Genomic DNA, 57,671 nt, shown 5'->3' with positions numbered 1-57,671 from the left:
TTCCACAAACAATTTTGTAACGTGTAGGCGAACAGTTCATCGAACTGTCCGCCGTACAGTGTAGAAATTGTTTCGTGCGAAACTGTGCACAGAGCTCACAGTACTTTCGCAATTACCTATTTATTTATCTGAGCTTTTAATTATCTGATGCACTTAAATACAAATGAGCGTATAAACCACCCAGCTTCATCAACTCGGCATGGCTGCCGACCTCCTTAATATCGCCTTCTTTCATAAAAATAATCTTATCGGCATTTTTAATGGTAAAGAGTCGGTGGGCAATAATAAAGGTGGTTCGTCCCTTCATCATCGCTTCCATGGCCTGGGTGATCAGGATTTCGGTTCGGGTATCCACCGACGAGGTCGCCTCATCCAGTATCAGCACCTTGGGATCGGCAATAATTGTCCGGGCAATGGCTAGAAGCTGGCATTCCCCTTCAGACAAGGTGGTAAAATCGCCACCGATCCGGGTCTCATAGCCCAGCGGCAATTTTCTGATAAATTCATCACACTGCGCTTTTTTTGCTGCCGCGATCACATCGTCCCGGGTTGCCCCGCTTTTTCCATAAGCAATGTTTTCTTCGATTGTTCCATCGAACAGCCAGGTATCCTGGAGCACCATCCCAAAAGCAGATCTTAAATTAGGTCGGGTCAGATTTTTAACGTTTTTTCCTTCCAGTAAGATGCTGCCCTGATTAATTTCATAAAAACGCATCAACAGATTGACCAGGGTCGTCTTTCCGGCCCCGCTGGGACCGACCACCGCCAGAATTTCGCCCGGCTCGGCGGTCAACGACACATCATGAAACAGGGTTCGTTCAGGAATATAGCCAAACTCGACATGGTTAAACTCAATCCGGCCGGATGCCGTGGTCACATCCAGTACCTCTGTGCCCAGATCTGGCTGTTCTTCTTCCTGATCAAGAAACTCAAAAATTCGTTCAGCCGCTGCCGCCCCGGCCTGAATAAAGTTCAGGTTATTGGAAATCAGGGCCGTGGGGCTGGCAATATTATTGGCATAGATCAGGAAGGCCTGAATCGTCCCAATGGTCATGGTACCAGTAATAACAAAAATTCCCCCGACCACACAGATACCGATATAGGCTAGGTTATTAATCAGCTTCATCAGCGGTGAGCTAAGGCCCGAGTAAAACCGGGAACTCAGATAGGATTTAAAGAAGCGCTGATTGATCGCATCAAATTTTTCTGACGATTTTGCCTCGTGGTTAAACGATTTGACAATTAAATGACCATCATAGACCTCTTCAATCAGTCCGTTTAAGGCCCCCAGTTCTTTTTGCTGCCGCCGAAACAGCACCTGAGTTTTTTTAGTGATCAATTTCATCACAAAATAAGAAAGCGGAATCGCCACAAAAAAGATCAGACTCAGCTGCACATTGAGTATCAGCATCATCACAATTATCCCGATGATGCTGGTCGCCTGAACCAGAATCTGGGTCAGATTGCTCTCCAGTGCCCCCGAAAGGGTGGTGGCATCATTGGTGACTCGAGAAAGCAGATCCCCCCGTTCGCTCTGATCCAATACATTCAGGGTCAGTTTATTGAGTTTTTCCTGAATATCTGATCGCAGACGTTTAATCGCCAGTTGCGACAGATAGGTGGTACGCATGGTGGCATAATAGGCAAACCCGGCACTTAGGATATAAAGCGCTGCCAGGATCAGCAATTGTTGACCAATATAGGAAAAATCAATATCGGCATTCTTAGTAATGCTGTCGGCAATACTATCGGTCACATCTTTGGTCACCACCGGAGCAAAAATGGCAAAAATGGTGCTGGCAATCAATGCCAATGCCACAAAAAAGATAACATGTTTTTTATCTTTTAAATAATGACTCAGTCGCTTACCAAGGGAGCCAAAGCTGTATTTTCTTTTTTTTGCTTTCACAGTGATTCCTCCTTCCCATCGCTATAGGATTGGGATTTCAGAATTTCCTGATAAACCCGGCAGTCACGGAGTAGTTCCTCATGTTTACCCTGACCAACAATGGCACCATTGTCGAGCACCAGAATGCGATCGGCATGTTTAATGGTACTAATCCGCTGAGCGACGATTAGCACCGTTTTATCCCCAAATTTCTCACCAATGGCTTTGCGCACCAGCGAATCTGTTTTAAAATCCAGGGCCGAAAAACAGTCGTCAAAAACCGTAATTGGAGCTTTTTTAACCGCCGCCCGGGCAATCGAAAGCCGCTGCCGCTGGCCGCCGGAAAGATCTTTGCCCCCCTGGGAAATCGTACTGTTTAGGCCGCCTTCCCGTTCATTGACAAAGTCGAGGGCCTGGGCAATCGATAAGGCTTCAGTGACCTCCGCCTCACTGGCGTCAGCCTTGCCAACCCGGATGTTTTCGTGCACCGTGCCACTAAATAACACTGATTCCTGTGGGGCATAGGCAATGATACTTCTTAAATCATGCTGACTGCAATCCCGAATATCAACGCCATCAATCACAATCGACCCGGTGCTAACCTCATAAAGTCGCATAATCAGATTGACCAGGGTGGTTTTTCCGGAACCGGTGGCCCCGACAATCGCAGTTATTTTTCCCGGCTCGGCGATAAAATTCAAGCGTTCCAAGACATTGATCTCGGCACCGCTATATCCAAAGCTGACATCTTTAAATTCGATCCGTCCGGTAACGTTTTTTAATGCAACTGGTTCTTCCCGGTCCTGAATTGAGAAGTCAAAGTCCAGCACCTCTTTAACCCGGGTGGCTGAAACAGCGGCCTGAGGATAGGCCATCAGTAATGCCGACACCAGACCCAGGGCTGACATAAACATTAAGACATATTGAATAAAAACCATCAATCCGCCGAGACTGACAATTTGCTGCTGTACTTCCTGAGCCCCCAGCCACAAAATAATCACCATCGTCAGGTTCATCATCAGCTGCATCAGCGGCGCAAAGAAAGCCACTGCATAGTTGGCTTTTACGGCAGCAGTCATCCCCTCCTGATTAGCCTGGCCAAATTTCTCTGTTTCATAATCCTGGCGGTTAAAGGCCCGGATCGCCCGAACCCCGGTCAGTTTTTCTTTCATCAGCAGGTTCAGCCGATCGACTTTTTGCTGCATCAGCTTAAATAAGGGCATGCTGCGGGCAGTGGTCAAGCCGATGATGATCGTCGTAATCAGAAACGATCCCAGAAGCAGTAGGGTCAGGGTGACATTCTCCCGAAAAGCCATCACCAGAGCGCCAACCCCGGTGATCGGAACCAGCAGTAATGATCGTAAACCGTTGATGACCACAATCTGCATCTGGGTGGCATCAGTGGTCGAACGGGTTAGTAGGGTGGCAGCCCCAAAGCGATTAAAATCCGTCTGAGAAAAACTCTTGACCTTGTCAAAAACATCGGCTCGGATCCGACTGGTAAAGGAAGCGGTGACATAGGCCGAGTAGTAGCTGGATGCCACCATACAAACCGCCGCTACCAGCGAAACCGCCAGCATCATCGCGCCGCTTTTTAAAATATAGGCAACATCCCCCTGGGCCACACCATTTTCGATAATATCCCCCATCATCGTGGGTAAATACAATTGGGCCGCCGCCTGGCTGAGGACAAATACAAAAACCAGAATCATCTGGAGCCGGTAATCTTTTAAATACCGAATCAATAAACTGACCATCGGCTACTCCTTATCCACTAAGGCAAAGAAGAAGTTCTCTTTGACCAGGGTATCAATCACCCGAACCGGTTTTAACTGATTCCCGGAGATCCCCCGCATGATCATCAGATCACGATAGAGGGCATAGGTTTCTTCCTGAACAAAGGAAATCTCTGAAGGACTTAAGACCCCACTTTTTACCTTGGAACCAATCGACGGGTTGGCCGTCCCCAGCTTCTCTTCCATAATTTGTCGATATTCCTGATATTTTTCTCTGGCTAAGCGCTTTTCTGCTTCAATAAAGATCACATAGCGACCCGGTGATACCGCCACATCGGCATATACCGAATAATCCACCAGTTCACAGTCGGTGGCTTTGGCAAATTCTTTAACCGCCCAGGAAATGCATTCTTCTGTCGTTTTTTCCCCAGCAATGCTGACCATCTGGTTAAGACGGTAGACAAATTGGATCTTGGGACATTTTTTATACCAGCCGACCACCCGAACCACGTCTTTGATCCGATAGCGATAAAAGCCCGAGGTATTCGTCAGAACAATTTCATAATCCTTACCGGTTTCCAGTTGCTCCATGGTCAGGGTTTCTTCACCTTCCTGATCGACGGGAATAAACTCATAGAAGGCCGAGTCCGGAATCAGAACAAATTCCTGGGATTCCATTTCGTTGCAGATCGCCATGATCGATTCCGAGGCCGCATAGACGCTAAAATAAATGGGAATAGCTCCCAGATAATGACGCATTTTATCGGTATAGACTGAAAATCCACCGCTGCCGATGGCGTGCACAAAGGCCAGCTCGGGCCAGATTCTCGGGACAATCGGAGTCTCAAAGCCTTTTTCAAATTCACTTCGCAGTTCAGCCGCCCGTTTGGGGTTGGGCTTAATCTGCTTTTGCAGTTCAGCTTTAATATCATCCGGAATCTTTATATCGGGATGAATCGTGCCTTTTTCAATATCATCAACAAGTAGTTCCCAGTTTATTTCCAGATATTTCATTAAATCCGATACCGCTGTCATAAAAGCTGAAGCAATATAAGATAACGACCGTTCTTCCAGGGCAAAGCGGAGATGGGCATATTTGGTATCCATAATTTCCCGGGGAAAGACAATTTCTTTGGGCGAGGTAAACATCAGAAACAGCAGATCTTTTATGCTGTAAACCCCCCGGCCCGAAATGGATCCGGCAAATAAACCATTGGGCAGGGTTTCAAATTTGACTTCCATTAAATTCAGCCCCCGTCCCCGTTGCCACTTTTTCCCCAAGGCCCGGGCAATGATGGCAAAACTGAACTGGGTGGCATATTCCCGGTAGAGATCAACGGTTTGCTCCGAAACCGGGATCTTTTTGGGATTATCCACACTGCCCGAGGTCAGGGCATAATGAACGATCTTATCGGTGGTCAGCAAATCCGTTTCACCTGCGATCATTCGCTCGATATAGGGAGCATAATCATCGTAAATGGAAAATGGCACCATTTCTTTATAATCTTCAATGGTTTTTATCTGATCAAAATGGTAGCGCTTTCCATACTCAGTATCGGCATTTTTTTTGAGCATATCAAGCATCAGCTGTTTATTGATTTCTGGGGCATTTTCGGTTAAATGATCAAAATTCTCGATTTTTTTATAGCCCTTTTTGATATTAAGAGAATAGACCATTTTAGGAATTAACTTTATCATTTTTCGCCTTCCTTTGCCCAGCAAATGATCCAGTCACTTTCCGGGTATTTTTTCACAAAAGTCGGAAGCTTGGTCTGATTGACGTTCTTACCCGGCATAATCGATCGGGTGAACAGTGAGTCACGATATCCGTCTTTAACAATGATAACCTCCGCTGCCAACAGTTGGTACGCTTCTCTTAACTGTTTATAAATTAAATTTATCTCAAACAAATGGTTTTCCAACACCTGTTTGAATAATTCACTATTAAGTGTTTGAGAATAAGGTTCCAGAATAAAGACCAGTTTTTTATTGTCCTGATCCCAGAAAATCTGATAAAAACGAATTTCTTCACTTTGCTTCGCAGCGGCCGCCTGGAGCGCTCTTTCGATTTCATAGATCCTCATTTTTTGATTTTCAATAGCCAGATATTCGGATTCCTTGCAGACAAAAACAATCCTTGGGGTCTGGTCCTTGATCTCCGTGACGCAGACAATGTCCTTCATATTGTAACGATACAGCCCGGAATAAGAGGTGATAATCAACTCGTAATAATCACCTTCTATCAATTCATGGGCCAGTAGTGTTTTCCCATCTGTTGACCCCACTGGCAAGAATTCAAAAAAATAACCAAAAAGCGCCAGTAATCCAGCCGCATCCTGGGGCCGGTCTGGGATGTTAAACTTACCTTCACTGGCACCATAACCCCATTCTAAAAACTTGACGGTTGAGGGTAGTACCTTTTTTACATCGGCAACAATTTTTGCCGCACTGGATGACATCCAGCAGGATACCACTGAAAACTCCGGCCAGATTTCCGCCACATCGAGAATCTTTTTTTGCTCAAGAATCGTTCTTAACTCCTCCGCCCGCTCCGGGTTTGGCTGTAATTTTGAAACCAATTTTTCCCGCAGTGCCTGGTCAATGCTGATTTTTTCAGATATTTGACCCGTGCTGATATCTTCCAATAAATCAGCGGCAGTGGCATTCATTTTCTTAAGTAAAATATTAAAGTGAGCAATATTACTGCAGACTACTCCAACCAGATGCTTTTCTGCTAAAGCATAGAGGATCGTTAAATAATCGGTAGCCTCGTTGCTCAGTTCTTTAGCCAGCATCATTTCTGGCGGTAACACCATTTTTTTGAGCATCTCAACTGGCATATCCTTAGCCGCCTGACCGGAAGCCGAGCCAATCGGAATACCACCTTCAGTTTTTCCATATTCTGAAGGGTTGGCAATAGCCAGCACCTTTTTTCCCGGAGCCATCACTTCTGGAGCCAGCATTAACAGTAAGATGGCCCGAATCTGTGAGACCAGGCTCTTAACCAGTTCGCCGTTTTTACTTTCTGGTAGCAGCTTGGGAATACCGGTGGAACCACTGGTAGCAATAAAGCTGGCAGCTGCTCCGTCAAAAAAAACATCTTTGGCTCCGGCTTTGAGTCGTTCGATTTCTACTTCGATCTGAGCATAGTCCGAAAATGGTACCCTGTTTCTAAAATCATCAATTGTTTTAATCTCTGAAAAACCCATTTTTTTGCCAAACTCAGTATTTTCAGCGGATTTTAAAATATCCTGAAGCACACACAGTTGTGTGACCTCAGGAGTTTTTTCCATCATATAAAAACTTTTGATTAAGTGTTCATTGGACATTCCTTTTAAATGCTCAGGAATACGCTCATCCTGACTAACATTAAAGATCTCATTCGGAATTACTTCCGAAATTATATCTGCTGTCATTTTTTCACCCTTATTCGATGGTTAAAATATCTGAAAAGCCGGTCATATCAAATACTTCCTGAATTTCCGGTTTAACATTTTTAATCACCAAACTACCATTAAGAGCCTTGGATTTTTTTTGAATCAACAGCAATACTCTTAATCCGGCACTACTGACAAAGTCCAGCTGATCAAAATCCAGAATCATCTGAAATCCTTCTTTGCTGTAATATGTCTCCATTTCTTTTTGAAACTCTGGAGAGGTATTGGTATCCATCCGACCTTCTAACTCAACCACAAATATTTCGCCTTCTTGTTTTACTTCAATTTTCATTTTTGTACCCTTTCTTTCTGAATGAATAATATAATTGTTCATTTTTAAATGGAATAAAGATTTCTTGTTTTGAATTTTAATTGATCATACCACAATAATTTGCAGTGTGCAATTGCAAAAGCATACAAAATGTAATCTTGTATCACTATTCACAGCTACTGGATCGTCAAAAGTATCCTTGATAAAAAGTTAATCAATATGACGATTGGTTATATTACCCACATTTTATAATGACGTCATCATTTTCGCCGAGGGATTTTTATTTTTGTTTACATATTGATTTTTATTTTACATCTTCGTTACAATCTATTTACAATAATAATATTTTGTGCTAAAATCATTACACTTAGAACAAATCTGAGAACCTGTGATTTCAATTTAAATATAAAATAAACAAAGGGAAGGAATGTCATGAAAAAGAACTCTATTATCTCTATTATTATTATCCTACTTATCCTCCTGACCGCCATTTTGTTTGTTCGCGGCTGTAGCCAAGAAGGAAGCGAAATGAAAAGTTATACCGTGGCGGGCACCTACACCGAAACAACAACCTATCAGAATGGGGAGATCAAGGTTTCTGGTGTCAACATTGAAAATGCCACCTTTACCGGTAATCTGACCGTTGTTGACTCGGTCGTCGATGGCGATATCCGATTAACCAACTCCGCCGTCCAGGGGGAACTGCTGATCAAAGGCGGTGGCACCGTTTATCTGGATGGTGGTTCCTATCAGAATATCATCCTCGAAAAACCTGGTGTTAAAATTGTCCTCCTGGGTCAAGCAACGGTAGAAAATCTCACCGCCAGAGCTGCCGCCAATATCGTCGTTGACAACCAGAGCAAGGTAAAAACGTTGAATGTCGATAAAGCCGCCAGTCGAACGTCGATTACCACCCAGGAAAATGGTACCATTGAAAACATCCAATCCCGAGGCATCAGCGATATCGTTCTGAATACCCCGGCCAAATTGATTGGTTTTGGCACCAATGCCAGCGGTTCTACCTTGGTAAGCAATGCCGTTATTGAAAAAATTGTCGCCGAATCAAAGGTGTCTCTGACCCTTAACGCCAATGTGGGAACTGTCTTGTTAACAGCAACCGGTGAAGGAACCAACATCATCCTTGGTAACAATGCCGTAATCACATCCCTGGCCACCGAGACCCGGGTGGAAATTACCGGCGAAGGCAGTATCACCAGTGCCACCACCAATGATATCCTTAATATCACCGGTACCATCACCCCGGATGTGGTTTATATTACCACCAAACCGGTAGTTACCGATGCCAATGGCGGACTGACGGTATCAACCAATACTAACCGTACCGCCGATACTAATTCAGGTAGCGGTAGTAGCAGCACCTGGTATTCCGATTCCAGTAATTCGGGAACGATCATCAACTCCAAATATGATGCGCCACCCCTGAACCCTGTTGATCCTGTCGAACCACCATCACCACCGACTCCCCCCAGCCCGCCTATTAATATACCTGTGGAAGCAATTCAGGTTACTCCGGTGGAAGCTGATGTGATTATGGGCAATACCTTAAAACTAAATACCGTTATCTTCCCGGCCAATGCAACGAATCAAACGATTATCTGGGAATCCTCCAATAATAATGTTGCTACAGTCACCAATGGGGTGGTTACACCTGTAGCCAATGGCGAAGCCACGATTACTGCCCGAACTCAGGACGGCAATAAAACCGATACCTGTAAAATTACCGTTAAAACAAATATCGCCGCAGTAACCATGATCAATACCATCAATGCTAACAACAACGGTATTGCTGAGACCATTGCTTATGACAGCAGTTATAACTTGCCGGTGGTGGTCATTGTTCAGGGCTACGGCAGTGAAGTATTCCCCTGTTCTGTAACCTGGACGCCAAACACCGTTGATAATAAAAAGGTTGGCGAAACCCTCTATACGGGAACGTTGGTAATGCCGGCTGGTTATGTCAACCTGAATAATGTCCAGGCCACCATAGCCCTCACCGTTCAGGCTCAACCTCTGATTACTGCCAGTTCTGAGCTATCGTCCCAGCGTGTTTACTTAAACGAAGATCCTGCGCCAATCTTTGTCGAGGCCAGTGTTACTGAAGCAAAGACCTTAACTTATCAATGGTCTTACCGCTCCGGCGATTCAGAAATTCCGATGCCAGAAATCACTGGTCCAATTTATGACCCACCGGTGTCTACCACCCCAGGTACGGTCTATTATACCTGTGTCATCTCCTCAGAAAATGCTGAACCGGTAACGGTCTTGGCCGGTATTGTGGTTACCAGCGCTGAGCCGGCGGTTTTGCCGGACACAACTGCTCCAGTAGCAGTTGACGAAAACAGTCCCATCACGCCGATTACTGAAACAGGTTTATCAGAAATGCCTGCCATCACTGAACAACCAACCAGCATTTCACAGCTCAGCGGTGTCGCTTTAGCCACCAGTTTAGCCCAGGCAACTCGGACAGCCCAAGCTGCCCTTGGCACTCCCAAGGCTGATGTTACCACTGCTTCTTTCACAGTGGATGCCCAGATCACTGACGGCGGCGAACTCAGCTACCAGTGGTTTGAAAGCACCGATGCTGTCAATGCTGATGGCAAGCCGATTGACGGCGCCACCGATAAAACCTTAGCTGTCGATACTTCCGGACCAGCTGGTACCACCTACTACTATGTCGAAATTACCAATACAAAAGCTGGCTGCCTGCCAGTGACTGCCGTCAGTCTCCCGGTTTCCCTCACCGTCGTATAACAAATTGAAAAATAAAAAGAAGTGATCATCTTTATTTGGATGATCACTTCTTTTTTAGCTATAACGCCTGCGACTATACTTATTCCATTTCTACAATCAATTCGCCGGATTGGACACTTTGCCCTTCTGAAACGTAAATTCGCTTGACTTTGCCGTCTTCGCTGGCGACCATTTCGGTTTCCATTTTCATCGCTTCAACAACAACCAGAGCCTGGTTTTGTTTAACCGCTTCACCTTCGTTGACCAGCACTTTTAATACCGTTCCGGGAATCCCTGAGCCAATCTGTTTAGAATTTTTAGGATCAGCCTTGAGCATCGTAACCTTCTGTTTAGCTGAAAGACTGCGTTTATCTTCAATGTAGATTTCCCGACGGAAACCATCCACTTCAAACATCACCGGACACATCCCCTCATCATTGGGCACACCAATACTGACCAGCTTAATGATAAAGCGTTTGCCCTTAGACACTTCAACGTCGATAACCTCGCCCACTTTTAGGCCATAGAAGAAGGCATGACTTTCCATTCGCATAAAGTCGCCGTATTCCTGAATAAATTCGAAGTATTCTTTCATAACCTTGGGATACAGAGCGACGCTCAATACTTCACGATCATCCAGTTCAACGCCAAATTCTTCCTGGAAATCTTTTTTGATTTTATCAAAATCTTCGTCCGGTAATAGGATTCCCGGTCGCACAGTGATCGGTTCGATTCCCTTTAAGACAATCTTTTGCAGCTCCGGATCAAAGCCACCCTCCGGCTGACCAATCATGCCCTTATAAAAATCCACCACCGAATCCGGGTAAGCTAATTCTTTACCCTTGGTTTTAATATTGTCGACAGTCAGATCATTCTGAACCATAAAGATAGCCAAATCTCCAACCGTTTTTGACGAAGGGGTTACCTTGACGATATCTCCCAGCATCAGGTTGGCTTCCAGATATTTTTCCTTGACTTCTCTAAACTTATGGCCCAAACCAAAGCTTTCCACCTGGGCCCGAAGGTTGGAATACTGGCCTCCCGGAATTTCCAGCTTATAGATTTCCGTCGATCCGGATTTCATTTCCGATTCAAACTTGCTGTAGACCTGACGGGTGGTACCCCAGTAATCTGATAAAATCTGGAGCTCATCCTCATTTAACCCGGTGTCCCGGGGGGTGTTTTTGAGTGCAGCCACAATCGAGTTAAGCGCCGGCTGCGAAGTTAAACCACTGACCCCATTCAAAGCCGCATCGGCAATATCAGCACCAGCCATTTGACCAAAGAGCACCGTGGCTACCCCGTTACCGGTGGTATCGTGGGTATGCAGATGAATTGGCATACTGACTTCCTGTTTTAACGCTTCAATCAGTTTATAGGCGGCACCTGGCTTTAATAAACCCGACATATCCTTGATCGCCAGAATATGAGCCCCGGTTTTTTCAATTTCCCGGGCCATTCTCAGATAGTAGTCCAGATTATATTTGGTTCGGGAGGTATCGAGAATATCGCCGGTATAACAGATACTGACCTCAGCAATCTTATCGGTTTTTAAAACCTCATCAATGGAAATCTTCATTCCGTCCATCCAGTTGAGGGAGTCGAATATCCGGAAAATATCAATACCGCTCTTGGCCGCTTCCTGAACAAAGGCCCGGATGACGTTGTCCGGATAGTTTTTATAACCCACAGCATTGGCGCCACGAAGAAGCATCTGGAACAAAATATTGGGTACCCGCTTGCGCAGTTCATCCAACCGTCGCCAGGGTGATTCTTTTAAGAAGCGATAAGCCACATCAAAGGTAGCGCCGCCCCACATTTCCAGGGCAAAGAGATCCGGTACAAGGGCAGCAGTTTCCCGGGCAATCTTGATCATATCCCGGCTACGCACTCGGGTCGCCGCAATGGATTGATGGGCATCTCTAAAGGTAGTATCAACCAGTAACAGTTTTTCCTGATCCTTGATCCATTGCACCAGGCCCGTGGGGCCCTGTTCATCGAGTATTTGTTTACTGCCCCGGAATTCGGTATCCACAGGAATTGTCGGGATATACGGTTCATCATAATCCGGCTTATTGCCGAAGGTTTCATTGACGATGATATTTCCGAAATATTTGAGAACGTTGGAAGCTTCACTCTTCTGATCTTCAATTTCAAACAATTCAGGATGATCATCAATAAACTTGGTATCGCATTTTCCATCGATAAAGGTGGGATGCTGAAGTACATTGATCAGAAAATCCTTATTGGTCTGAACCCCTTCAATTTTCATCTCTTTGAGACCCCGTACCGCTTTACGCCGGGCATCTTCAAAGTTTCTGGAGAAAGCGGTGCTTTTGACCAGCAGACTGTCATAATAGGGGGTGATTTCAGCGCCGGTAAAACCATTGCCGCCATCAAGACGAATCCCAAAGCCACTGCCAGTACGGTACACATCCAAACGTCCGGTATCTGGCATAAAGTGATTTTTCGGATCTTCAGTGGTAATTCGACATTGGATTGCCGCCCCCCGGGTTTCAATGGACTCCTGACTTGGTATGCCAATTTCGTCCGAGTCAAGTGGTAAACCTTGAGCAATTAAAATCTGCGACTGAACCAGATCGATGCCGGTAACCAGTTCGGTGACGGTGTGTTCGACCTGAATTCGGGGGTTCATTTCAATGAAATAATGATCGCCCTTCTTATCAACCAAAAACTCAATCGTTCCGGCATTACGATAATTGACTTCTTTGGCCAGTTTGAGGGCATCCTTACAAATGGCTTGGCGTTGTTCCTCATTAATACTTAATGAGGGGGTAAATTCGACGATCTTCTGGTGGCGACGCTGAATTGAACAATCCCGCTCAAAAAGATGAACCACATTGCCATGGTGATCTCCGAGGATCTGTACTTCAATATGTTTGGGTTCTTCCAGATATTTTTCCACAAAAATGGTCCCATCTCCAAAAGCCTTGGTTGCTTCACTGGTGGCAGAATGGAACTCTTTTAAAAGGTCTTTTTCTTCCCGGACAATTCGCATCCCCCGGCCACCACCACCAGCAGCAGCTTTTAAAATAATCGGATAGCCGGCTTTCTTTGCAAACTCCAGAGCTTCAGAATCCGAGGTGATTGGTTTTTCAACTCCGGGAATGGTGGGCACTTTGACACTTTTGGCAACAATCTTCGATTGAATCTTATCGCCCATTTTCTCCATCATTTCGTGGGTTGGTCCGATAAAGACAATTCCTTCTTCTTCACAGCGTTTTGCAAAAAGGGGATTCTCTGAAAGAAAACCATAACCAGGATGAATGGCATCAACTTCTTTTTTCTTGGCCAGGGTAATGATCTTATCCATATCCAGATAGGCTTCCACCGGACCACTGGTTCCAGTGATCAGGTAGGACTCGTCAGCCTTAGTTCTAAAAAGAGACAGCTTATCTTCCTGGGCATAAATGGCTACGGTATGAATACCCAGTTCCTGACAGGCCCGGATAATCCGGATGGCAATTTCTCCGCGATTTGCGATTAGTACTTTATTAAACTTCTTCATCTTTCCTTCTACTTTCCTGCATGCATTTTTATGCATCCTAATTCTCATTTGCAAAAAATTAATTGTAGCTATTATATAAAATTGTACAGAAATATTAAAGCTATTTTTTCAGGAATATCAAATTATTTTTTTCAGCTGCTTTTTCGTCTGCAGTTCTACCTGATTTCGCCTTAAAACGGATTTCTCGTCACTTCTGCTTAATGTTTACTTTATTTAACTTTTCGTCTGTAACCCGGCGGCGATATTCTTTTACCACCGTCATGTCTGTTTTTTGGGGAGCCCAGACAATTCTTCTGGGGATTCGTTGATACGGTTTCGAATTGCTTCGAACTTCATTAATTTTCGTTAATTTAGCTTTTTCGATCCGTTCATTTTCCAGACGTTGAAAACCATAGCGTCTTTCTGTCTCCGCTTCCATTTTCTGGTTATCCGAATAAAGCGTCGTAGAGAGCCGTCTGACCAGAAAATAGCCAGGAATCACAATAACCAGCACAATCATCAGCATTCCGATATCCATTGCTATTTGCCTCGCTCCGCGATTTCTTTTTTTTGTATCCAGTCTTTCTGGTACGCCTTGCTGGAAACCAGAATTTCATTCAGAAAACGTTCATATTCTTTTCCGTAATTCTTGTTTTTCAGCTGGATCAGATTTTTTTCCAACATCTTTTCTTCCCGACTTTGGTCGAATATATTGCCGTTATTATTGTATTTATATTCAGCAACTGCCTGGATACAGTCCATCCGCTGCTCAAACAAAACCCGCATCTGAGCATCGATCGCATCGATTTTATTCCTGATTTCATCTAATGATTTCAATGGCAACCTCCTTATAGTAAAAAATCGGCCAGACAGATAGCAGTGGCGGCTTCCACCACCGGAAAAGCCCTGACAACAATACAGGGATCATGACGACCCTGTATTGTCAGAGCCGCTTCTTTTCTTTCCGCCAGATTAATGGTTTGCTGTTCTTTACCAATGGAAGGTGTCGGTTTAAAAGCCACCTGAAAAACAATTGGCATCCCGTTGGAAATTCCGCCATTGATGCCGCCGTTGTAATTGGTAACCGTCTCGATCTCTCCGTTATTGATCCGCAACGGATCATTGGTTTGGGAGCCCCGCAGGTTGACCACCTCAAAACCAGCCCCAAAGGTCACCCCTTTCACTGCCGGGATTGAAAACAGTAAGGCCGCTAAACGGCTTTCGATGGATTCGAAAAAGGGATTGCCAATTCCCGGTTCCAGACCGGTAATAAAGCCTTCCACCAAACCACCCACCGAGTCCTCATCGGCCATCGCCGCAATAATCTCCTGTTTCATGGCATCTTCCAGTTTGGCATGATAAAGCGGAAAAGCCGGGTTTACAAAACCCTTGCTCAGGGTTTTGTAAACCTTCCAGTCACAAACCTCAGTGTCCTTTACATTCCCGATCGAAACAATCCGACTGCCGATTCCCAGCTCTGGTCGGATCACTCGGATGATCTCTTTGGCAATCGCCCCGGCAAAAACCAGGGGCGCCGTCAAGCGACCGGAAAAATGGCCGCCACCGCGGTAATCCTGAAAGCCACCATAGCGCACACTGGCTGCATAATCAGCATGGCCTGGTCGCATCAGATCCTTGGTTTTGGCATAATCACCAGAACGGGTATTCTCATTGCGGATTAGCCCGGCCAGGGGCGCCCCGGTGGTTTTGCCATTGAAAATACCACTGAGGACTTCAATCTGATCGCCTTCCTTTCGAGGTGTGGCCAGGGGATTTCCCCGGGCCGCCCGACGATTCAGCTCATGCTGAACCCGTTCCAGATCGATGTCAATCCCAGCCGGAAGGCCATCAATGACGGCGCCAATCCCATTTCCATGGGATTCACCAAAAATTGAAACTTTAAATTTATTTCCCCAGGTCGAGCCCACGCCACTCACCTCCCATTGCTGTGAAGTCTTCCCAAAAATGGGGGTAGGATTTATTGACGGCTTCAGCGCCATCGAGCATAATCTTACCATCAGCGCAAACGGATGCAATCGCTACCGCCATGGCAATCCGGTGATCGTTATGACTCGTTACCTGACCACCGGTGAAACGATCAATCCCCTGAATCACCAGTCCATCGGCGGTTTCTTCCACCTTACCGCCCAGTTTGTTCAGCACATCAGCCGTAGCCATTAAGCGATCCGATTCTTTAAAACGTAGCCGCTCGCCATTGATAATCGTGGTGGTGCCCTTACTCAGACTACCCACGACCCCTAATATCGGAACCAGATCCGGGCACTGGGATACATCAATAATGGTTCCCCGGGTTTCGGCTTTTTTGACAATTAATTTATCAGCATCGATGCTGATATCGCCGCCCATTTCTTTCAAGATGTCGACAATCACTTTGTCTCCCTGTTGCGATGCAACATTCAAATCGTGACAATCCATCATTTTACCAATGGTACCCGCCACCAGCCAGAATGCCCCCTGGGAAAAATCACCTTCAACTCGATACTTACCAGGGGTATAGGCCTGATTTCCTTTGATCACGAAACGCTGATCGTTGTCGTTGATAATCACAATTCCAAAACTCTTTAAAACGTCCAGCGTAATATCAATGTAGGGTTTGGATTCCAGCGTTGAAGTCAGTTCGATCACCGAATCCCCATTGAGTAGCGGCAAAGCAAAAAGCAGCCCGGTGATAAACTGTGAACTGACCCCGCCATCAATCTGATAGCTGCCCGGCGTCAGCATTCCTTCCACCGCCAGGGGTAAATCCTGGTCTTTTTGTAAATGTTCATAGTGAATGCCTTTTTCAGCAAATATATCGTAAAAGGGCTTCATCGGCCGGGTAACCAGCCGTCCTTTGCCGGTAATGATCGCCCGTTTCGGCTGCATCAACACAATCGGGATGATAAACCGCAGGGTTGACCCCGATTCGTTGCACTGGATCGTCTCCGACTTCAGCGCCAGCGGATCGCAGCCCTTAATGGTCAGGGTAAAACGGCCATTCTGCTCTTCCTGATAGCTTATCCCGGCTCCCAAAGCAACCATGGCATCACAGGTGGCAATCATATCCTCGGACATCAGCACATTTGAAATCACGCTTTCACCCTGAGCCAACCCCGCCGCAATAATCGCCCGGTGACTGACACTTTTTGACGGCGGTATTTCCAGACTGCCGCTCAATAACCTTGGTGTAATCTCTATCGTTCTCATTTTCTTCCTCTTAATTTTCTATTATCACTTTTTCAACTTCGCAAATGGAAAAAAGGCTAACCCAGTACCGAAAATTGTTAGATCATGTTGTACGCATCAAGGCGGACACGGCATAGCCTGTCCGAGCTTGTGGCGAACAACAGATTAACAATTGGTCGGTACGGTATTCTAAATCTCTGTTTTTGCAACCACTATCTAAACAGTTCGATGGCCTGGGGTTTCTGGATTTTAACAATCTGGGCCTTGCCGATTTTTTCCAGGGCACAGATATAAAGCGAGTCATTCTCGAATTTTTTGTCAGTGAACAGTATTTCCTGAACCTTGTCTAGCGGCATTTTAGGCAGTTCGGTTGGTAGCCCGTAATTCTCCAGTATTTCGATGATGTTGTCGTAGGTATCTTTCTGACTGATCCCTTCAGCAACAGTTTTCTTGGTGATCTGGGCCATGCCAATGGCCACCGCTTCGCCGTGAGAATATTTTTTAAATTTAAAATAGGTTTCTACCACATGACCGATGGTGTGCCCAAAATTCAAGATCCGGCGCAAGCCCTGTTCGTGCTCATCGGTTTGGACCACATCCCGTTTTATCTTACAGCATTTGGCAATGATCTCTTCCATATCTTCCACCAGATCCTCATAATAGGCATACCCCATCAATTTGACGAACAGCGGTGCACTGCTGATACAACCGTATTTGATCACCTCTGCCATCCCATCAATCATATAATGATCTTCCAGAGTTTCCAGAAATAAGGGATCGATGATCACAGCCCGGGGCTGATGAAAAGCCCCCACCAGGTTCTTGCCATAATCCAGATCAATCCCGACCTTACCGCCAACGCTGCTGTCTACCTGAGCCAGTAGTGAGGTCGGTACCTGGATCAGATCGATGCCGCGAAGATAGGTGGCTGCGCAAAATCCGCCCAAATCGCCAACCACGCCACCGCCCAGGGTCAGAATGGCATCACTGCGGGTAATATTGCACTTAATCAGTTCGTTGTAAATCTCAGCCGTTTGGGTCAGACACTTGCTGGCTTCCCCGGGCGGAATGACAATGCTGTAAACCTTGGGGCCAGCCTGACGGACCTGCCGTTCCACCTCACCTAAATATTCTTTGGCAACATTTTTATCGGTGATAATCACCACCTTATGATACTGGGAAAAGAGCGCTTTCATTTGGGACAACCGCCCTTTAATACCTTTTTCAATAATAATCGGGTACTGGTGTGTATTCTCTGTTTTGCAAATTAATTCCTTCATTATCTCGGCTCCTTTAAAATCTTAACCTTTATTATATCATAGTTTTTTCAATTTAAAACCATAAAGCACGTTGCCATCCTTAAAATAGTTCGAGTTTTGTTTACACCTGTCTTTCTAATGGAGACAGATTAATTTATAAAAGAACCGTCTTTTTAAAGACGGTTAATAAAACACTAAAGCAGTACCGACAATTATTAATCTGATTGTACGCATCGGGGCGGACATGGCAGAGCCTGTCCGATCCCGCGGCGAACAATAGATTAAAATTGGTCGGTACGGTAGCTTACGCGGCAAACCTAAATAAGACGGTCTTTTCTGCTTATCGGTCTTCCTTGAAATAGTTTTTACCGAGCCAGGCCGGTTCTTTTTTGTTGCTGCTCTTGCGCATCGATGTAAAGATCAGCACAAACACCGTTGCCAGGTAAGGTAAAGCGGTAAACAGGTAAATCGAAACTGGTAGGTTGTATTGCTGCAGCCAGAAGCTGGCGATATCCAGAGCCCCAAAAAAGTAGGCCCCCAGCATCGCCTTGCCGGGATTCCACATTGCAAAAATAACCAGTGCCACAGCAATCCAGCCCCGGCCACTGACCACATTAACCGGATAAATACTGATGTAAACCAACGATAAAAAGGCTCCCCCCAGCCCGCAGAGCGCACCGCAAAGGGCGATGTTAAAATATTTATACTTATCTACCGGAATACCGCTGGCATCGGCTGCTACCGGATTTTCCCCAACCATCCGGGTATTTAGTCCCCATTTGGTTTTATAGAGATAAATATAAATGGCAATTACCAAAAAATAGGAAAAATAGACATAGACACTCTGATTAAAAAATATCTGCCCAAGATAGGGGATATCTCCTAAAATCGGTAGCTTAACCGGAGCAAAAAAAGTGGTAATTGCTTCCGGTACTTTTTTCCCAACAAAGTTCTTACCAAAAAAAGCAGCGAAGCCCACCCCAAAAATACTGAGAGTAAGACCAGTAACCACCTGGTTAGCCTTCAAACTGATGGTCAGAAAACCATAAATCAGGGCTCCGGCGGCTCCGGCTAAGGCTGCACAAAGCACCGCAGTATAAGGATTCCCGAAAGTAAAACCGGCAATAAACCCAATCACGGCGCCCATCTGCATCATCCCTTCGACACCCAGATTAAGGTGACCGACTTTTTCGGAAATAATCTCTCCCAGAGTTGCATAGAGCAAGCAGGTTCCGGCTTTAACCGCCGCTGCCAAGAAAAAAACAAATTCCATTTATGCAACCTCACTTTTCGTTTTATCAGAAACTAATCGATACTGCAGGACAAACTCACTGCCCAGAATAAAGAATAGAATAATCGCCTGAATCATTTCAGCCACTGAACCGGGGATCTGGAAAGCCGTCTGAATATAAGAAGCTCCCTGGAGCAGAACTGCAAACGCAAAGGAATTGACTACCACAAAAGGAACCTTCAACCCCGACAACCATGCCACAATAATGGCGGTAAAACCTAATCCACCGGTAATTTCAGTTGACAGGGCTCCACTAACACCAGTGGTTTGCATCATCCCGACCATTCCGCATAAGCCGCCACTGACCAGAGCGGCAATGATAATGGTTCTGGTGACATTAATCCCAATGTAGCGGGCAGTATTTTCACTTTCACCCAATACGGCTATTTCAAAGCCAATTTTAGAGCGATTCATAAAATAGTACATTGTCAGCACAATGATCACCGCCATCAGAATACTTAAATTGAAGCCTCCAGCACTGGGAAGCAGGGCATTTTCCGGAAGATTGGCAATTTTCGGCATCCCGTTGGCCGCCGGATCTTTCCAGAAATCATATTGCAACGCAGTTACCAGAGTCAGCGCAATGTAGTTGAGCATTAACGTAAACAGGGTTTCATTGGTTCCAAAACGAGCCTTAAAGAAGGCCGGAATCATCAGCCAGATGGCCCCAAACAAAAATGAAACAATGATCATCAGCACAAGCATAAGTGGCAACGGTAAATCCGGCAGTAACCGGACCACCAGGGTGGTTCCCACCGCCCCCATCAGAAACTGTCCTTCCGCACCGATATTCCAGAAACGCATTTTAAAGGCCACCAGTACCCCTAAAGACAAGACCAGTAAGGGCACCATTTTTTCAATGGTAGCGGCAAAACGGTACAAAGAGCCAAAGCAACCCTGAATAATCCCAATATACAATTCAATCGGATTCGCCCCAGCCACCAGCACAATAATCGAAGCCACGGCCAAAGCTGCCAATACGGCTGAAAGCCTGACGATTATTTTTTCCCGCGTGTTGGGAACATCTTTTTTTACGATATGGAGCATTCTTCTTCTCCTTCACTTCTTACCCCGGACATCAATAATCCAATGGCTTCTTTAGTGGTTTTTCGGGGATCGACAATGCCGGTAACCCGACCTTCACATAAAACCATTATCCGGTCACAAAGACTCATCAGCACGTCCAGGTCTTCCCCAACATACATGATTGGTTTCATCTTTACTTTTTGTTCATTCAGCAAATCATAAATAATTTGGGACGATCCCACATCCAGACCCCTGGTGGCATAAGCTGTCACCAGCAGTTTCGGTTCTAATTCAATTTCCCGGCCCAGCAGAACCTTTTGAATATTTCCACCAGAAAGTAAACTGACGGCATGGTTTTCAATCGCTGGTGTCGAGACATTGAGCCGCTCAACCAGAGCCTCGGCCTTATCCCGGGAAACCTCCCGGGAAATACCCATCCCTTTTTTATTACGGTAGTCTTTCAATAATACATTGTCAATAATATCCATCGAAGAAACCAGTCCCATCCCCAGGCGATCCTCAGGCACAAAACTCAGACTAATCCCCATCTGACTGATCTTCTCCGGATTCTTGCCGACGATATTTTCACCTTCAAAAATAATCTCACCCGATTTGATATGGTAGAGTCCGGCGATCCCTTCGCATAATTCTTTCTGGCCACTACCGGCAATACCAGCTACCCCCAGAATTTCCCCGGCATAAAGATCAAAGCTGACATGATCCAGAATATGAACCTTGTTGCGATCAATGGCAGTAATATCTTTTACTTCCAGGCATTTCTGGCCCCGTTCCACCGGAACATACGGCACATTGAGTTCCATCACGTCGCCCACCATCATTCCCGCCAGTTCCTGGGGAGTGGTTTCTTCCTTATTCACCGTTTGAATGGTGGTACCCTTGCGCATAATGGTAATTCGGTCGCTGATTTCCATGACTTCTTCCAGTTTGTGGGTAATAATAATCACCGAACAACCCGTCGCCACCATTTTTTTGACGATCTCAAAGAGATTATTTATTTCCTGAGGAGTTAAAACCGCAGTCGGCTCATCGAGTATTAAAATATCGGCCCCCCGATACAAAACCTTAAAGATTTCCAGACTCTGCTTCTCGGCGACTGACATTTCATAAACCTTTTTATTGGGATTAATATCCATTCCCAATTGATCGATCAATTTCCCCATCTCATCTAAAATCTTTTTCTTGTTTAAAAAAGGGCTTGTTTTACGACTGCCGGCGGCCACGTTCTCCATGGCAGAAAAAACATCCACCAGTTTATAGTGCTGCGGTAACATCCCAATACCTAGATCCAACGCAATTTTAGGGGAACTGATATTAACAGGCTGCCCTTTCACTTCGATATGTCCTTCATCCGGCATATAAATACCGTTTAAAACATTCATCAGTGAACTTTTACCCGCTCCGTTTTCTCCCAAAATAGCATGTACTTCTCCCTTTTTTAATGAAAATTCCACATGATCCAGGGCTTTGACTTTACCAAAAACCTTTGTGATGTTTTCCATTTTAACGACATAATCATTGCTCATGCTTTCACCTTTACTAAAAATAGCGGACAGAGCCCAAAGGCTCTGTCCGTTAAACCGTTTTTACTATTTTAAACTGCCAACTACATTATCAACAAACCAATCCATGCTTAACTGCGCCTCATCTGTCATGGAAGTACCAGCTGGTACTTTTACTGCGCCCGTCTGATCTTTTAACTCGCCAGCAAAGATAACCAGCGAACCAGATTTAATCGCTGCTTCAGCAGTTTCAACCTGACCTTTTGCGGTTCCTGGTGCCAGTGCGGTCAGTTCGTCCAATAGGACAATTCCGTCATTCATACCACCCCAGTATTGCTGTGACTTCCAGGTGCCATCAATCACTGACTGAACCGAATCAGTATAGTGACCACTGAAATCCCAAAGTGGTGCCGTCATGTAGACTTCCGGCATGGTTGTCGCTGCACTTAAATCGTAACCAATCGATAATTTGCCAGCTTCTTTAGCTGCTTCCATGGTTGCTGTTGAATCCTGGTGCTGCGCAGTTACGTCGCAACCTTGTTGAATCAGCGCTTCAGCTGCAGCTTTTTCAACCGTTGGATCATACCAGGTGTTGGTCCAGGAAACATTAACGGTTGCCGCTGGATTAACCGATTTTACACCTAAAGCAAAGGCGTTGATACCACGAATAACTTCGGGAATCGGCATCGCCGCAACATAAGCAATTTTATTTGTTTTGGTTGTTAAACCGGCAACAATACCTGAAAGGTATCGGGGTTCTTCAATTTTTCCAAAGTAAGTTCCTAAATTGTCAGCTGTCATATAACCTGAACAATGCTCAAATTTAACATCCGGGAATTCTTTAGCAGCTTCAACCATTCCGTCCATGAATCCATAGCTGGTTCCAAAAATAATGGTACATCCCTGGTCAACCATATCTCTGATCGTCGAAACAACGGCACTTTTTTCTTCAGGTACATTTTCTTTAACGATGGTTTCAACCTTACCACCCATGTTTTCAACCATTTTTGCCCGGCCATTGTCATGCGCCTGTGACCAGCCGCCATCATCAGCCGGTCCGACATAAATAAAACCAACCTTGGTAACCTCATCTTTTTTGGATGTCGATCCCGAACTGCATCCAGCAACGCTTACAACCACTAAAACCAGTGCAAGCATCAATACTCCCAATCTTTTTTTCATTCTCTTCCTCCTATTTTCTAATCTGGTTTAGGTCTGTTAAGATAAACAGTCCTAGCCACGCTAATATTTTAACTAAAAAACACATAAAAAGCAATCTAAAAAAGTTGAATAAATCTACTGACCGAGCCATGTTTTTATTGCACTCAAGCTTTAAATTCGGTATTATTATACTGTAACCAGGGTGAACCAGATTCTTCACCCTGTTAATAAAGTCGTTTGCAGGTAATTGCGAAATCGCCATCAGCATTGTATCCAGTTTCGTAGAATACAATTTCCATACTGTACAGTAGACAATTTTATGATCTGTTCGCCTACACGTTACAAAAATATTAGATGAAACTGCATAAAAAGCAATTTTTGCTCGCTATTTTTAAGTTTGCATGTGCCTTGAAACCATTTTGTATTGAAAGGAGTGTCATTTTGAAAAAAGAGAAAAAAAGCAAGAAACCGGAAAGCAAAGAAGTAAAAGATTCGAAGAAAGAGTCCAAGAAGAAAAGTGTAGCTGAAGAAAAAAAAGCAGGTACCGTTCCCAAAAAAGAGAAACTCAACCTGTCAAATCCCGTTTCTCCGGATTCTATTGCTGATCTTGCCGCAGTCAAGCAACTGATGATCGATTCTGCGGTGCTTTACCAGAATATTCTTATTTTGCCCCAAACCTTTACAATCGATGAATCAACCTATTCTCTATATCCTTCCGAACTGAAAGCCCTGGATATGATTGGACAATTTTCTGGTATCAACCTGACCCAATTGGCAAATAAACTGGGGATTTCAAAAAGTGCCATTTCAAAGTGCACCTCCAAACTGCTTGAAAAAGAATTGATCGAAAAAGAAAAATCGCCGCTTAACGTTCGGGAGGTGGTCTTTACCCTGACCCCGAATGGTCAATTTATTTTTAGTCAACTCGAATCCACCAATGCCAAACTGTTCGAGCCCTTTAATCAGTCACTGGCTGAATTCTCAGCTGAGGAGATTAACAATCTTCATCGCCTGTTTGTAACCATCAAGTCCAGTCTGACTGAAGTTATCAATCGTCAGTAATACTACCAGCCACTTGTTTTAGCAAACAAGTGGCTGAATTTTTATAAAGTGATCCGCCTTATAATTCTTCCTGGCGGGCAATTTCTTCCGCATTGCCAAAGGTTTCCCGAGAATATATCTTTTTCTCATAAATTTTAGTCCCCGGTCGTTCCAGTGCCCCCATCAGAAATTGATAATAGGCTCCCGGCGTAACAATGTTACCGGTCGCCGGCTTTTCAAAACCGGTATTCTCAAACAGTGAATCCGCCACCTTGACGCAATTGGTATTCAGCGCGAAATAGGTCTTTAGCGGCCCCTTCTTAAATTTATAAAACCGCGCCCCGGTACCTTTGTAGATAACATCTTCCACACCCGTGTAATCCCCTGGTGCCAGCATTCCCTGCTCTGCCAATTGGGTGTCACAAAACCATTCAAACATATTTTCCTGAAAGCGGCGATAATTCTCCTTAATGATCGCCAGCTCATCATCATCAAAAGCAACTTTAAACGAGATCAGCACTTTCCCATCATGAATAACGGATTCTCGCAAATAGCGATCCTTATCACAGATAAAAAGCACCCCGTCACTCATGGCTCCGCCCAGACGGTAGGAGTGTCCGTCAAAATTCCCGTAAGACAGGGCTTCATTTCCAAAAATCAGATCAACATGCCCAAACGCTTCCATAAATTTTTTGGATAAGTGCACCAGAATTTCCACATTCATAGGATTAATTCCCGCTTTTTCCGGTACCAAAACTTCCTGGGATAATATATAAGCGTTGGCATCTTCAGAAGCGACCTTTGCATCATATTTTCTAATCAGCCCCATCGGTACAAATATTCCCAATAATGATGGCAGCGCAATCCGCATTTTTCGCTGCATCCGCTTTGCCGTCTTGCTCATCTGTTCCTGCGTCTCCCAATCATTAAAAGCATCGAACAGTAACGTCACCCCATACCAGACCAGATAGAGTCCCGATACAATGGCAAAGCTCGCTGTCTGAAAATAACTGTTGATAAGCAGAAAATATTACCCTTTACACCATGTGCACACGCTGTAAGCTGTCTGAAAATAACTGTTGATAAGCAGATAAATACCAAAAATAAAATTAAGCACCCCACTGATAAAGTAAAAGCCGAAATTAGGCACCCCATCCCGCCAATAGGTTACTGCGGAAATTAATTTGGCAATACTATTAATCACCACATAAATTGCGAATACATACGGAATCAGTTCAGCTACAGTCAGCCGGAAATAAAACAAGGCCACCGCAAAACCTAAATTGACCAATGCCCCGATTACAGTCATTCGTTTGCTGCCACCGTGGGATTTAAAAAAGACCGAGACAAGATTAATCAAAGCAAAAATCACCAACGCCGCCATCAACAATACAACCAGTTGTTCCACCGAGGTTCTTGGGTGACTGATCATATATATACCAATTGCCCCAATACCAATACCTGAAAGCGTTCCAATGATTCGCTTCGTTTTTATCTCGTTCATCTTACTACCCCTCTCATCGACTGTATCGTTTTTATTTTTTGCGATAAACAAAAATGCCTGCTGTTTTTTAGGCCTTACTTAATCGCTTCGTCCAATTGATCCCCCGTCACAGTCACTTGATTATCCCGGTTATCGGCCAGAATTCCGAAACTTTCCAGTCGCATTCGCAGCCGTTTTTCACCCATCGCTTCTGCTTCTATTTCATAACTAATAACCCGAATCACCGGTACACATCGATTCAGTTCATTGAGAAACTCAATAAAGGTATCATCATTTCCGGTACATACCACAACATATTCGCATCTCGTTAAAATCTTTCCATCAGGCCCGATAATCGTCTTTTCCTCACTGTTTTGAAAATTCTGGTTAATCTGCATCCCCAGACTTTCATCAATTTGGACATCCGCTGCTCCAAACTCCACAGATAGTACCCCCACCTTCGCCACTTCAGCCATCCTGCCAATGTTTTCATACAAACTGACCGTATCCAACCTTTCTGGCAAACTGTTCCGATTATCGTCCAATTGTTGACTGATCACTTCCAGCTCCTTTAAATACTGCTCTTCAGACATTTCGTCAGGCAGTTCCATATTATAACGTTCTTTTTCTGCTAAAATCAGCCTCTTTGCGCAATAACTTTCATATTTAGGGATCACCATTAAAGCCATCAGTATTATGATCACTGCTCCAGCAATTATGCCTTTTTGAATTTTTAGGTTTGTCTGGCGAGTTGTTCTCGTTCCTGAGTTGTTTTCACCGGATTTCCTTGCCTTTTTGCTTTTCACCGTTTATACCTCAGCTATTTGAATGTCGAGTGTAAATTCCCATGTTTCTTCCATCGTGATTTTATCAGTCGAAACATCATTTTTTCGAGTGGTACTTACCATATTAATCATTTCAAAAACCGCCAAATTCGCAAGTTTTTCTTTAAACTCAAAAATCTCCTCTTTCTTTTTGGTTTCTCCTGAAATAATCAACCGTCCCTCCTGATAGTCGTAATTCGACAAAAGCATCCCGGCGGGCAGCACTTTGTTAATTTCTAACATCGTTAGATGTGGCAACGCCTTTCCACTGCTGATCGTTTCTAAAAGCAATTGTCGATGTTCCAATATCGCTTTTTGCTGGTTAAGATTGGTATAAATAACCTGATACTCTGCTTTATTCTCAATTAACATTTCCAGTTGCCTGATCTCAGTCTGACAGGATTCCTCAAGAAACGTTAAAAACCCATAAATTATCAAAACACCCAACAGTGCTCCGCTAAAAAGCATTACACCTTTTGATATTGTTTTATCGGACCGCTTCTTTTTAACTGGATTCACTGGTAACAAATTCATTTCATGCTTCAAATCAATTTTTTCCTCCTCTGATCTGCGCATATTTCATCAAACCGCATACGCATGGTGTAATTAAACATAATTGCGCCCGGGAAATTTGTTTGGTAAAAAACAGGCTCTGGTTCGCCTCCAGCAGTTCATCGATCGACTGCACGTCCGTTCCCATTGATTTTGACAGGTATTCCCGAACCCCAGGATGCAGACTCTCGCCTCCCATCAAATAAATAGTTCCATCCCGACCGACTTTTTCGCAACCCAGCGGGGATATAAAGATCTGCTCGACCGCTTTTATTATTTGCTGCAAATAAACGACCCCATCCCAACCGCTTTCCAATTCGATCTGATTGTTCTCACTAAGGACGTTTCCTTTGTAATGGAAAAGCCGGGTGCTTCTGTTACCAATATCAATAATCAAAGTTGATTGATCGTCCTGTTCAATCAGCAGTGAATCAAATGTATAAAATTGCGGAACGATGGCATTTAAGCTCCGACCATTTTTTTTAAAAAACCGCGTATATCTGGTCAGTTGCGCTTTTTTTATCGCAACGCCCACTACATCTAATGTCTGTTCATCCATCCCCAGGCATTCAAACCATTGGTTCTGAACCCGAGCGACAAAATCAATCCGCCAATGATCCAGGTCTTCGGAAGTAAGCAATTGCATCTGCCAGTAAATTGCGTCTTCCAAATCTGCAAGTGACATCATTGGAAAGGTAAAAGTTGCTACCATCATCTCAGCTTGATTAATTAACAACATTACCTCATCCGTACGTTGATAGCCTTTAAATAATAACCGTAAAAGCTTACTGGTTGCCCGCTTCGTTTCAGGATTTGTTTCAGGCCAAATCTGTTTCGGATTTTTTTCAATGCGAAAATCGATAATTCGGACCGATCCCGAATCATTGACTTCACCTAAAACAATTTTAATCAACGCTTCTCCCCAATCAATGACCCAAAGTCGCTTGCTCTTTTTCAAAGGACTAAACACCCCCTAACATCTTCCAGTTAAACTTTATAATCTGACCTCCCGGTCTCGCCGTCAGATCGGGCTGCAATTCGATTGCACCACTAAAGCTTTTTTGATAATCACGATATTCACTTTTGACCTCCACATAGCGCAGATGATCTGCTGTTTTAAAAACACGAATTTCATAAAATCCGCCATTTTCATCGGTTTGCTTCCCGTTTGTTCCCGAATAATTGATATCTTTTTCCAATTCAGCCTGTAAAATCGCCAACGCATTTTTCCCGGTCAAAATCGACATTTGATAATCCTGATTATGGACATTTGCCTGAAGTTCGGCCATTCCCCGGGTTAATGCATAACCTGCGCCCGCTGCCATGAGAGCCACGACCACCAACACCAACGGCAAGACAAAACCATTCTTATTTGTTATGATCATACTAACTCCACCACTCTTCCATGGGAAATGACTGTTTCCCGATAATATACAGCACCCTCAATGGCCAGACTGTATCGGATAATAATTTCCTGATTGGACCCGAGTGACAGTGAAAATGACTGAATGTGATCCAAAAATTGACTATTACCGCCAGACCCGATTGGGGTTAAACCATTTTTGAAAACCTTATAGCGTCTTAAAAATCCGTTGCTGTAGAGATAATAATTGTAATAAAGATCCGGGCTTTCCAGATCCTGAAGATAGATCCGATTGTTTTTAACATAGATTTTTTCTGATTTCAGCACCTGTTTTTGAAAATACAGGGCAATGTAGCGTTCATTATAATACAATTCCTGATTGATTTTTGCCTGATTACTGATTGTATTGATGTAGATCAATCCGGATAACAGCATCCCAAGAACCAGGGAAATTACCATCAACGCCGTCAGTACTTCAATCAGGCTGAATCCCTGATCATTTTCAGATTTATGGTTACTCATGCTGACTCCAGAAAACCTTAATATGAAACAGCTTATCCATGCTGTTTTTGCCTTTATGAATAATCTCGAGATGATACAAACTGGCTTGACTGTCTTTTCTTAATCCTGCCAGCTCGTAGTCCGGGTATTTACTTTCTAATATAACTTCAACGTCTTCCCACAGATTTTCTGTTGATCCGTCTTTTAGGCCGAGACCAATCTCATCAGCGATGCTATTTATTTCAACCGATTGTGAAAAAATAGCTTTTGATACTATTTCCGTTTTTATGACCATTCCATATAACCCCAGAATCATTGCCAAACCAAATCCGCATACCGCTATGGCGATAATGGCTTCCATGAGCGTATATCCGCCTGGTGGTTTGATTAGCTGCCAAATACCCGTGATATGCTTATGGTTCATCTAAATAGATCCTTCCATTTCCTACCTGGACGACGATTTTTCTGACCACACCATTGGTGCCATTAAGATAGACCGTCCCACCCTGGGATACGGTTCCATGTTCGTAAAGCCTTAATACTGCAGCACCGGTATAGTCTCCTGTGAAAGTCAAAGTTTCCACAGCAATAAAATCCCGATGACTCACTCCGTTTTTGGTCCAGATAACCTGCATCCCCGTACCTAGAAACCGCACCTGCCGCTGGTATCCATCCATTATTGCCTCATTCTGATACTGAAGCAGTGCGTATAGAATACGATCACACTCTGCTTCATATGCGTCTTGGTTAAACGAACTTCGGCTGGCAAAGCCGTTGCCATACAAAGCAGCTGTCAACAGTGATAAAACTGCGAGGGATACCAATAGTTCCATCAACGTGTAACCAGCGTTTCCCCGAAAACACTTATTTTTCTCCCTTAATTGGGCTGATGTAGTCGTTTCCATAATGAACTGTTAATTGCCTGGACTGGCTACTAAACTGATCACTTCTGATGTGGCATCATAACTAAAACTCTTCCCCTTACTCACCGGTTTAAGTTCGGCATTTTTTAGATAGCCAACACGATGTAATTCTGTAACCAGTTCATTAAAGGTATCCACCCCCGTTGGTAGCTCCCCTTTTTCAGCCTGATAGAGCTCAACGGCGCTTTCAACTATGCGGATATTCGCCTGATCTGTCTTTTCCTGAGAATTTGCGAGAACACCGGTAAACCGTGGAATAGCTAAAGCCGCCAATGCCCCTAATATTGCAATCACAACGATCATTTCCATCAGTGTAAAACCGTTAAGATCATATTGTCTGTGACACATCGGCTTGCCATTTGCTTTGCATTTACTTCCCATTTTTATCCCCTATCTCTTTTTACTCGATATTACCACTCTTGGAAAATAAAAAAAAGAGTAAATATTTAGCTTATTTACTCTTTGCACAACATAATCATTACAAATCCCATGCTTTTTTTAAAATCCCAATCCCGTTGTGAATCTGTTCATCGGTGAGTGAACCGTATCCCAGCAAAACCATGCTTTTATAATGCTCCGGCAAACCGTGGATAAAATAGGGGGATACTGGATAAACCCGGATCCCCCGGGCCAGAGCCCGGTGATACATTTCTTCTTCCGTAAGACCATTGTCAAGCTGTACCAATAGGTGATGACCGGCATTTTCCCCAGTAATTTTGACCCGACTTCCCAGGTTTTTTAACGCATTCATCAAAACAATCCGTTTTCCCTTATAGACTTTCCGCATTTTATTCACGTGTTTTTCAAAAAATCCACTGGCAATAAAGGCTGCAATCATTTTTTGCTCCAAACTGGAAACCGGCGAGCTGATAGCCTCCGCCGTCTCCTGATAGGCCCTTAGCAATTCTTCGGGTAATACCATATAGCTGATCCGGAATGACGGAGCGATCGATTTTGAAAAGGTGCCCATATATATAACCCGGCCACTATTGTCAATACTCTGGAGCGACGGTAACGGCTTTTCATTATAGCGGAATTCGCTGTCGTAATCATCCTCGATTATATAGTTTCCTTCTTCCTGATTGGCAAAATTCAACAGTCGGATGCGACGATCGATCGGCATACTCATCCCCAGAGGAAATTGGTGGGAAGGCGTCACATAAATTGCGACATTCGAATAATTTTTCAGCGGTTCAATTTGAATCCCCTTTTCATCGATATCGATGGAAATAACCGGATTACCCATTTTTTCAAAAATATGATAGGCTTTTAGGTAAACCGGATTCTCCAATATCACCGGTTTATTTCGGCCCCACAACAGCCCTAAAATCTGCAGGAGATGATCGGTTCCTGACCCAATGATGATTTGCTCCTCATGGCAGCGCACCCCTCGGGAGTGATAGAGCAAATCCACCAGAGCCTTTCTCAGCTCCAGTTCCCCCTGAATATCGGGTTTGTTTAATAAGTTGTTGTCATCCTCATTAAAAGTCGATTTGAATATTTTCCGAAAGGCTTCATAGGGGAAAATCCGCTGATCGATGGCATTGGGAGAAAAATCAATTGTAACCGCTTCTGTTTTTTTTAGTGTAGATCGTTTATCCTGAATGCGATTCGTATCCTTCATTAGATAGGTTGCGATCTGACAAACAAAATAACCTCTTTTGGGAATGGCTTCCAGGTAGCCTTCCGCCACCAACTGACTATAGGCTGTATCCACCGTATTCACGCTGACTGCCAGATGACTGGCCAGACTTCGCTTGGATGGAAGCTTCTCCCCATATTTCAAATTGCCGTCCGTTATTTCCTGCTTGATAAATTCATAAATTTCTGCATACAAAAAGGAACCTTTATTTTTGAATGGTATGGTAAGCATTGCTCCTCCTAATCTGAATCCATGGTTTTTTAATTAACTGAGACTTTCCACAGGTTCAATTTTAGCATATAATGGGATTAATTTAAACAAGGAGATTCAAATGCAAAATAAACAAAAGCGGGTTGCCGCTATCCATGATATATCCTGTGTCGGCAGATGTTCTCTGACTGTTGCGCTGCCGATTATCTCCGCCGCTGGATTTGACACCAGCGTCTTGCCCACCGCCGTTTTGTCCACCCACACTGGTGGTTTCGAGGATTTTACCTATCGGGATTTAACCTCCGACATCCGTCCAATTTCTGATCACTGGCAATCGCTTAAGCTGGAATTTGATGCATTGTATAGCGGTTTTTTAGGCTCCTTCGAACAAATCGATTTGGTTGCCAGTCTCTTTGATCGCTTCCGTACAGAAACAAACCTGATTCTGGTGGATCCGGTAATGGCCGATCACGGCGAGCTGTATTCGATTTATACGCCCGAAATGGCCAAGGGGATGACCACCCTTTGCGCCAAAGCGGACATCATCGTTCCCAACCTCACCGAAGCTGCCTTGCTGTTGGATGAACCTTATATTGGCGAAGATTACGATCAAAACTATATCGAAGGCTTATTACTCCGACTGTCCCAACTGGGTTCCAAAAAAGTGGTGGTCACCGGTATTTCATTTGACCCCACCAAACTGGGAGCGGCTACCTTTGATGCCAAATCCCGTACGTTTGACTACGTCTTTAATGATCGGGTAGCTGATTATTTCCATGGTACCGGGGATATTTTTGGAAGTACGTTACTGGCCGGGCTGCTTAGCGACTTTAATTTACAGGAAGCCACCCAGATCGCTGTGGATTACACCCGGGAGTGCATTCTCAAAACGGTGGAACTCCAGCAGGAAAAACGTTATGGCGTATGCTTTGAGCGGGCCATCCCTTATCTGATAAAACGTTTGGGATTATAGCTGTAAAAATTAACGACATTTCCGATAACACTGTTTGGTCCATCGGATATCTATAAAAAATCGGGCGATTATTGATCTCCCGATTTTTTATTCGTCCAGCAGCTCTTCTTGCATCGCTTCGATCTTTTCATTGATCAACTCATAGGGATAACCCCGACCCATTAAACTCTTTTTGATCTGATAAATCAAGACTTTTCCTGCCAGCCCTTTTTGGCGCTGAATACGCAGATATTTTTGAAAGTCCCGATCCAGCTTTTCTTGCTGCTTTTTTTCTTCCCGAACCAAGTCATCTTCCGATAATTCCATGGATTCGTCAGTTAATTCCAGGTTTTTGATCACTTCCAGAACCATTTCGGTGGGGTAACCCATCCGCCCCAGTTTTTCGTACACTTTTTTTTTTTGTTGGAATGGCGTTTGACCCTTTAATAGCACCAAGCTTTTTTTTGCCACCATCTCACAACAGAGCATTTCCACTTCTCTGGGAAAAAGATCAACCAGTGAAAGCAGTAAATCATCGCCAAGGCCGCGCTTTTTGAGATCCTGAAGCAGTCGCCGGGAACCATAGCAATTCAGCTGTCGATTGTTCTCCAGATAATTTTTCAGATATACTGCATCATCAATATAATGGTATTCATCCAGCTTTTGCATCACCTCAGAAATAATTGTATCCGGGACGTTCTTTTTCTTCAGGTAGCCAACCATTTCACTGCTGGTTCGTGACTTAAAAGACAGATATTTTACCGCCAGATCCATTGCTTTTTCCCGACTTATTTCACCCATCGCACTCCTCCTGCAAAAAAACACCAGCCACAGCTGGTGTTTGGTCGATTTTATTTTAAATGGACTTTTAAGGCTGTTAACATCGTTGCAAAATCCTTTGTTTCCGATAGCGGAACCGTAACTTCCACACATGTTATCCCACTGGTATTTTTGTTGTTACTTAAATTCTTATATGCCGCAATGACACTTTCTGCATCAGTCAATGATGTCATCGTCCCTATTTTTTCGCCATCGACTAAAACAGCTGCGCCGTCTACATAAAGCGCAATGCCTTTGCTGTTTAAGACATTAACACAGGTATCTAAATCCATGGGATTCTCAACCCGTGCCGGGAGCAGTTCAAAACCATTGCCCAAATGGATATTATCGTAATTGTAACATTCCCTGAGGTTGGTTTCAATTCGGTCAACTGCCGATTTAAAAACACCCGAATTCTGCACATAACCAAGACTTTCGCCATGATAAAAAACTTCATATCCCTGGGTTTGAGCGCTGACAACCCCCACTGATGCTAATATAAATAGTATCATAATGGTGACAATACTACTGCGCTGCCGCTTTCTTTTTCGTTGTATTCGTCGTTTTTCTCTTTCAATCTTTACAGTCTCGTCCATTTATTTACCTCTTGTAGTTATTCGTTACGTTTTTGTTACATAATGATACCATATTCTAATAAATTCTGCAAGATTTTTGGTAAAAAAAGACACCGTCATTTCGGTGTCTCATGGTTTAAACATAGTCGCCGGTACTGATATTGAAGTAATTGCCAATCGGCTGGGCCTCATCGTTGACCCGTACTTCAAAGTGGACATGATTGGCAGTGGACGATCCGGTCGATCCCATTCCACCAATACGCTGACCCTGGGTAACCGCCTGACCTTCTACGACATCCACCGAACTGAAGTGTCCATAAAGGGTTGAATAGCCGTTACCATGATCAATGATCACACACTTGCCATAACCACCATACCAGCTGGACAAGGTGACCGTTCCTGAGGCCGCTGCATAAATGGCAGTTCCTTCGCTGTTTAAGATATCAACCGCAGCCGCTCGATAATGGTTGCTGTAGTAGCCGCCATCGTAGTCGCGGAGAATTTCTCCTACCCGGCCACTGGCCGGAAGCATAAACTGAGCCTGAGGTGTCTCATTGGCTGGTTCTTCCGCTGGGGTTTCAGCAGCTGGAGCTTCAACCACTGGTACCTCAGCAACCGGTTCTTCCGGAATTTCAGTAACCGGTGATGCGGTCGTGTTGTTTTCCTCCGCTGGCGCTTCATTAGCCAGCTCTTCTAACACAGGCGTATCCACCGCCGGTACTTCATCTGCCGGAGGTGTCTCCGGCTGAATATCCTCGGCAACAACCTCAGTCATCGGTTCTTCGATAACGGGTACATTTTCAACCGGCACCTCTGTCACGACCGCCGGGACTTCTTCTGTTGGATTTACCGGAGTCTCCGAAGTATGACTCGCAGCCGTATTGGCAGTTGTAATCTCCGGTTCAAGGACTGGTTCGTCTTTAGCAGCCTCAACCGAAGCGGTTTGAAGCGTTTCGTTATCTGTTATGGATGTTTCCGGAGAAGCTGCAGCTGGTTCCGGATTGTCAACTCGGGCAACCAAAACCTCTGGCTCATTATTCTTTTCCTCGGTTCTGATGGCAGTTATGACTTGGGTTACTTCTTCTGTTGTTAAAAAATCCGTTGATCGGGCTGTTCGAATTTCATAATCGCTACCTTCCCGGTTTCTTCGTCCACTTTTATCCGCACTGGTTTCGCTGACTGCTGCTTCCAGCACTTCCAGACTATCAACATAGCCAATACTGGTACCTTTGTAAATCACCTCGTAGGCCCGGGTTTGGGCATCAACTGCTCCGGCTCCCACTAATACTAAAAAAGTACAGACCACCACTGCGGAGCCCCGCATTTTAAACAGCCGCCTTTTGTCTTTGTTCAACGTTTCCTCGTGATTGACATGTTCAATCTCTACGAATTCATCATGTTCAACTTGCTTGGTCGACCAATTAAATCGGTATTTTTTAATTCTTGCTCGGACTTTTTCAAAAAAATTCTGAGTTTTTTCCATGCCTCTCCTCCTGTTACAATTTATTTACATTTATGATACCATATGGTTTTATATTTTACAAGTATTTTGTAAGTCAAAACGTTTTTTATTCGCTATGGTATTCGTTTATAAATCAGGAGAAAAGGTATGACACTAAATGCTGCTGCAACTATTGGCCATCGTTCCAGCCTAAAATTTTAATCAGCCTCAATTCTGAATAACCATAGGCACTGGCTGGATAATTGATTCGATCCGTGGTATTCGAATTAATGAGATAATCTGCCATTTTTCCATCGCTGTCCGTAATTACATCCGTAATGATAACCGAATGGAGCCAGTCGCCATTTTGTCCATATTGTAAAATATCGCCAATTGATCCCGAATAGACGTTTTCGTCAACAAGCGCCACCAGTCCATAGCCATCATTTTCGCTGGCATAGGTGTAAAATTCCTCGACCCCGGTCCAGGCAGGGCTCCGACCCCAGTCCACTTCATCCAGATCCACTTCTTCGCCGTACCATTTCCATTTGTTGTCACCGTCGCTGTCCATGGGGATTCCACCAGCAAAAAGACACTGCGAAATATAGTTATTGCAGTTACCGCCGTAACGATCATAACTGCCATACTCATCATTTCGCTCGACTTCAATGGCGTCAACCCAGGTCATGGCGTAATCCAGTGCTGCCTCAGTGTCATAGTCATGATCAACCGTTACAGTCTCGCTTTCCCATGCCCCTGAATTAAAACCATCCTTTTCCTCGACCAACGCTTCGATAACTGCCAGCGCATCACTAAGCAGTTCATCTGCCACCACCTCAGGATCGTCATAACTGCCTTCAATTGCTTCTTCCAGCATCAAAAAGCTGTCCTCATCTTTATAATGTTCAGTGATGGCATAACCATCAGCGGTTTCCGTGAGATAAAAGGTGTGGGTAATCCCGGAACTGGAAGACTCCACATCGGGGATAAAGGCAAAGTTAACGGTATGGTCTTCTAACAGAACCACTTCGATCGCATCCGAATTGGTGTCAACGCTTGTCACAGTCAAGCCACATTGATAGTCACTCATTTTCAAATCATTACTCTGGCTTTGTCGCAGTTGGATCAGATAGTCCATGGCGCTCTGATTGACCCAGGCATTTTCACCGGTGGGATCAACAAAAATCCCGGTAAGGTCCTCCGTTTCCAGATTGGCCATGGCACGGAAATAGGTTTCAAAATAGTCATTGATCGGTTTTAGCATGGCACTATCGATTATTTCATCACTTTCTCTAATTTTTATATTGCCTCCACTTTTAGCAGTATTACTTTCCGGTTTCGCATCAAAAATACTCGAAGCACTGGTCGCAACGGCATCTGAATTTGCCATGACACCGATAGACACGACACCCATTGCCATGATCACCAGCCCGATCATTGTTCTTCTTCTTTTCCGCCTGATGGCATTTTTTCTTCTTTTCATTTCCCCACCTCTTCAGTATTTGTAACAATTATATATCTATAATGTGTACTTCTCGTGAACAAACCATGAAGATCTGAAAAAAACCGACAAACCGATTATTTATTGATACTGTACCACCAAAACCTGGCAATAATCCAAAAAATAAAAAAAACAGCTTACGCTGTCATCTTTATAAGTGGTGGTGCCCAGAGGCGGAATCGAACCACCGACACGGGGATTTTCAGTCCCCTGCTCTACCGACTGAGCTATCTGGGCATATATAATTTTCTTTCTTATCGTCTTCAACCGTTTCGGCAACCAACTTGTCTGCCTGACTAAGCGATTCACACAAAAATGTCTGCTCATTACATTCGCACATTTTTGGTTCTCTGCTTATACCGACTGAGCTATCTGGGCATATATAAAACTTGGCAAAAAAATATGGTGGGCCTTCAGGGGCTCGAACCCCGGACCTACCGGTTATGAGCCGGTTGCTCTAACCAACTGAGCTAAAGGCCCCCAAGTAATTTCTAAAAAAAATGGTCGAGGTGAGAGGATTCGAACCTCCGGCCCCATGGTCCCAAACCATGTGCGCTACCAAACTGCGCTACACCTCGATACAATACTTGACTATTATAAATGTTTTCGTGTCTGATGTCAAGGATTTTTTTATCTTTATGCTTTTCGATACGATTTATCTTTGACGACTTGCTTATTATAGCACGATCACAAACCCTAATGCAAGTCTTTTTTTCACAAAAGAATCGTTTTTTTGATTCTTTTGTGAAAAAGCTTGATCCGTATCTATTTTTCCAATACGGTTGCCTTGGCAGTGGTTGGTTCTTTTTCTCGGCGGTTCAGATAACCCTCAACCCGATTAACCCCCCAGCCAAAAATTCTGATCAAGGGATAGATATCCAAGGTTGTAATACCCAACACGATAAACATCGCTGGCAGAAAATCCTGGATTGGAGTCAGGAAAAACAAATCTTCCAAGAACAGCACACAGCATAAAAATGAAACCGTCATCGCAAAGAATAAGGCCCAGCGCTTATTATCAAGTGGCTGGCAGACCCGAAAAAGAATCACTAAGCCAATCAAACCGGTGGAAATAACCGCCAGCGTAGAAATTTGCTGATGATCGAGAGACAGGTAAGCGCCGACGATCATGATCGTCACCACATTAAACACCACCGTCAGCGCCCCCGGCAAGGATTTTTTGAGCACCTTTTCGAGAAAATTGCCGGTAATCCGGTTCTTATTGGGCTCCAGGGCCAGAAAAACCGAGGGTGCCCCAATTGTCAACGCACTGATCAAAGTCAGTTGAATCGGTACAAAAGGATAGGCCTCATTGGCAATGATCACAATCACAGCCAGCAATAACGAAAACATGGTTTTCACCAAAAATAGCGAGGCCGCCCGGGTAATATTGTTAATAACCCGACGCCCTTCCATCAAGACCCGGGTAAAATTGGCAAAGTTGGAGTCCAATAAGACCAACTGAGAAACCTGGCGCACCGCATCGCTGCCTTCGGCCATGGCAATGCTACAGTCCGCTTCTCTTAAAGCCAATACATCATTGACCCCATCTCCAGTCATCGCCACGGTGTGACCTTGATTTTTAAGCGATTCAATCAATAGTCGTTTCTGCCCCGGGGTTACCCGACCAAAAACCGAATAGTCCAGCGCAGACTTACGAACATCCTCCTCGGTGGTGAGGGTAGCCGCATCCACAAAATTATCCCAATCCAGCAAACCTGCCCGATGGGCAACCTGAGACACCGTTACTGGATTATCTCCGGAAATAACCTTGATTGTGACTCCCTGATTTCTGAAAAACTCCAGGGTCTTCTTGGCTTCCTGACGAATTTTATCGCCCATCGGCAGCAGTGCCACCGTTTTGATATGATCCGGCAAGCTCCCATCCTCTTTAAACGGTTCCGAAGCATAGCCCAACATTAAAACCCGATTGCCTTCACTGGCATAGCCTTCAACCTTATCCTGAATTTCCGGATAACGCTCTTTTAAAATGAATTCCGGTGCCCCGATCACAAAAGTGCCCTGGTCGCTGAAAAAAGCACCACTCCATTTTCGCTCTGAGGAAAAAGGAACCACCCGGTCACACTGCCATTTGGGCGCCTCGCCCTTGCAACTTTCACTGAGAGCCCGATAGGTAGCATTGTCATCTTTTAAATTGGCAATCAAAGCCCGGATCGCCTGAACCGGATTTTTGTCATGACAAAGGGTTTCCATTGACAATACTTCCATATTGCCTTCGGTGATGGTCCCGGTTTTGTCCAGACAAAGCATATCGACCCGGGCCAGCGTCTCAATGCAATAAAGCTCCTGAACCAGCGTCTGATGCTGTCCCAACCGGATTACCCCAACAGCCAGTGCGACACTGGTTAAGAGTACCAACCCTTCCGGAATCATCCCAATCAATGCCGCCACCGTCTGGGTCACACCAGCCTGAAGCGGCAGCGCCTGGACGATCAACTGCTTATAGAGAAGCAGCAGACCAATGGGAACAATCACGATGCTGATGCTTTTCATAATAAAGCCCAATGCTTTCATAATTTCAGAGTTCGGTTTTTTTGCCACCTTGACAGCGTCAACCAGTTTTGAGGCATAGTTTTCCAGACCAACCTGAGTCACCAAAACGCTGGCTTCCCCGGAAACCACAAAACTGCCGGACAGCAGCGAATCGCCCTCATATTTCATAATCGAATCCGACTCACCTGTCAGCAACGATTCATTGACTTCCAGCTCACCTTTGACCACCCGGGAATCGGATGGCACCTGTTTGCCAGCCTTGAGGATCAGAATATCGTCCAGGACGATTTTTTCAAAAACAATTTCCTGGCGGTTGCCATCCCTGATCACCGTCACATGGGGTTGTGAAATCAACGAGAGCCGATCAATGGTTTTTTTTGCCTTAATTTCCTGAATGATACCAATCAATGTGTTTATTATGACAATATTAATAAATAGAAGGTTTTGAAATGACTGTACAAAAATAACCATTAATGCCAGGATGATGTTAAGCATGTTAAACAAGGTTAAACTATTATCCCTGACAATTCTACCAATGGTTTTTGTTTTGGATTGGGGCTGGATATTAACCTTTCCGGCGGCGATCCTTTCTTCAACCTGGACTTGACTCAGTCCAATTTCAAGGTTGATATGATTATCCATTTAATCCTCCCATTTTGTTATTTACTGGTTGGATTATATCACCGCAATCTTAAAATACCTTGTAGCGCCTCCCGCCGTTTAACAATTGATAACTGTTTCAAATTTTACCAAAAAATTTATTAAACAAAAAAGAAGTCTGCCCCAGGGACAAACCTCTTTATATGTGTAGTATTAATTTTTTTGTTATGCCAGACTTTCTCTGACCACTTGATTCACAAGCTTACCATCCGCCCGACCTTTAACCTTCGGCATCAGGGCACTCATTATTTTTCCCATGTCTTTGGCATCAACAGCACCGGTTTCTGTTATTGTTTCAGCCACAATTACTTTGATTTCATCAAGTGTTAATTGTGTAGGAAGGTAGCTCTCGATAATTACTATTTCTTCGCGAGCCTGCTGGATTAAATCGTCTCTTTGAGCTTTCTCAAACTCAGCCAGGCCATCCCGACGTTGTTTGAGCTGTTTGGCAATAATTTCAAGAATCTGGTCATCTGCCAGTTCCACTTGCTGATCCTTCTCGACTTGTAAAATAGCCGCCCGAATCATGGTAACTGTCGATTTCTTGACCTTATCCTTTTCCTTCATTGCTGTTTTTAAGTCAGCCTGTAATTGATCCTTTAATGCCAATTAGTCACATCCTATCTTTTTTTCATCTTTCTTTTTCTAGCTGCTTCTGATTTTCTTTTTCGCTTTACGCTTGGCTTTTCATAATGCTCTCTTTTGCGAATTTCAGACATAACCCCAGCCATTGCAGTTTTTCTTTTGAAACGTCGCAATGCACTTTCGAGTGTTTCATTTTCTTTGATTTTTACTTCAGACATTTTCAACCCCCCCCTCTTATCCGTTGCTAATTTCCGGTATTGTCAATCAACATGGTATGAGTCAAACTTTATTATACGCAATATTTAGAGCGCTGTCAATTATTTTTCAGCCTGGTGGCCATAATAATGGTCGGCCGCCCAATAAATGATAATGCAGATGCGGAACGGTCTGATTACCATCCTTACCGCAATTATTCACCAGTCGAAAACCACTCTCGGCAATCCCCGTTTTAAGGGCAATGCGATTGGCTACCGTATGAACATGGCAAATAATATCATTGCCTGCCTGAACCGACAGGATCGAATCAAAATGTTCTTTGGGGATAATAATCACATGAACCGGGGCTTGGGGCGCAATATCGTTAAAGGCGATGACCCGGTCATCTTCATAAACCACATCGGCGGGAATTTCCTTATTGACGATCTTACAAAAAATACAGTCTTGGGACATATCTTCCTCCTTATTATATAGATTCTCCGACTAACTTATCAGCATACCGACTAATATATGATACCCTAACCGGGATGATTCTACCACTTATTTCTTCCTCGGTTTTGAGTATCACTGGCAGATAGTTCTTGGTGTGGCCGGAATAGCCAGCATCATCGTGGGTTGCTTCAAAAAGCACCTCAACCACACTGTCATCATTTTTTTTAAGAAAGGCCGCTTCCAATTCCCGGGACAATTCGCTCAGTTCATGACTGCGGGAATTTTTCAGGCTTTCATCGATCTGATCCGGAAAATGGGCCGCTTTTGTTCCGGATCGCCGGGAATATTTAAATACATGGATCTGGTAGAAGCCTACCGCCCTGGCAAAGTCGAGCGTCTCAGCAAATTCTGCCACCGTTTCTCCGGGGAAGCCCACCATGATATCCGTGGTGATGGCGGCCAATGGAAAGACCTCCCGGATCTGGTTGACGATCTCCATGTATTCAGCCGTCGTATAACGGCGGCCCATCCGTTTGAGCACGGTATCACTACCGCTTTGCAAAGATAAATGAAAATGCGGACAGAAGCTGTTAAGTGCCGCCAGCCGCTTAAGCCGCTGAGGGGTTATAAATTTGGGTTCCATCGACCCCAGCCGAATCCGTTTAAGCTCTTCAATTTTGTCAAGGGTTTCAATCAGATCAATCAGATCAGTTTTACCGATGTCTTCTTGATCAATTCCATAGGAGGCAATGTGAATCCCAGACAGGATCACCTCCTGATACCCCATTGCCACCACCCGGTTGACTTCATCAATAATCTGCTGCTGGTTGCGGCTTCGCACCGGACCTCTGGCAAAGGGGACAATACAATAGGTACAAAATTGATTGCAGCCCTCCTGAATTTTAATAAAGGCCCGGGTTTTTCCTTTGACCTCGGAAATCATCAGCGGTTCAAATACCTTTTCATCCATGATATTCGAGACAAAATCCCGCTGGCTGACATCATTGCGATGGGCAGTAATATAGGACAAAATATCGCCCCGATTTTTGGTGCCAATCATTAAATCCACTTCCGCTATTTTTTCCACTTCCGCAGGAGCCACCTGGACATAGCAACCCACCGCACAGATAATCGCCTCGGGGTTGATCCGCTTGGCCTTGCGCATCATTTTTCGAGATTTCTGATCGCCCAGATGGGTAACCGTACAGGTGTTGATGACGTAAACATCGGCCACCTCGGAAAAATCCACAATGGTATAGCCAGCCGACTCAAAAAGCTCCATCATCGCCTCGCTGTCGTAGGTGTTGACCTTACAGCCCAGGGTCATAAAAGCAACTTTGTTATTTGTGTTGTTCATACCGCTTCTTTCCACCTCACTTCCAGAAATTTAATTGACTGAGCACCATCATCCCGGCGGTTTCCGTACGTAAGATCCGTTTACCCAGACTAACGCTGATCACTCCGGCAGCTTGGCAGGCCGCCGCTTCCTGGGGATCAAAGCCCCCTTCCGGGCCAATAATCACCGCAATTCTTAGCGGTTTATCAGCGTCCTGCTTTTTTTCAAAAGCGGTCAGTGCTTTTTTAAGGGTCTGCCGGTTTTCATCCTCATAGGCTAAGAGTATCAGATCGTAGCGATCCGTTTCCTGCAAAACACCAGCCAGGGTGAGTGGTTTCCCGATCTGCGGGATGATGCCCCGTTTCGACTGCTTGGCTGCTTCATAGGCAATCCGCTGCCAGCGTTCGATTTTTTTATCCTGTTTGTCTTTGATTTGTACAACCGCCCGCAATGAAGAAAAGGGGACGATCTCATAAACGCCTAACTCCACCCCTTTTTGAATAATCATTTCCATTTTGGTGCCCTTGGGCAAGCCCTGATAGAGGGTGATTAAAAGCTCCGGCGTTTCGCCCTGGGATGGTTCCTGGCTCTTTATATAGCCGGAAATTGTCCGATCTGTGGGGCTGTCCAATACAATCAGATAGTCATTGCCCAGACCATCACAAACTTCGATGCGATCATCTTTTCCCAACCGCAAAACCTTGGTAATATGTTTGAAATCTTCCCCGGAAATAACAACGGTGGATCCGGAGATCTGACCGGGTTCGACAAAAAAGCGATGCATGCTAGTCTCTTTTCTGGGCAACCACGCCAACCCACTCGCCCATTTGCTGAACATAAACCAGTTTGAAGTTTTCCGCTTCCAAAGCATTGAGGACGTCCCCCAACCGGTCAATGATGATGCCGGAAGAAATAAAGATGCCGTTTTCTTTCAGATAGGGTTTGATGATCCCTGACAACTCGACAATGGCGGCAGCCAGTATATTGGCCACAATCACATCGGCCTGTTCATCGATGACATCCAACAGATTTCCTTCGCGGATTTCAACCAGAGCGCCTAAATCATTGAGCTCCGCATTTTCCCGGGCAATTTTTACGGCCAGGGTATCAAAATCAACCGCCACTACTTTTTTTGCTTTCAGTTTACCGGCAATCAATGAGAGCACTCCGGTACCACAGCCAATATCCAGCACCACGTCGCCAGGCTTAATATACTCTTCCAGCTTTATGGCACAAAGCTGAGTGGTTTCATGGGTGCCGGTGCCAAAAGCCATACCGGGATCAATGTTGATGACGATCTCATCCTCTTCGGGGGCATAGGCTTCCCAGGTCGGTTTGATGACAATACTTTTGCCGACCTTGGTGGGTTTATAGAACTTTTTCCAGGAGTTGGCCCAATCCTCCTCTTCCACCTCGGTAATCAGCATCTCACAAGCGCCGGGATCCAGACCAAAAGAAGGCAGCATCTTCACTGAGCTAATCAGTTTGTGTACTGCTTCTTCGGTATCTTCCACCTCGCTGAAATATCCCCGCACAATGGAAACATTGGGATCAATTTCCAGAAGGGCTTCATCGACAAAATTAACCTTAGGATCTTGCTGAATTAAAAGCGCATCCTGCAAGGTCTGAATGGCCACGCCATCCGCCCCGGCTTCATAAAAAGCATTAACCACTGCTTCCTCCGCTTCCAATGTTGTTGTGATTTGAACTTCTTTCCAAAGCATTCCCTTACCTCCAGTTTAATCGTTGTGGTATTATACCACGTTTTCCGCATGTTTAACAATTGATCATTATAACCCATCTACCTTAGAAAAGAAATAGATTTTTTCACTTCTTTGTCTTAGTCTAGTACCGATAATTGTTACATCATGTTGTCTGCATCGGGGCGAACAGGCGATAGACCTGTCCGATCCCGCAGCAGACAACAGATTAACAATTAGTCGGTACGGCACAGTGCGGGTACAGAAATTTTTTGCCAGCTTTCTGTAAAATATCGTTAATCGATGTAACCGGTTCCCGATTAATGCTATAATGGCCATACTTAAATTAATTCAAAGTTATCTCTAGATAAAAAAACAATACCGACAATTGTTAGACTGAAACAAAAATACAGATAGAAAAGGTGACACGATGGAAACTGAAAAGAAAAAACGCACCATTCAGGAATACGTTCCCGGTAAACAGGTAACCCTGGCCCACATTATTGCCAAACCCAAAAATGAAATCTATATTAAATTGGGCTTAGACGATGAAAATGCTGATGCCATTGGCATTTTAACCATTACGCCCAGCGAAGCGGCCATCATTGCCGCTGATGCTGCCACCAAGGCTGCTCCGGTCGAAATCGGATTTCTTGATCGTTTCAGTGGTTCTCTGGTCATCACTGGTCGGGTCTCTGATGTGAAGGCCGCCGTGACCGAAATCCTTAATACCCTTAATCATATTTTAGGTTTCGACATTCCTAAAATTACCTACTCTTAAATCAATGGCCAGCAATAAAAAACGGGTGGCCCTCATCGGAAAAATCGGCAGCGGAAAAACCACCCTGATGCAACGACTGGGCGAAGACGAACTCAAGTATTCCAAAACCCAGATGGTCACATATTATGACGAGTTTATTGATACCCCGGGGGAGTTTATTGAACTCCCGTTTTTTTCACGTCAGGCCATCAATATCACCATGGATGCCGGACTGGTGATCCTGGTCAATTCCTGCGTCGATCCTCAGAATGCCGTACCGCCGAACTTCGTTCACACCTATAACATCCCCTCCATCGGGGTGATCACCAAAACGGATCTGGGTGAATGCAATATCAAGCGTAGCCGTAATCTGCTGATCTATGCCGGTATCAATCCCAAACACATCTATGTGGTCAGCTCCTATACCGGCGAAGGCATCCCCGAACTGGAAGCCGCCATCCATCATTTTATGGAACCTCACCGGAATAAATAAAGATATCACCACCGCATCGTATTAATCAATTAATTGATTAATACTTCGTAGGGGCGAACCGTGTTCGCCCGCACCCTATTTAAATTAAGGAAGTGAAAACATGACCTATGACAGCTATGGCAATTTAACAACGGCAGGCGTTGCCGACTACCTTAAAGAAAAAGCGATCTTTCCGGCTGATGCTTTCCTTACCGTGGTGGATTTACACGCCGTCAAGGAAAGTATTGAAGGCTTTGTCAATTTAATTTATCACGTCTATGACCAAACCGGTAAATCAGTGGTCATGAAACAAATGCTCTCGATGCCCCGGTTTCGGATTGAAGACGAAAAGAATAATACCGTCGAAGATACCGATTCCGAAGGCTGGACTCTGGATCTGGGCCGAATGCGTTCTGAAATTGCCACCCTTATTTTCTGGAACTCGGTTTATCCCGGCATCAGCCCAGAAATTTATCTTTTTGACGAACCCAATCGAATCATCGTCATGGAAGATCTGATGGATTTGAGTCTGCTACGATTTGAGCTGTGCCGGATGGTTAAACACGGGCACTTCACCGAAAAAATCGGCGCTTTTTTTGCCCGCAATCTATTTTACTCATCCAATCTGCATCTTACCAATTATAAAAAATCCGAGGTTGAACGCTTCTTTGTCAACCCCGAATATACTGCCCTGGTGCCCTTCCTTTTCCACGAAAACATCGGCGTTTCCTGGGAACGGGAGATGATTCCTGGCACCGCTGAAAAACGGGCTGAACTGGTTGAAAATCCCCAGATTAAAGCTCAGTTTAGGCGGCTGGAAGACAAGTTTCTTAACGATCGGGAATGCCTGATCCATACCGACTTGCATAGCTCCAACATCATGATCAGCGCCGATGATGTCCGCATCATTGATGGTGAATTTGCCGGTTTCGGTCCCCTGGCCCAGGATTTTGGCCGACTGACTGCCAGCCTGACCCTGAACTATCTTTCCTGGTTTGGCGATGACACCCAATCCGCCCCGGAAAAAGCCGATTTTCAGGCCTATCTACGAGATACCATCACCGATCTTTATACCACCTTCCAAACGGAATTTCGCCAACTGGTGGAAGCCCACCGGGAGGAAAGCTACAGCTTAAAAACACTTGATGTGGAAGGCTATCTCACCGATCAGCTGCAAAACGCCCTTGCCTACACCGGTGTCAATGTGATGTCACGACTGGCTAATCGGGGCATCTGTTACGATCTGCTGCGGCTGCCCGAAGCCGCCCGATTGGTTCCGACGCTACTGGGCATGGACATTTCAAAAGAGCTACTGCTCAACCATCGAAACTACACGACGATCACCGACTACACCCGGTTGCTAAAAAACCTGGTTTAATCATTAACAACACCTAAAATGCCGCTGTTTTCCAAAACGAAAACAGCGGCATTTATGTTACTACACAAAACAGCTTACACCAGTACTGCAATGGTATCGCCAGCTTTTATATAGCCACCTACGATCACAGCAGTAAAGACAACCTCATTGGCCAAAACGCACTTTCCGTTTTCATCACCGATTTCACAGCCAAAGCATTTTTTTCCAATCTGGGTAATCTCCTGAACGGTTTCGCCAATTTTTACCCGGGTACCCAGCGGCAATTTAAACAGCTCGATGCCCTCGGTGGTGATGTTTTCATTAAACCGCCCCGTGCATAAACCTGCCCCACTAATTATTTTTATTTGATCGGTGTCATCACGGCCAAACAAACAAACCTGTCTTTGATCCCGGCCACCGTGATGATCCCCCTCAAGTCCAAACCCCGGGATAAAAAGAGCGGGTTGATCCAGACGATTGCGCTCACCCTTTTTTACGCTTCGATAAACAGCGCTAACCTTTCCCAATTGGTTCACCTGCTTCTTTCATATATTTTTATTGCCACTTCATCGTGTTTAAATAAAATACTCGCAGGTGCCCTTTTCATGATAGGACTTTACCAGATCTGCCAGGGTAATATTGTCCACCACATTTTCAACTGCTTCTTTTATTTGCCGCCAGACATCAACTGTAACACAACGATCCGCCCGGTCACAGCCACCCGGTTCATCCAGGCAGGCAACCGGAGATAACTCCCCTTCCATCAGCCGCAAAATCATCCCGACAGTATAGTCTTCCGGCGGATTGGCCAGCTGATAGCCGCCCTGAGAACCCCGGACGCTCCGGACAAACCCCGCCCGGGAAATTTGGGTAATAATCTGTTCCAGATATTTTTCAGAAATTTCCTGACGCTCAGCAATCCGTTTGATGGGAATATATTCCCCAGTGTTATTTATCGCCAGATCCAGCATCAGCCGCAACGCATAACGCCCTTTAGTTGATATTTTCATAATCGGTATCCTCCTGATAGTCGGTGGTTTTAATTGAGCACTGACAACATCCCCGCATAAGCCTGGTGATTTGTGGTCTCAATCCTCTTCCTTCCGCATTCTACTTCTCACATTTTTATATCGCATACTCAATTCATATCAGTTTTATATGTTTTTCGTTTTCATTATATGCCTCCAGCTTTTCTTTGTCAACTAAAAAATGCCGGATTTCTCCGGCATAAATTAACTTTTGATTAATACGCATGGCGTACCGCCAATTGTTGTGTTGTCTTATACACATCAAATGATGCTTGGCGAGGGCTTTCGAACTTGTCGCCTGAAAATGATCAGGCATCTTTTTTGGAATGACTTTCCTTTTCTTCGGCTTCAACCCGAGACCAGAAACGTTTCCCTTCCGGATGCGCATCGTCTCCGGTTACCTTGGCATACTCGTTTAATGCATGACGCTGTTCACGATTGAGCTTACGGGGTACTTCCACCTTAATAGTAATAAACTGATCCCCCCGACCCCGGCCGTTAACATTGGGTATCCCTTTTCCTTTAAGTCGGAATACCTTACCGTTTTGGGTACCTTCTGGTATTTTAAGCTTGATTTTGCTGTCAATGGTCGGTACCACAATGCTGTCACCCAACGCCGCCTGGGCATAGGTAATGGGCAGTTCATAATAAACATCGTCATCGCTGCGTTTAAATAAGGGGTCTTCCCGAACGCTTATATACACCAGCAGATCACCGGCACTGCCGTGGTTTGGCCCGGCGTTGCCCTGACCTCGCAGTGGCAGAATTGAACCGTCATAGACACCAGCGGGAATTTTGATGCTGATGGTGCGTTCTTTGGATTCAAGTCCGGAACCATGACAGGTGGGACACGGTTTATCAATGATTTTGCCTTCACCATGACACTTGTCACAAGTGTGAACCTGTTGAACTGTTCCAAATGGCGTCTGCTGTCTGACATAAACCTGACCCGAACCGCCACATTGGTCACAGGTTTTTGAAGTCGATCCTTTTTCAGCACCAGAACCGCCGCAACTTCCACATTCTTCATTACGTTTAATCTTAATTTTCTTTTCGATGCCAAAAACGGCTTCATGGAAAGACAGATTAATACTGATCTTCATGTCGGAGCCCCGGTTGGAACGTCGACCACCACGGCCGCCGCTAAAACCACCGCCGCCGCCAAAGGCGCTGAAAATATCGCCAAAGATATCCTCAAAACCACCAAAACCACCGGAAAATCCGCCGCCACCGCCGCCAAAGCCAGCATTGGGATCAACCCCAGCGTGACCATATTGATCATAGCGGGCTTTCTTATCGGCATCACTTAGAATTTCATAGGCTTCATTGGCTTCCTTGAATTTTTCTTCAGCTTCAGCATTCCCCGGATTTTTGTCCGGATGGAACTCCATGGCTTTTTTTCGGTATGCTTTTTTTATCTCATCCGGACTGGAGTCTTTACCGACCCCCAGCACCTCGTAGTAATCTCTTTTTTCACTCATAAATACTCTCACCTCTTTTGAATCCTAAACACCAACTAAACAACTATTTATTATACCTTTTTGAAGCAACGATTAAAAGTCTTTTTTCGTGGAGCGTCTATTTCAACAATCTGCAAATCATGGTCCGTAGGGGCGATCCGCGATCGCCCGCGCATAAACGTCAGCTTCTTGATCCACGCTCCGGGCGATCGTAGATCGCCCCTACAATTGCCTCCACGAAACTTTTCAAAACGCTCACCCGCATTTTGAGCCGTTTACGGGCAGTCGCCAACTGCAGACGCGCTTGCGCTTGGCTCATTGCCTCCACGAAAAAGAGTGGCAGCCTTGGCTGCCACTGGTTTTTGCCGGTTTCTGGCAATTCTTACTCTTTAACTTCCTCATATTCAGCATCCACAACATCGTCATCACCCTGATCTGCAGTTTCCTGTTCGTCAGGTGCCTGTTGTGCAGCAGCTTGCTCATACATTTTTTGAGCTAATGGGTAGAAGGATTCATTTAATGCTTCGGTTGCCTTTGTGATGGCTTCCACATCATCCCCTTCACTGGCTGTTTTCAGCTCGGCAATGGCGGCTTCAACCTTGGCCTTATCATCTTCTGAAACCTTGCCTTCCATTTCTTTCAGAGACTGTTCAGTTTGATAGATTGTGGAATCGGCAATATTTTTAGCTTCAATCAACGCTTTTACTTTTTTATCTTCTTCAGCGTGTTGTTCTGCTTCTTTAACCGCTTTATCAATTTCTTCATCACTCATGTTGGTGGTCGATTTGATAACGACATTTTGAGATTTACCGGTTCCCATATCTTTAGCCGACACATTGACAATACCATTGGCATCAATATCAAAGGTTACTTCGATTTGTGGAATTCCTCGTCTTGCTGCCGGAATCCCGGTTAATTGGAAGCGACCCAATGTCTTGTTATCCTTGGACATTTCTCGTTCACCCTGTAAAACATGGATGTCGACAGCCGTTTGATTGTCTGCTGCCGTCGAGAAGGTCTGGCTTTTCTTGGTTGGAATTGTGGTGTTTCTATCGATCAACCGGGTGAATACTCCACCTAATGTTTCAATCCCCAGAGATAATGGGGTGACATCAAGCAGTAATACGTCATGAACTTCACCAGCTAATACCCCCGCTTGAATCGCTGCTCCGATGGCTACACATTCATCCGGGTTAATCCCTTTGTAGGCTTCTTCACCGGTAATGTTTTTAACGGCATCCTGTACGGATGGGGTTCGGGTCGAGCCACCAACCAGAATTACCTTATCCAATTCATTTTTAGAAAGGCCGGCGTCTTTCATGGCTTTTTCAACGGGTCCAATGGTACTCTTAACCAGATCTGAAGTCAGTTCATCAAATTTTGCCCGGGTCAGGGATAATTCCAAATGCTGTGGACCCTCTGCCGTGGCGGTGATAAAGGGTAGATTAATGTCTGATTTCATAACCGTCGATAATTCAATTTTGGCCTTTTCAGCTGCTTCTTTAAGTCGCTGCAGAGCCATTTTATCATTTTTAAGATCAATTCCATGACTTTTCTTAAATTCAGAAGCCATCCAATCAATGATTTTCTGGTCAAAGTCATCACCACCCAGGTGATTGTTTCCATTGGTTGCTTTTACTTCGAAAACGCCATCCCCCAGTTCCAGAATGGATACGTCAAATGTTCCGCCACCCAAGTCATAGACCATAATTTTGTCATTGGCATCTTTATCCAAACCATAAGCCAGCGCTGCTGCGGTTGGTTCATTGATTATTCGCAGTACTTCCAGACCAGCAATCCGTCCGGCATCTTTGGTCGCCTGTCTTTGGGCATCACTGAAGTAGGCCGGTACGGTAATAACCGCTTTACTGACAGTTTCACCCAAATACGCTTCGGCATCCGCTTTAAGCTTTTGCAGAATCATGGCTGAAATTTCCTGAGGGGTATAACTTTTGTCATCGACGGTTACTTTACGGTCGGTGCCCATATCCCGTTTAATTGACGAAATGGTGCGATCCGGATTGGTAACTGCCTGTCGTTTGGCAACCTGTCCCACCAGTCGCTCACCATCTTTGGCAAAAGCAACAACCGATGGGGTCGTTCTATTTCCTTCGGCATTAGGGATTACGACGGCTTCACCGCCTTCTAATACGGCTACACAAGAGTTTGTGGTTCCTAAGTCAATCCCGATAATTTTTTCTTTACTCATATCTATTTCCTCCTGAATTGTTTACTATTTTTTAAATAAAAACTCGTTTCTGGTGATAAGACCAGCGAATTTTTGATTCTTTATGATTCTATTGCTAATTATAATTTCATTTTTAGCTGCTGCAATGCTACTTGCTGCAAACCTTAACCATGGCTGGCCGGATTACCTTGCCCTTGAATTTATACCCCTTCTGGAATACGTCCATGATCTCCTGGTCTTCTTTTTCTTCGTCCTCACCAACAGCAACGCCATGGTGAAGATTGGGATCAAAAGGACCTTCGCAGATAATTTCTTCCAGTCCTTCTTCTTTGAGAACATCCTTAAGCTGCTTAAAAACCATTTCCAGTCCATCAATATAACCCTTGGCTTCCTCGCTGGCATCGGTTAAGGCGGCTTCCGCCCGCTCCAGATTATCCATTACCGGCAACAGCTTGGTAGCAAAGTTCTCTGATGCAAATTGATACATTTCTGTTTTTTCTTTTTGACTCCGCTTTTTGAAATTCTCAAAATCAGCCTGAAGTCTGATCAGGCGATTCAAGACGGCCTCATCCTCCTTTACAATCTCCTTTAGGACCTCTTCAGGAGATGTCTCTGCTGTTTCTTCTGCTGCCTCATCGGCTACTGTTTCTGCTTCATCTAAAAGCGCTTCTTCCGTTTCTTCTACGGTTTCTGTTTTAATTTCCTCTTCTTTTATCATCTAATCACCTATTTCATTAATAAATTTGAGATATGTAAATTTAACTCATTGCGGATATAGTTAAGAACCGATGACACATTATCATAGTTCATCCGGGTGGGTCCGATGACGCCAAAGGCGCCCATCATTTCGCCATCCAACTCGTAGGTAGAAGTAATAATGCTGAAGTCTTTAAGATTTTCATTGTCATTTTCACTGCCTATTTTTATCCGAATGACCTGGTTGCCATCCTTGGATGCCATCATTTCTGAGAGCACCTGCTTTTCCTGAACAATATTGATCAATTGCTTAATTTTATTGACGTCGCTGAACTCCGGATAATTAAATAGATTGGTTAATCCGGTGGAGTGAACCTCCGAAGCGTCCTCCATCAAGGCTTTTTTTAGATGCGGGATAATCTCATGGATCAATTTACTTTCCGCTGGGGACAATTCCTGAATCTGATCGATTAAATCCGAGCTCATCTCACTGAGGACGGTGTTTTTAAGAAATCCATTAATCACATTGGAAAGCTTCAGTGCCAGGATGGTATCAACCTCATGAGAAAGGGTTACCTCAATATTTTTAGCCATCCCCTCCTGGGTCACTACTACCATAAGTACCCTGTTTTTAATTAAAGAAACAATTTGAACATGCTTACAGTTAAAATTTGTAACTCGAGGCGCCAGAACGACTGCTGTATAGTTGGTTAGCTGCGACAAAACCTGAGCAGTATGCGACATCGTCGGTCCCAGTTCAGTGGTATGATCCAGAAAGCCGCGATGGATATCTGTCCGGATCATCTTCTCAAGTTTTTGGATCTCCATAATTTCATCAACGTAATAACGATAGGCTTGCTGGGTTGGAATCCGTCCCGAAGAGGTATGGGGTTGAACCAGAAAACCCAGTTCTTCAAGATCAGCCATCTCATTTCGAATGGTGGCCGGACTGATACCCAAATTACATCTTTTTGAAAGCGTCCGGGAGCCAACCGGCTCGGCGGTATTGATGTAATCACGGATGATCACTTCTAATATTTTCTTTTTACGTGCGTTAAGTTCCATGATTCACCTCGTTATTAGCACTCGCAATAATTGAGTGCTAACATCTGAGTTAAATATAACACCCTACCCCTACTTTGTCAACTAGTTTCTATAATGGCTTACTCACTTTTTAAAGTTTTCTTAAGTTATTTTTTCGACCTGATTGCATCTAGACAAAAGCCATAAATACCTGATTTCCAAAGTCCTGCCCCCTGGATGTCAACTTCAAAACCGTCCCGTCCCATACCAGTAATCTGGCGGTGATCAACGACTGGATAACATCGCCAAACGGGACAAAATAGCTTTCTCCGAAACGGGCGCAAAAATCATCCTCCCGAATCCCTCTCAGTTTGCGTAATCCCAAAAACATCCACTCACGCATTTGCTCCTCCGGCGTCATCGCCGGTTCAAAAATTGCCGGTGATTTGTCCGCCTTGAGCAATTGGCAATACTCATTAAGTTCATTACTGTTTCCATAACGTTGGCCATTAAAATAACCATGGGCCCCCAGTCCAAAACCCAGATAAGGCACCAATTCCCAATATTTTACATTATGTCGACTCTCATATCCGGGTCGGCAAAAGCTGGATATTTCATAATGCAAAAATCCAGCTTCTTTTAGAAAACCATCCACGGCCCAGTGCATTTCCCGTTCTTCATCTTCATCCGGCAGATCCAACTGACCTGACTCTACCCAGTTAGCCATTGGTGTTCCTGACTCCAGAATCAGGCTGTAACAGGAAAGGTGGGTGGGGGCATAATTTATTACCGCCTGTACGGTTTCCATCACATCGGTGATCTTTTGTCCTGGCAAGCCCACCATTACATCCACGCTGAAATTATTGAATCCCGCTTCTTTTAAGAGCTCCATCGCTTTTTTAAAATCGGCTTGACTGTGAACCCGACCAAGGATTTTTAGCAGAAAATCCTGCCAGGCCTGCAGCCCCACGCTGGCCCGATTGATCCCCGCCTTTTTGTAGCGTCTGGCTTTATCGGCAGTCAGCGTCCCGGGATTGATTTCAATGGTGATTTCGGCGTCGTCCTTTACCTGAAATACTTCGTTTAACAGCAAAAGAGTTGCTTCAATGTGTCTGACATCAACCGCAGAAGGTGTTCCCCCACCAAAATAGATGGTATCCACTGCTGGTAACGCAAATTTTTTATTTTCTTCGATAAATTTTCTAATTTCCTTATGCAAGGCTGCAAAATAATCTCTGATTACTGCCTCACTCTGACGAGAGAATGACGAAAAATTACAATAAGCACATTTTTTGAGACAAAACGGAATATGACAGTAAATTCCCAGACCCGGGCCATCAGTAACACTTAACGTATTCATACTTAACTCCTCACATTTTAGGACTTTTTGATTAAGTTTATGCTATAATCATAACATATAATGAATCAAAAAACAGATCCTATGGAAGTCACAGAAAGGAAATCATCAATGAAAAAAACGACCACCCTTGCCATAATTGCTGGCGCAGCTGCTGCTATCCCCGCTTATTTTCTGGTTAGCAAACGAATCCGGAAAAAACAGTCACCCCCATCTACCACCTGGTCTGAAGCACTCACTAAAGAAACGATTCTCAACGAACCCCTGTCTGAAAATTTGCCTCCAGTAAGTATGTCAACGACCGAATCCGCTCATCCTGATAAACCGAGTAAAACCACCTCCGCTGAGGTTACTCCTGTTTCCGAGTCCGAACCACAAAAATCCACCTATCCGGGGTTGATTGCCCCCAATGGTCGGATCTTATATAATTTCAAAGATGAAAACAATCTGATTTTTTGTGAAGAAACCCAGTTGAGTAAACGTCTGATCCAACTGGAAAATTCCATCAACATTCGGGATATCGGCGGCTACACGGGAATCGATGGTCGCAAAATCAAGTGGCGAAAAGTGATCCGTAGTGAAGAACTGGCCCACCTTTCCGATAAGGACGTCGACTATTTTTCGGCCCTACGCCTTAAACATGTCTTTGATTTCAGAAATGAATCCAAATCAAAGCGTCAGGCTGATCGCTTGCCCAAAAATACCGAATACCATCTGCTACCAATTTTTTCCAGTGCCGATATGGAACTGGACCATCAGGACTTCACTCAACCTGGCGTAATTGATGCATTTATGCGCCATATTTACAAAATCCAGACTGAAGATCGGGCACAGTGCTTTGCCGAAGTGCTGAAATACCTAACCGAACCATCGGAATACCCGATTCTTTATCATTGCACCAACGGTAAAGATCGTACCGGTTTTATGACCTATCTGATTTTGAGTATTTTAGGTGTTAATGAAGAGGTGATCCTGTCTGACTATACGCTGACGAATCTGACCTTTGACGAGAGTTTTAACCTGCTGGGTAACATTATGTCTGAAGAACTGGGCATTGAAAATTATCACCTCTGGGAATTTTATGGTGTCAAGCCCGAGTGGTTAAAGATTTCGATGAACTATGTCAACACCAACTTCGGCAGTGTGGAAACTTATTTAATGGAAAAAACTGATTTGCGGGAAAAAGATTTTAAAAAGATTCGAGAGAATTTATTGGCAAAATAAAGGCCGTCATTGGGGTGGCTTACCCACCCCTACGAAGAAAACAATAACTCTGTTAACACATATAATGTCACACATCATAGTGTAGGGGCGAATCGCATTCGCCCGGAACGTTGGTCAATATACAAACGTCCCTCCGGCGGGTAAAACCCGCCCCTACGAATCCATATTTACAGTTTATTAAAATACGACTATCACACATTAGTTTGTAGGAGTGATCCGTGATGACCAAGGGGGTCAGACCCTCGCCCTGAAAAACCCAATCCCAAAATTTAGGAGGAAACGCCAATGCAAATGGAACAATGCGGAAAAATCGCCCGGGATGCGGGCATCCTGTTAGCAGCCACCGACGGCCAGCTGCGAAATGCCGGTCTGTTGGCTATTGCCAACGCTCTGGAAGAAAACAAAGAAGCGCTTGCAGCTGCCAATCAAGTCGATATGAAACGCTCTCAGGAAGAAAACCTGGGTGCCCCCCTGCTTAAACGTCTGACCTTCGATATTGCAAAGATCAACGACGTGATCCAGGGAATCCACAGCCTGATGGAGCTGACCGATCCCCTGGGAGCTACCAAGCTGTCAACCGAACTGGATGAAGGTCTGGATCTCTATAAGGTCACCTGCCCGATTGGGGTCATTGGGGTTATCTTCGAATCCCGGCCCGATGCTTTCGTTCAGATTTCCACCCTCTGCCTGAAAAGCGGCAATGCGGTACTCTTAAAAGGCGGCCGTGAAGCCCTGGAAACCAATCGACTGCTTGCTAAAATTATCAATCAAGCCACCGCTTCTGTGGGTCTGCCAAAGGACTGGCTCCAAAATCTGGAAACCCGGGAAGACGTCACTGCCATGCTGGCATTGGATCACTACATTGATCTGATTATTCCCCGCGGCTCCAACAGCTTTGTTCAATATATTATGAACAATTCCAACATTCCGGTCATGGGCCACGCCGACGGCATCTGCCATGTTTATGTTCATAAAGATGCCAATCTTACCCAGGCCGTTGCGATCATTGTCGATTCTAAAACCCAGTATGTCGCTGCCTGCAATACCCTGGAAACGCTGCTTGTCAACGAAAAAATCGCCGCTGCTCTGTTGCCGCAACTTAAAACGGCACTGGAGGCCAAAAATGTTCATATTAAGGGGGATGCTGCCACTCAGGCGATCATTGCCGTGGAAGCTGCTACCGAGATCGACTGGAAAACCGAATACCTGGATTACATCCTGTCAATTAAAATTGTACCCGATCTGAACACGGCCATTAACCATATCAACACCTACGGTTCCGGTCACACCGATGTGATTCTGACCACCACCGAAACCACCGCTCAAACTTTTATGACCCTGGTGGATTCAGCCGGTGTTTTTTGGAACTGTTCAACCCGCTTCAGTGACGGCTTCCGTTTCGGCTTCGGCGCCGAGGTGGGGATCAGCACCAGCAAACTTCATGCCCGGGGTCCGGTTGGCCTGGACGGACTGCTTAGTTATAAATACAAACTACTGGGTCATGGTCAATGCGTAGCTGATTATGCCAGCGGCAAGAGTCAGTTTACCCATGTGGCCAAGGACAGTAACTGTCCGATTTAGCTGCAAATTTAACAACCGGTATGACAAACGAAACGTTGCCATGACATGCCCCAACATCTAAAAATAAAATAGATAATTGCGAAATGAAAAAAATCGAACAATGATTGCTTTGAGTGCAGTTTCCACAAACAATTTTGTAACGTGTAGGCGAACAGTTCAGCGAACTGTCCGCCGTACAGTGTAAAAATTGTTTCGTGCGAAACTGGGCGCAAAGCTCACGG

The 57,671-nt window shown here is 44.8% G+C and carries 52 protein-coding genes and 3 tRNA genes; 8 read left to right on the top strand and 47 right to left on the bottom strand.

What is annotated here, in order from left to right:
* Positions 1-136 precede the first annotated feature (136 nt).
* From B3F51_RS01420 to B3F51_RS01400, 5 genes are read right to left on the bottom strand one after another with little or no spacing between them, the layout of a single operon-like run.
* Positions 137-1,909, bottom strand: coding sequence for an ABC transporter ATP-binding protein (locus tag B3F51_RS01420; RefSeq protein WP_286945082.1), 1,773 nt, complete (start codon positions 1,907-1,909; stop codon positions 137-139).
* Complete coding sequence (locus B3F51_RS01415) at positions 1,906-3,645, bottom strand: ABC transporter ATP-binding protein (RefSeq protein WP_070371819.1); 1,740 nt, start codon at positions 3,643-3,645, stop codon at positions 1,906-1,908. The genes B3F51_RS01420 and B3F51_RS01415 overlap by 4 nt, the downstream gene beginning before the upstream one ends.
* A 3-nt stretch (positions 3,646-3,648) precedes the next feature.
* Positions 3,649-5,322 (bottom strand): GH3 auxin-responsive promoter family protein, encoded by a 1,674-nt coding sequence (locus B3F51_RS01410; RefSeq protein ID WP_286945079.1) that lies wholly within the window; start codon positions 5,320-5,322, stop codon positions 3,649-3,651.
* The gene (locus B3F51_RS01405; protein WP_286945078.1) at positions 5,319-7,040 is read right to left on the bottom strand and encodes a GH3 auxin-responsive promoter family protein; all 1,722 of its coding nucleotides are present in this window, start codon (positions 7,038-7,040) and stop codon (positions 5,319-5,321) included. Before B3F51_RS01405 ends, B3F51_RS01410 begins: the two co-directional genes overlap by 4 nt.
* Positions 7,041-7,050: 10 nt before the next feature.
* Positions 7,051-7,353, bottom strand: a complete 303-nt coding sequence (locus tag B3F51_RS01400; protein ID WP_286945076.1) for an STAS domain-containing protein — start codon at positions 7,351-7,353, stop codon at positions 7,051-7,053.
* Positions 7,354-7,860: 507 nt separating this feature from the next.
* Here B3F51_RS01400 and B3F51_RS01395 point away from each other — a divergent pair.
* Entirely contained in the window at positions 7,861-10,104 is a 2,244-nt protein-coding gene (locus tag B3F51_RS01395) for an Ig-like domain-containing protein (protein ID WP_286945074.1), read from the top strand.
* A gap of 79 nt (positions 10,105-10,183) precedes the next feature.
* Here the strand turns inward: B3F51_RS01395 and B3F51_RS01390 are convergent, their stop codons facing one another.
* The 10 genes from B3F51_RS01390 to B3F51_RS01345 form a co-directional block, all read right to left on the bottom strand.
* Positions 10,184-13,612 carry a pyruvate carboxylase gene (locus tag B3F51_RS01390; protein ID WP_286945072.1) on the bottom strand — a complete coding sequence of 1,143 codons (3,429 nt, stop codon included), beginning with the start codon at positions 13,610-13,612 and terminating at the stop codon, positions 10,184-10,186.
* 187 nt (positions 13,613-13,799) lie between these two features.
* Positions 13,800-14,129, bottom strand: a complete 330-nt coding sequence (locus B3F51_RS01385) for a hypothetical protein (protein ID WP_286945071.1) — start codon at positions 14,127-14,129, stop codon at positions 13,800-13,802.
* 2 nt (positions 14,130-14,131) lie between these two features.
* Positions 14,132-14,428 carry a chorismate mutase gene (locus B3F51_RS01380; RefSeq protein WP_286945069.1) on the bottom strand — a complete coding sequence of 99 codons (297 nt, stop codon included), beginning with the start codon at positions 14,426-14,428 and terminating at the stop codon, positions 14,132-14,134.
* 11 nt (positions 14,429-14,439) lie between these two features.
* On the bottom strand, positions 14,440-15,519 hold the full coding sequence (gene aroC / locus B3F51_RS01375; RefSeq protein ID WP_286945067.1) for a chorismate synthase: 1,080 nt from the start codon (positions 15,517-15,519) through the stop codon (positions 14,440-14,442).
* Complete coding sequence (gene aroA / locus B3F51_RS01370; protein WP_286945064.1) at positions 15,497-16,798, bottom strand: 3-phosphoshikimate 1-carboxyvinyltransferase; 1,302 nt, start codon at positions 16,796-16,798, stop codon at positions 15,497-15,499. Before aroA ends, aroC begins: the two co-directional genes overlap by 23 nt.
* A gap of 191 nt (positions 16,799-16,989) precedes the next feature.
* Entirely contained in the window at positions 16,990-18,057 is a 1,068-nt protein-coding gene (gene aroB / locus B3F51_RS01365) for a 3-dehydroquinate synthase (protein WP_286945062.1), read from the bottom strand.
* Between the two features lie 319 nt (positions 18,058-18,376).
* The gene (locus tag B3F51_RS01360; protein ID WP_250934915.1) at positions 18,377-19,309 is read right to left on the bottom strand and encodes an ABC transporter permease; all 933 of its coding nucleotides are present in this window, start codon (positions 19,307-19,309) and stop codon (positions 18,377-18,379) included.
* Complete coding sequence (locus B3F51_RS01355) at positions 19,310-20,374, bottom strand: ABC transporter permease (RefSeq protein ID WP_286945060.1); 1,065 nt, start codon at positions 20,372-20,374, stop codon at positions 19,310-19,312.
* Positions 20,359-21,897: an ABC transporter ATP-binding protein gene (locus B3F51_RS01350; RefSeq protein WP_286945058.1), complete on the bottom strand. Its 1,539-nt coding sequence runs from the start codon at positions 21,895-21,897 to the stop codon at positions 20,359-20,361. Before B3F51_RS01350 ends, B3F51_RS01355 begins: the two co-directional genes overlap by 16 nt.
* 63 nt (positions 21,898-21,960) lie before the next feature.
* Complete coding sequence (locus tag B3F51_RS01345; protein ID WP_286945057.1) at positions 21,961-23,055, bottom strand: BMP family ABC transporter substrate-binding protein; 1,095 nt, start codon at positions 23,053-23,055, stop codon at positions 21,961-21,963.
* A gap of 420 nt (positions 23,056-23,475) precedes the next feature.
* Between B3F51_RS01345 and B3F51_RS01340 the strand changes: the two genes are divergently transcribed.
* Entirely contained in the window at positions 23,476-24,096 is a 621-nt protein-coding gene (locus B3F51_RS01340) for a MarR family transcriptional regulator (RefSeq protein WP_070371805.1), read from the top strand.
* A 58-nt stretch (positions 24,097-24,154) separates the two neighbouring features.
* On the opposite strand, the gene B3F51_RS01335 is transcribed toward B3F51_RS01340, so the two are convergent.
* From B3F51_RS01335 to B3F51_RS01285, 11 genes are all read right to left on the bottom strand, one after another.
* Positions 24,155-24,979 (bottom strand): hypothetical protein, encoded by an 825-nt coding sequence (locus B3F51_RS01335; protein ID WP_286945055.1) that lies wholly within the window; start codon positions 24,977-24,979, stop codon positions 24,155-24,157.
* Between the two features lie 126 nt (positions 24,980-25,105).
* Positions 25,106-25,579, bottom strand: coding sequence for a DUF308 domain-containing protein (locus B3F51_RS01330; RefSeq protein WP_286945053.1), 474 nt, complete (start codon positions 25,577-25,579; stop codon positions 25,106-25,108).
* Positions 25,580-25,653: 74 nt separating this feature from the next.
* Positions 25,654-26,364 (bottom strand): hypothetical protein, encoded by a 711-nt coding sequence (locus B3F51_RS01325; protein WP_286945051.1) that lies wholly within the window; start codon positions 26,362-26,364, stop codon positions 25,654-25,656.
* A gap of 3 nt (positions 26,365-26,367) precedes the next feature.
* Positions 26,368-26,928 (bottom strand): PilN domain-containing protein, encoded by a 561-nt coding sequence (locus B3F51_RS01320; protein WP_228882447.1) that lies wholly within the window; start codon positions 26,926-26,928, stop codon positions 26,368-26,370.
* 1 nt (position 26,929) lies between these two features.
* Positions 26,930-27,892: a type IV pilus biogenesis protein PilM gene (gene pilM, locus B3F51_RS01315; protein ID WP_286945048.1), complete on the bottom strand. Its 963-nt coding sequence runs from the start codon at positions 27,890-27,892 to the stop codon at positions 26,930-26,932.
* 4 nt (positions 27,893-27,896) lie between these two features.
* Positions 27,897-28,319 (bottom strand): hypothetical protein, encoded by a 423-nt coding sequence (locus tag B3F51_RS01310; protein ID WP_286945047.1) that lies wholly within the window; start codon positions 28,317-28,319, stop codon positions 27,897-27,899.
* Positions 28,316-28,819 (bottom strand): type II secretion system protein, encoded by a 504-nt coding sequence (locus tag B3F51_RS01305; protein ID WP_286945046.1) that lies wholly within the window; start codon positions 28,817-28,819, stop codon positions 28,316-28,318. Before B3F51_RS01305 ends, B3F51_RS01310 begins: the two co-directional genes overlap by 4 nt.
* The gene (locus tag B3F51_RS01300; RefSeq protein WP_286945045.1) at positions 28,812-29,222 is read right to left on the bottom strand and encodes a type IV pilus modification PilV family protein; all 411 of its coding nucleotides are present in this window, start codon (positions 29,220-29,222) and stop codon (positions 28,812-28,814) included. Before B3F51_RS01300 ends, B3F51_RS01305 begins: the two co-directional genes overlap by 8 nt.
* Positions 29,212-29,703, bottom strand: coding sequence for a prepilin-type N-terminal cleavage/methylation domain-containing protein (locus B3F51_RS01295; protein WP_286945044.1), 492 nt, complete (start codon positions 29,701-29,703; stop codon positions 29,212-29,214). Before B3F51_RS01295 ends, B3F51_RS01300 begins: the two co-directional genes overlap by 11 nt.
* Before the next feature lie 9 nt (positions 29,704-29,712).
* Positions 29,713-30,102: a competence type IV pilus major pilin ComGC gene (locus B3F51_RS01290; RefSeq protein ID WP_286945042.1), complete on the bottom strand. Its 390-nt coding sequence runs from the start codon at positions 30,100-30,102 to the stop codon at positions 29,713-29,715.
* A 97-nt stretch (positions 30,103-30,199) separates the two neighbouring features.
* Positions 30,200-31,594: a PLP-dependent aminotransferase family protein gene (locus tag B3F51_RS01285; RefSeq protein ID WP_286945041.1), complete on the bottom strand. Its 1,395-nt coding sequence runs from the start codon at positions 31,592-31,594 to the stop codon at positions 30,200-30,202.
* A gap of 100 nt (positions 31,595-31,694) precedes the next feature.
* On the opposite strand from B3F51_RS01285, the gene B3F51_RS01280 reads away from it, so the two are divergent.
* On the top strand, positions 31,695-32,546 hold the full coding sequence (locus tag B3F51_RS01280) for a pyridoxamine kinase (RefSeq protein ID WP_286945039.1): 852 nt from the start codon (positions 31,695-31,697) through the stop codon (positions 32,544-32,546).
* A gap of 87 nt (positions 32,547-32,633) precedes the next feature.
* Here B3F51_RS01280 and B3F51_RS01275 read toward each other — a convergent pair whose 3' ends face one another.
* From B3F51_RS01275 to prmA, 14 genes are all read right to left on the bottom strand, one after another.
* Positions 32,634-33,326, bottom strand: coding sequence for a RecX family transcriptional regulator (locus tag B3F51_RS01275; RefSeq protein ID WP_286945037.1), 693 nt, complete (start codon positions 33,324-33,326; stop codon positions 32,634-32,636).
* Positions 33,327-33,376: 50 nt separating this feature from the next.
* The gene (locus tag B3F51_RS01270) at positions 33,377-33,940 is read right to left on the bottom strand and encodes a hypothetical protein (protein ID WP_228882463.1); all 564 of its coding nucleotides are present in this window, start codon (positions 33,938-33,940) and stop codon (positions 33,377-33,379) included.
* A 115-nt stretch (positions 33,941-34,055) separates the two neighbouring features.
* Positions 34,056-35,402, bottom strand: a complete 1,347-nt coding sequence (locus B3F51_RS01265; protein ID WP_286945034.1) for a M23 family metallopeptidase — start codon at positions 35,400-35,402, stop codon at positions 34,056-34,058.
* A 148-nt stretch (positions 35,403-35,550) separates the two neighbouring features.
* Positions 35,551-36,843, bottom strand: a complete 1,293-nt coding sequence (locus B3F51_RS01260; protein WP_286945032.1) for an amidase domain-containing protein — start codon at positions 36,841-36,843, stop codon at positions 35,551-35,553.
* A 179-nt stretch (positions 36,844-37,022) separates the two neighbouring features.
* Positions 37,023-37,098, bottom strand: a tRNA-Phe gene (locus B3F51_RS01255).
* 166 nt (positions 37,099-37,264) lie between these two features.
* A tRNA-Ile gene (locus tag B3F51_RS01250) sits at positions 37,265-37,341 on the bottom strand.
* A gap of 21 nt (positions 37,342-37,362) precedes the next feature.
* Positions 37,363-37,439, bottom strand: a tRNA-Pro gene (locus B3F51_RS01245).
* Between the two features lie 187 nt (positions 37,440-37,626).
* Positions 37,627-40,017 (bottom strand): cation-translocating P-type ATPase, encoded by a 2,391-nt coding sequence (locus tag B3F51_RS01240; protein ID WP_148637397.1) that lies wholly within the window; start codon positions 40,015-40,017, stop codon positions 37,627-37,629.
* Between the two features lie 183 nt (positions 40,018-40,200).
* Positions 40,201-40,644, bottom strand: coding sequence for a GatB/YqeY domain-containing protein (locus tag B3F51_RS01235; RefSeq protein WP_070371789.1), 444 nt, complete (start codon positions 40,642-40,644; stop codon positions 40,201-40,203).
* Between the two features lie 11 nt (positions 40,645-40,655).
* On the bottom strand, positions 40,656-40,838 hold the full coding sequence (gene rpsU, locus B3F51_RS01230; protein ID WP_013379247.1) for a 30S ribosomal protein S21: 183 nt from the start codon (positions 40,836-40,838) through the stop codon (positions 40,656-40,658).
* A gap of 106 nt (positions 40,839-40,944) precedes the next feature.
* Positions 40,945-41,289: a histidine triad nucleotide-binding protein gene (locus B3F51_RS01225; protein ID WP_070371788.1), complete on the bottom strand. Its 345-nt coding sequence runs from the start codon at positions 41,287-41,289 to the stop codon at positions 40,945-40,947.
* 13 nt (positions 41,290-41,302) lie between these two features.
* The gene (gene mtaB / locus B3F51_RS01220; RefSeq protein ID WP_286945028.1) at positions 41,303-42,625 is read right to left on the bottom strand and encodes a tRNA (N(6)-L-threonylcarbamoyladenosine(37)-C(2))-methylthiotransferase MtaB; all 1,323 of its coding nucleotides are present in this window, start codon (positions 42,623-42,625) and stop codon (positions 41,303-41,305) included.
* A gap of 16 nt (positions 42,626-42,641) precedes the next feature.
* Positions 42,642-43,388: an RsmE family RNA methyltransferase gene (locus tag B3F51_RS01215; protein WP_286945026.1), complete on the bottom strand. Its 747-nt coding sequence runs from the start codon at positions 43,386-43,388 to the stop codon at positions 42,642-42,644.
* A 1-nt stretch (position 43,389) separates the two neighbouring features.
* Positions 43,390-44,328: a 50S ribosomal protein L11 methyltransferase gene (gene prmA, locus B3F51_RS01210; RefSeq protein WP_070371785.1), complete on the bottom strand. Its 939-nt coding sequence runs from the start codon at positions 44,326-44,328 to the stop codon at positions 43,390-43,392.
* Between the two features lie 406 nt (positions 44,329-44,734).
* Between prmA and B3F51_RS01205 the strand changes: the two genes are divergently transcribed.
* From B3F51_RS01205 to B3F51_RS01195, 3 genes are all read left to right on the top strand, one after another.
* The gene (locus tag B3F51_RS01205; protein WP_070371784.1) at positions 44,735-45,085 is read left to right on the top strand and encodes a BMC domain-containing protein; all 351 of its coding nucleotides are present in this window, start codon (positions 44,735-44,737) and stop codon (positions 45,083-45,085) included.
* A 4-nt stretch (positions 45,086-45,089) separates the two neighbouring features.
* Positions 45,090-45,557, top strand: coding sequence for a EutP/PduV family microcompartment system protein (locus B3F51_RS01200; RefSeq protein WP_070371783.1), 468 nt, complete (start codon positions 45,090-45,092; stop codon positions 45,555-45,557).
* A 100-nt stretch (positions 45,558-45,657) separates the two neighbouring features.
* Positions 45,658-46,914, top strand: coding sequence for an S-methyl-5-thioribose kinase (locus B3F51_RS01195; RefSeq protein ID WP_286945022.1), 1,257 nt, complete (start codon positions 45,658-45,660; stop codon positions 46,912-46,914).
* Positions 46,915-46,988: 74 nt separating this feature from the next.
* Here the strand turns inward: B3F51_RS01195 and B3F51_RS01190 are convergent, their stop codons facing one another.
* The 7 genes from B3F51_RS01190 to hemW form a co-directional block, all read right to left on the bottom strand.
* Positions 46,989-47,420, bottom strand: coding sequence for an MOSC domain-containing protein (locus tag B3F51_RS01190; RefSeq protein WP_286945020.1), 432 nt, complete (start codon positions 47,418-47,420; stop codon positions 46,989-46,991).
* A gap of 48 nt (positions 47,421-47,468) precedes the next feature.
* Complete coding sequence (locus B3F51_RS01185; protein ID WP_263993002.1) at positions 47,469-47,903, bottom strand: RrF2 family transcriptional regulator; 435 nt, start codon at positions 47,901-47,903, stop codon at positions 47,469-47,471.
* A gap of 326 nt (positions 47,904-48,229) precedes the next feature.
* The gene (gene dnaJ, locus B3F51_RS01180) at positions 48,230-49,402 is read right to left on the bottom strand and encodes a molecular chaperone DnaJ (RefSeq protein ID WP_286945018.1); all 1,173 of its coding nucleotides are present in this window, start codon (positions 49,400-49,402) and stop codon (positions 48,230-48,232) included.
* Between the two features lie 361 nt (positions 49,403-49,763).
* Positions 49,764-51,590 (bottom strand): molecular chaperone DnaK, encoded by a 1,827-nt coding sequence (gene dnaK, locus B3F51_RS01175; RefSeq protein ID WP_286945016.1) that lies wholly within the window; start codon positions 51,588-51,590, stop codon positions 49,764-49,766.
* A gap of 127 nt (positions 51,591-51,717) precedes the next feature.
* Positions 51,718-52,287, bottom strand: coding sequence for a nucleotide exchange factor GrpE (grpE, locus tag B3F51_RS01170; RefSeq protein WP_148637390.1), 570 nt, complete (start codon positions 52,285-52,287; stop codon positions 51,718-51,720).
* 8 nt (positions 52,288-52,295) lie between these two features.
* On the bottom strand, positions 52,296-53,330 hold the full coding sequence (gene hrcA, locus B3F51_RS01165) for a heat-inducible transcriptional repressor HrcA (protein ID WP_148637389.1): 1,035 nt from the start codon (positions 53,328-53,330) through the stop codon (positions 52,296-52,298).
* A gap of 148 nt (positions 53,331-53,478) precedes the next feature.
* Entirely contained in the window at positions 53,479-54,648 is a 1,170-nt protein-coding gene (gene hemW / locus B3F51_RS01160; protein WP_286945013.1) for a radical SAM family heme chaperone HemW, read from the bottom strand.
* Positions 54,649-54,756: 108 nt separating this feature from the next.
* Between hemW and B3F51_RS01155 the strand changes: the two genes are divergently transcribed.
* Both B3F51_RS01155 and B3F51_RS01150 read left to right on the top strand, forming a co-directional pair.
* Entirely contained in the window at positions 54,757-55,869 is a 1,113-nt protein-coding gene (locus tag B3F51_RS01155; RefSeq protein WP_286945011.1) for a tyrosine-protein phosphatase, read from the top strand.
* 285 nt (positions 55,870-56,154) lie between these two features.
* Positions 56,155-57,450 carry a glutamate-5-semialdehyde dehydrogenase gene (locus B3F51_RS01150; protein WP_286945010.1) on the top strand — a complete coding sequence of 432 codons (1,296 nt, stop codon included), beginning with the start codon at positions 56,155-56,157 and terminating at the stop codon, positions 57,448-57,450.
* The last annotated feature ends 221 nt before the right edge of the window (positions 57,451-57,671 follow it).

The organism is Acetobacterium sp. UBA5834 (assembly GCF_002435675.1).
Lineage (GTDB): Bacteria > Bacillota > Clostridia > Eubacteriales > Eubacteriaceae > Acetobacterium > Acetobacterium wieringae.
The sequence above is the reverse complement of the archived record's forward strand: the minus strand, read 5'-3'. Positions and strand labels throughout refer to the sequence as shown.

What these genes read in the sequence shown, in the direction of transcription:
- aroA (WP_286945064.1), bottom strand. Translation starts at nt 16,798, where the DNA reads ATGAGAACGATAGAGATTACACCAAGGTTATTGAGCGGCAGTCTGGAA.
- B3F51_RS01265 (WP_286945034.1), bottom strand. Translation starts at nt 35,402, where the DNA reads ATGGAAAAAACTCAGAATTTTTTTGAAAAAGTCCGAGCAAGAATTAAA.
- B3F51_RS01400 (WP_286945076.1), bottom strand. Translation starts at nt 7,353, where the DNA reads ATGAAAATTGAAGTAAAACAAGAAGGCGAAATATTTGTGGTTGAGTTA.
- B3F51_RS01195 (WP_286945022.1), top strand. Translation starts at nt 45,658, where the DNA reads ATGACCTATGACAGCTATGGCAATTTAACAACGGCAGGCGTTGCCGAC.
- B3F51_RS01360 (WP_250934915.1), bottom strand. Translation starts at nt 19,309, where the DNA reads ATGGAATTTGTTTTTTTCTTGGCAGCGGCGGTTAAAGCCGGAACCTGC.
- B3F51_RS01350 (WP_286945058.1), bottom strand. Translation starts at nt 21,897, where the DNA reads ATGAGCAATGATTATGTCGTTAAAATGGAAAACATCACAAAGGTTTTT.
- rpsU (WP_013379247.1), bottom strand. Translation starts at nt 40,838, where the DNA reads ATGTCTGAAGTAAAAATCAAAGAAAATGAAACACTCGAAAGTGCATTG.
- B3F51_RS01410 (WP_286945079.1), bottom strand. Translation starts at nt 5,322, where the DNA reads ATGATAAAGTTAATTCCTAAAATGGTCTATTCTCTTAATATCAAAAAG.
- B3F51_RS01215 (WP_286945026.1), bottom strand. Translation starts at nt 43,388, where the DNA reads ATGCATCGCTTTTTTGTCGAACCCGGTCAGATCTCCGGATCCACCGTT.
- B3F51_RS01390 (WP_286945072.1), bottom strand. Translation starts at nt 13,612, where the DNA reads ATGAAGAAGTTTAATAAAGTACTAATCGCAAATCGCGGAGAAATTGCC.
- B3F51_RS01355 (WP_286945060.1), bottom strand. Translation starts at nt 20,374, where the DNA reads ATGCTCCATATCGTAAAAAAAGATGTTCCCAACACGCGGGAAAAAATA.
- B3F51_RS01345 (WP_286945057.1), bottom strand. Translation starts at nt 23,055, where the DNA reads ATGAAAAAAAGATTGGGAGTATTGATGCTTGCACTGGTTTTAGTGGTT.
- dnaK (WP_286945016.1), bottom strand. Translation starts at nt 51,590, where the DNA reads ATGAGTAAAGAAAAAATTATCGGGATTGACTTAGGAACCACAAACTCT.
- grpE (WP_148637390.1), bottom strand. Translation starts at nt 52,287, where the DNA reads ATGATAAAAGAAGAGGAAATTAAAACAGAAACCGTAGAAGAAACGGAA.
- B3F51_RS01185 (WP_263993002.1), bottom strand. Translation starts at nt 47,903, where the DNA reads ATGAAAATATCAACTAAAGGGCGTTATGCGTTGCGGCTGATGCTGGAT.
- B3F51_RS01150 (WP_286945010.1), top strand. Translation starts at nt 56,155, where the DNA reads ATGCAAATGGAACAATGCGGAAAAATCGCCCGGGATGCGGGCATCCTG.
- B3F51_RS01260 (WP_286945032.1), bottom strand. Translation starts at nt 36,843, where the DNA reads ATGAAAAGAAGAAAAAATGCCATCAGGCGGAAAAGAAGAAGAACAATG.
- B3F51_RS01205 (WP_070371784.1), top strand. Translation starts at nt 44,735, where the DNA reads ATGGAAACTGAAAAGAAAAAACGCACCATTCAGGAATACGTTCCCGGT.
- B3F51_RS01240 (WP_148637397.1), bottom strand. Translation starts at nt 40,017, where the DNA reads ATGGATAATCATATCAACCTTGAAATTGGACTGAGTCAAGTCCAGGTT.
- B3F51_RS01200 (WP_070371783.1), top strand. Translation starts at nt 45,090, where the DNA reads ATGGCCAGCAATAAAAAACGGGTGGCCCTCATCGGAAAAATCGGCAGC.
- B3F51_RS01275 (WP_286945037.1), bottom strand. Translation starts at nt 33,326, where the DNA reads ATGGGTGAAATAAGTCGGGAAAAAGCAATGGATCTGGCGGTAAAATAT.
- B3F51_RS01290 (WP_286945042.1), bottom strand. Translation starts at nt 30,102, where the DNA reads ATGGGAAGTAAATGCAAAGCAAATGGCAAGCCGATGTGTCACAGACAA.
- B3F51_RS01405 (WP_286945078.1), bottom strand. Translation starts at nt 7,040, where the DNA reads ATGACAGCAGATATAATTTCGGAAGTAATTCCGAATGAGATCTTTAAT.
- mtaB (WP_286945028.1), bottom strand. Translation starts at nt 42,625, where the DNA reads ATGAACAACACAAATAACAAAGTTGCTTTTATGACCCTGGGCTGTAAG.
- B3F51_RS01155 (WP_286945011.1), top strand. Translation starts at nt 54,757, where the DNA reads ATGAAAAAAACGACCACCCTTGCCATAATTGCTGGCGCAGCTGCTGCT.
- B3F51_RS01225 (WP_070371788.1), bottom strand. Translation starts at nt 41,289, where the DNA reads ATGTCCCAAGACTGTATTTTTTGTAAGATCGTCAATAAGGAAATTCCC.
- B3F51_RS01335 (WP_286945055.1), bottom strand. Translation starts at nt 24,979, where the DNA reads ATGAGCAAGACGGCAAAGCGGATGCAGCGAAAAATGCGGATTGCGCTG.
- B3F51_RS01270 (WP_228882463.1), bottom strand. Translation starts at nt 33,940, where the DNA reads ATGGACGAGACTGTAAAGATTGAAAGAGAAAAACGACGAATACAACGA.
- B3F51_RS01415 (WP_070371819.1), bottom strand. Translation starts at nt 3,645, where the DNA reads ATGGTCAGTTTATTGATTCGGTATTTAAAAGATTACCGGCTCCAGATG.
- aroB (WP_286945062.1), bottom strand. Translation starts at nt 18,057, where the DNA reads ATGAAGGAATTAATTTGCAAAACAGAGAATACACACCAGTACCCGATT.
- B3F51_RS01280 (WP_286945039.1), top strand. Translation starts at nt 31,695, where the DNA reads ATGCAAAATAAACAAAAGCGGGTTGCCGCTATCCATGATATATCCTGT.
- B3F51_RS01385 (WP_286945071.1), bottom strand. Translation starts at nt 14,129, where the DNA reads ATGGATATCGGAATGCTGATGATTGTGCTGGTTATTGTGATTCCTGGC.
- prmA (WP_070371785.1), bottom strand. Translation starts at nt 44,328, where the DNA reads ATGCTTTGGAAAGAAGTTCAAATCACAACAACATTGGAAGCGGAGGAA.
- dnaJ (WP_286945018.1), bottom strand. Translation starts at nt 49,402, where the DNA reads ATGAGTGAAAAAAGAGATTACTACGAGGTGCTGGGGGTCGGTAAAGAC.
- B3F51_RS01310 (WP_286945047.1), bottom strand. Translation starts at nt 28,319, where the DNA reads ATGATCATAACAAATAAGAATGGTTTTGTCTTGCCGTTGGTGTTGGTG.
- B3F51_RS01395 (WP_286945074.1), top strand. Translation starts at nt 7,861, where the DNA reads ATGAAAAGTTATACCGTGGCGGGCACCTACACCGAAACAACAACCTAT.
- B3F51_RS01305 (WP_286945046.1), bottom strand. Translation starts at nt 28,819, where the DNA reads ATGAGTAACCATAAATCTGAAAATGATCAGGGATTCAGCCTGATTGAA.
- B3F51_RS01300 (WP_286945045.1), bottom strand. Translation starts at nt 29,222, where the DNA reads ATGAACCATAAGCATATCACGGGTATTTGGCAGCTAATCAAACCACCA.
- B3F51_RS01285 (WP_286945041.1), bottom strand. Translation starts at nt 31,594, where the DNA reads ATGCTTACCATACCATTCAAAAATAAAGGTTCCTTTTTGTATGCAGAA.
- hrcA (WP_148637389.1), bottom strand. Translation starts at nt 53,330, where the DNA reads ATGGAACTTAACGCACGTAAAAAGAAAATATTAGAAGTGATCATCCGT.
- hemW (WP_286945013.1), bottom strand. Translation starts at nt 54,648, where the DNA reads ATGAATACGTTAAGTGTTACTGATGGCCCGGGTCTGGGAATTTACTGT.
- B3F51_RS01295 (WP_286945044.1), bottom strand. Translation starts at nt 29,703, where the DNA reads ATGGAAACGACTACATCAGCCCAATTAAGGGAGAAAAATAAGTGTTTT.
- B3F51_RS01330 (WP_286945053.1), bottom strand. Translation starts at nt 25,579, where the DNA reads ATGAACGAGATAAAAACGAAGCGAATCATTGGAACGCTTTCAGGTATT.